Source organism: Flavobacterium sp. UBA5153 (assembly GCA_002413745.1).
Classification (GTDB): Bacteria; Bacteroidota; Bacteroidia; order Flavobacteriales; family Flavobacteriaceae; genus Flavobacterium.
In genome coordinates, this window is the sequence record DHXP01000026.1 from 1 (window position 1) to 42,747 (window position 42,747).

General features: G+C 34.6%; 31 protein-coding genes. 20 read left to right on the plus strand and 11 right to left on the minus strand.

The window, feature by feature from the left end; genetic code table 11:
* The first annotated feature begins 76 nt into the window (after positions 1–76).
* The 3 genes from B2145_RS05560 (at position 77) to B2145_RS05570 (ending at position 4,194) form a co-directional block, all read left to right on the plus strand.
* On the plus strand, positions 77–2,062 hold the full coding sequence (locus tag B2145_RS05560; protein ID WP_291099396.1) for a sensor histidine kinase: 1,986 nt from the start codon (positions 77–79) through the stop codon (positions 2,060–2,062).
* A 72-nt stretch (positions 2,063–2,134) separates the two neighbouring features.
* Entirely contained in the window at positions 2,135–2,572 is a 438-nt protein-coding gene (locus B2145_RS05565; protein WP_291099399.1) for a response regulator, read from the plus strand.
* Positions 2,569–4,194 (plus strand): hybrid sensor histidine kinase/response regulator, encoded by a 1,626-nt coding sequence (locus tag B2145_RS05570; protein ID WP_291099401.1) that lies wholly within the window; start codon positions 2,569–2,571, stop codon positions 4,192–4,194. The genes B2145_RS05565 and B2145_RS05570 overlap by 4 nt, the downstream gene beginning before the upstream one ends.
* 340 nt (positions 4,195–4,534) lie before the next feature.
* Here B2145_RS05570 and nudK read toward each other — a convergent pair whose 3' ends face one another.
* From nudK to B2145_RS05600, 6 genes are all read right to left on the minus strand, one after another.
* A complete protein-coding gene (nudK, locus tag B2145_RS05575) occupies positions 4,535–5,119 on the minus strand; it encodes a GDP-mannose pyrophosphatase NudK (protein ID WP_291099403.1) in 585 nt (194 codons plus the stop codon).
* Positions 5,120–5,179: 60 nt separating this feature from the next.
* Positions 5,180–6,451, minus strand: a complete 1,272-nt coding sequence (locus B2145_RS05580) for an adenylosuccinate synthase (RefSeq protein WP_291099405.1) — start codon at positions 6,449–6,451, stop codon at positions 5,180–5,182.
* Positions 6,452–6,520: 69 nt separating this feature from the next.
* Positions 6,521–6,976 (minus strand): Fur family transcriptional regulator, encoded by a 456-nt coding sequence (locus B2145_RS05585; RefSeq protein WP_291099408.1) that lies wholly within the window; start codon positions 6,974–6,976, stop codon positions 6,521–6,523.
* 96 nt (positions 6,977–7,072) lie between these two features.
* A complete protein-coding gene (locus B2145_RS05590) occupies positions 7,073–9,292 on the minus strand; it encodes a RelA/SpoT family protein (RefSeq protein ID WP_291099410.1) in 2,220 nt (739 codons plus the stop codon).
* An 82-nt stretch (positions 9,293–9,374) separates the two neighbouring features.
* Positions 9,375–10,928 carry a serine hydrolase gene (locus B2145_RS05595; RefSeq protein ID WP_291099413.1) on the minus strand — a complete coding sequence of 518 codons (1,554 nt, stop codon included), beginning with the start codon at positions 10,926–10,928 and terminating at the stop codon, positions 9,375–9,377.
* A gap of 18 nt (positions 10,929–10,946) precedes the next feature.
* Positions 10,947–11,741: a TrmH family RNA methyltransferase gene (locus tag B2145_RS05600; protein ID WP_291099416.1), complete on the minus strand. Its 795-nt coding sequence runs from the start codon at positions 11,739–11,741 to the stop codon at positions 10,947–10,949.
* Positions 11,742–11,888: 147 nt separating this feature from the next.
* On the opposite strand from B2145_RS05600, the gene B2145_RS05605 reads away from it, so the two are divergent.
* Genes B2145_RS05605 through B2145_RS05615 form a run of 3 tightly spaced genes read left to right on the plus strand, consistent with a single transcriptional unit; the run spans position 11,889 to position 15,269 of the window.
* Positions 11,889–12,866: a GNAT family N-acetyltransferase gene (locus tag B2145_RS05605; RefSeq protein WP_291099419.1), complete on the plus strand. Its 978-nt coding sequence runs from the start codon at positions 11,889–11,891 to the stop codon at positions 12,864–12,866.
* Positions 12,863–13,993 carry a DegT/DnrJ/EryC1/StrS family aminotransferase gene (locus B2145_RS05610; protein WP_291099422.1) on the plus strand — a complete coding sequence of 377 codons (1,131 nt, stop codon included), beginning with the start codon at positions 12,863–12,865 and terminating at the stop codon, positions 13,991–13,993. Before B2145_RS05605 ends, B2145_RS05610 begins: the two co-directional genes overlap by 4 nt.
* Before the next feature lies 1 nt (position 13,994).
* Positions 13,995–15,269 carry an O-antigen translocase gene (locus B2145_RS05615; RefSeq protein WP_291099425.1) on the plus strand — a complete coding sequence of 425 codons (1,275 nt, stop codon included), beginning with the start codon at positions 13,995–13,997 and terminating at the stop codon, positions 15,267–15,269.
* 37 nt (positions 15,270–15,306) lie between these two features.
* Here the strand turns inward: B2145_RS05615 and B2145_RS05620 are convergent, their stop codons facing one another.
* A complete protein-coding gene (locus B2145_RS05620) occupies positions 15,307–16,443 on the minus strand; it encodes a glycosyltransferase (RefSeq protein ID WP_291099427.1) in 1,137 nt (378 codons plus the stop codon).
* Positions 16,444–16,485: 42 nt separating this feature from the next.
* Between B2145_RS05620 and B2145_RS05625 the strand changes: the two genes are divergently transcribed.
* Positions 16,486–17,568 (plus strand): glycosyltransferase, encoded by a 1,083-nt coding sequence (locus B2145_RS05625; protein WP_291099428.1) that lies wholly within the window; start codon positions 16,486–16,488, stop codon positions 17,566–17,568.
* Between the two features lie 4 nt (positions 17,569–17,572).
* Complete coding sequence (locus B2145_RS05630) at positions 17,573–17,980, plus strand: sugar 3,4-ketoisomerase (protein ID WP_291099432.1); 408 nt, start codon at positions 17,573–17,575, stop codon at positions 17,978–17,980.
* Here the strand turns inward: B2145_RS05630 and B2145_RS05635 are convergent.
* The 3 genes from B2145_RS05635 to B2145_RS05645 are packed head-to-tail and all read right to left on the minus strand — an operon-like array spanning position 17,963 to position 20,463.
* The gene (locus tag B2145_RS05635) at positions 17,963–18,889 is read right to left on the minus strand and encodes a glycosyltransferase family 2 protein (protein WP_291099434.1); all 927 of its coding nucleotides are present in this window, start codon (positions 18,887–18,889) and stop codon (positions 17,963–17,965) included. The two genes, B2145_RS05630 and B2145_RS05635, sit on opposite strands and share 18 nt — an antisense overlap.
* Positions 18,890–19,780, minus strand: a complete 891-nt coding sequence (locus tag B2145_RS05640) for a glycosyltransferase family 2 protein (RefSeq protein WP_291099437.1) — start codon at positions 19,778–19,780, stop codon at positions 18,890–18,892.
* Positions 19,780–20,463 (minus strand): cell division ATP-binding protein FtsE, encoded by a 684-nt coding sequence (locus B2145_RS05645; RefSeq protein ID WP_291099440.1) that lies wholly within the window; start codon positions 20,461–20,463, stop codon positions 19,780–19,782. Before B2145_RS05645 ends, B2145_RS05640 begins: the two co-directional genes overlap by 1 nt.
* Positions 20,464–20,713: 250 nt before the next feature.
* On the opposite strand from B2145_RS05645, the gene B2145_RS05650 reads away from it, so the two are divergent.
* Both B2145_RS05650 and B2145_RS05655 read left to right on the plus strand, forming a co-directional pair.
* On the plus strand, positions 20,714–23,728 hold the full coding sequence (locus tag B2145_RS05650) for a tetratricopeptide repeat protein (protein WP_291099443.1): 3,015 nt from the start codon (positions 20,714–20,716) through the stop codon (positions 23,726–23,728).
* A 121-nt stretch (positions 23,729–23,849) separates the two neighbouring features.
* Entirely contained in the window at positions 23,850–25,664 is a 1,815-nt protein-coding gene (locus B2145_RS05655) for a TonB-dependent receptor (protein ID WP_291099446.1), read from the plus strand.
* A gap of 92 nt (positions 25,665–25,756) precedes the next feature.
* On the opposite strand, the gene B2145_RS05660 is transcribed toward B2145_RS05655, so the two are convergent.
* The gene (locus B2145_RS05660) at positions 25,757–26,302 is read right to left on the minus strand and encodes a DUF2911 domain-containing protein (protein WP_291099448.1); all 546 of its coding nucleotides are present in this window, start codon (positions 26,300–26,302) and stop codon (positions 25,757–25,759) included.
* Positions 26,303–26,519: 217 nt separating this feature from the next.
* On the opposite strand from B2145_RS05660, the gene B2145_RS05665 reads away from it, so the two are divergent.
* The 10 genes from B2145_RS05665 (at position 26,520) to B2145_RS05710 (ending at position 42,645) form a co-directional block, all read left to right on the plus strand.
* Positions 26,520–26,969, plus strand: coding sequence for a hypothetical protein (locus B2145_RS05665; RefSeq protein WP_291099450.1), 450 nt, complete (start codon positions 26,520–26,522; stop codon positions 26,967–26,969).
* A 105-nt stretch (positions 26,970–27,074) separates the two neighbouring features.
* Positions 27,075–28,286, plus strand: a complete 1,212-nt coding sequence (locus B2145_RS05670) for an AAA family ATPase (RefSeq protein ID WP_291099453.1) — start codon at positions 27,075–27,077, stop codon at positions 28,284–28,286.
* A gap of 2 nt (positions 28,287–28,288) precedes the next feature.
* The gene (locus B2145_RS05675; RefSeq protein WP_291099456.1) at positions 28,289–29,011 is read left to right on the plus strand and encodes an RloB family protein; all 723 of its coding nucleotides are present in this window, start codon (positions 28,289–28,291) and stop codon (positions 29,009–29,011) included.
* A gap of 241 nt (positions 29,012–29,252) precedes the next feature.
* Complete coding sequence (locus tag B2145_RS05680) at positions 29,253–29,510, plus strand: hypothetical protein (protein ID WP_291099459.1); 258 nt, start codon at positions 29,253–29,255, stop codon at positions 29,508–29,510.
* Between the two features lies 1 nt (position 29,511).
* The gene (locus B2145_RS05685) at positions 29,512–30,909 is read left to right on the plus strand and encodes an amidase (protein WP_291099462.1); all 1,398 of its coding nucleotides are present in this window, start codon (positions 29,512–29,514) and stop codon (positions 30,907–30,909) included.
* Entirely contained in the window at positions 30,909–34,241 is a 3,333-nt protein-coding gene (gene gatB/aspS, locus B2145_RS05690; RefSeq protein WP_291099465.1) for a bifunctional amidotransferase subunit GatB/aspartate--tRNA ligase AspS, read from the plus strand. Before B2145_RS05685 ends, gatB/aspS begins: the two co-directional genes overlap by 1 nt.
* 375 nt (positions 34,242–34,616) lie before the next feature.
* A complete protein-coding gene (gene gyrB / locus B2145_RS05695; protein WP_291099468.1) occupies positions 34,617–36,557 on the plus strand; it encodes a DNA topoisomerase (ATP-hydrolyzing) subunit B in 1,941 nt (646 codons plus the stop codon).
* A gap of 104 nt (positions 36,558–36,661) precedes the next feature.
* The gene (gene mdh, locus B2145_RS05700; RefSeq protein ID WP_291099470.1) at positions 36,662–37,597 is read left to right on the plus strand and encodes a malate dehydrogenase; all 936 of its coding nucleotides are present in this window, start codon (positions 36,662–36,664) and stop codon (positions 37,595–37,597) included.
* A 223-nt stretch (positions 37,598–37,820) separates the two neighbouring features.
* Positions 37,821–40,793 carry a protein translocase subunit SecDF gene (gene secDF / locus B2145_RS05705; RefSeq protein WP_291099473.1) on the plus strand — a complete coding sequence of 991 codons (2,973 nt, stop codon included), beginning with the start codon at positions 37,821–37,823 and terminating at the stop codon, positions 40,791–40,793.
* 262 nt (positions 40,794–41,055) lie between these two features.
* Positions 41,056–42,645 carry a T9SS type B sorting domain-containing protein gene (locus tag B2145_RS05710; protein WP_291099476.1) on the plus strand — a complete coding sequence of 530 codons (1,590 nt, stop codon included), beginning with the start codon at positions 41,056–41,058 and terminating at the stop codon, positions 42,643–42,645.
* The last annotated feature ends 102 nt before the right edge of the window (positions 42,646–42,747 follow it).

Sequence of the window (42,747 nt, forward strand, 5' to 3'; positions counted from 1 at the left end):
CAGAACGAAGAGAAAGAAAAACGGGCAGATGAATTAATCATTGCCAATAACAATACTTATTAAAAAATAATATCAAATGAAAATTAGCATTTCTAAAAACTCTCCCATCTTCTTCTTCTTCTTCTTCTTCTTCTTCATTCTGGTAGGCAACGGGGTTGTAGGTTATACCGTTTATAAAAGCAACCAAAAACTTCGTGACGCTGAACAATGGGTGCAACACACCGAGCAAGTTATTTACAAATCGGGGGAAATACTATCACTTGCCAAGGACTTAGAAACCGCTTCGCGAGGTTTTGTTATTACAAACGACAGTGTATTTCTCGAACCCCTATATGTTGCCCAAAAAACAACCTTCGTATACATCGGAGAACTCACGCAACTTGTTAAGGATAATCCCGAACAGCAAAAACGTGTAGATTCGCTCAATTTTTATATGCACAAGCGTTTGGATTTTTCATTACAATCGGTTGAATTAAGAAGTAAAAAAGGATTAACATCAGCCACCGCTTATGTATCTACCAAAAAAGGTAAGCACATTACCGATCATCTGCGCCAGATTACTAATGCTATTCAGCAGGAAGAAGCCACCCTGCTTAAACAACGAAAACAAACGAACGAGCTTAGTGTGGCAACGTTCAACCGGGTTATAGTGGTTTTGTTTATTTTAATGATGGTTTTTACTATTCTTTTGTTAATCGCCGTCTATGATATTTTGCTTAAAAATAAAGAAAAAGAGAAACGGGCAGCAGAGCTAGTTATTGCCAATAAAGAGCTTGGTTTTCAAAACAGGGAGAAAGAGAAACGTGCAGATGAGTTAATCCTTGCTAACAAAGAACTTGCCTATCAAAACGAAGAGAAAGAAAAACGTGCAGAAGAATTAATCATTGCCAATAAAAAGCTTGTCGTTCAGAATAAGGAGAAAGAAAAACGGGCAGGAGAGTTAATCATTGCTAATAAAGAGCTTGGTTTTCAAAACAGGGAGAAAGAGAAACGTGCAGATGAGTTAATCCTTGCTAACAAAGAACTTGCCTATCAAAATAGTGAGAAAGAGAAACGGGCCGATGAATTAACAATTGCTAATAAAGAACTTGCCTACCAAAACGAGGAGAAAGAAAAACGTGCAGCAGAATTAATCGTTGCCAACAAAGAACTTGCCTACCAAAACGAAGAGAAAGAAAAACGTGCAGCAGAATTAATCGTTGCCAACAAAGAACTTGCCTACCAAAACGAGGAGAAAGAAAAACGTGCAACGGAATTAATTATTGCTAATAAAGAGCTTGCCTTTCAAAACGAAGAGAAAGAGAAACGGGCAGCAGAGCTAGTTATTGCAAATAAAGAACTTGTTTTTCTAAACGAAGAGAAAGAAAAACGAGCAACAGAATTGGAAACTGCTAATAAAGACCTTGAACAATTCGCCTATGTTGCTTCGCACGATTTGCAGGAACCGTTACGAATGGTTGCAAGTTATACTCAATTGCTCGAAAGAAGATATAAAGATAAATTAGATCAGGATGCAAATGACTTCATTCAGTATGCTGTTGACGGTGCAAACCGCATGCAGAAACTAATTAACGATCTCCTTGATTATTCAAGAACAACTTCTCGTGGAAAAGATTTTGCAAAAGTTGATAGTTCACAGGTACTTGGACAGACTATTTCGAACCTGCAGCAACTTATAATTGAAAATAACGCTTTAATTACCACCGAAGATCTTCCCGAGTTGAAAGCGGATGAATCACAGATTATGCGGGTTTTTCAAAATCTGATTGTGAATGCTATAAAATTTAAAAAGAAATCTGAAATGCCCAAAATACATATTTCCTGTGAAAAGAAAAATGAGTTTTACGAATTTGCGGTCAGGGATAATGGAATAGGGATAGAAATGCAATATCAAGACAAGGTTTTCGCCATTTTTCAGCGATTGCATTCAACAAAAGATTATCCAGGCACCGGCATAGGACTATCCATTTGTAAACGTGTTGTCGAAAGGCATGGAGGCAAGATATGGTTTGAATCAAAGGAAAACGAAGGAACAACTTTTTATTTTACTATAAAAAAATAAAGACATTATGAACCGGTAATTATAGGATTCAGTTAATAAATAAATATAAATCACTAATATAAAATAATAATCATGGAAAATATCAAATTTGTTGAAATTCTTTTAATCGAAGACAATCCCGGGGATGCACGGCTTACCCAGGAAGCATTAAATGACGGAAAGGTGAAAAATAACCTTCATATTGTGTACGACGGAATAGAAGCAACCGATTTTCTATTTAAAAGAAATAAGTATAAAGATGCCCCACGGCCTGATCTTATTATCCTTGACCTTAACCTGCCAAAAAAGAATGGGCATGAAGTGCTGGCTGAAATTAAAGCTTACGAAACCCTGAAAAGTATACCTGTTGTTATTCTTACCACATCCAAAGCCGAAGAAGATATTTTAAAGTCTTATAAATCACATGCAAATTGTTTTTTAACTAAACCTATTGACCTGATTGAATTTTTTGAAATGATTAAATCAATTGAAGGTTTCTGGCTCACATTAGTTAAACTTCCCACACTGTGAAAAACACAGAAGAACAAACAATACTCCTGATTGAGGATAATCCCGGTGACAGCAGGTTGATTAAAGAGATGCTGAACGAAATCACTTCCATTAATTACCGGCTTATTATAGCTGAAACGTTGAAAGAAGGATGCGAGGAAATTAAAAAGAATGACTTCATTCTCATTCTACTTGACCTCAATTTGCCTGACAGCTCAGGAATAAAGACTTTCGATACAGTAATGAATTTTGCGGAGAAGATTCCTGTTGTTTTAATAAGCGGAATGCAAGATGTAGAATTATCATTATCACTGATTAAAGAAGGTGCGCAGGATTACATTACAAAACAGGATATAAACAGTACCCTGCTTGGAAAGACAATTCTATTTGCAAAAGAACGGAAAAAACTTCTCAGCGAATTAATCATTGCTAATAAAGAACTTGCTTTTCAAAATAAAGAGAAAGAAAAACGGGCTGCGGAACTAGTTATTGCCAAAGACCACGCCGAGCAAAGCGACCGTTTGAAATCAGCTTTCCTTGCCAATATGAGTCATGAAATCCGTACTCCCATGAATGGTATTCTCGGTTTTGCCGAACTACTGAAAGAGCCCAACCTTACCGGCGAAGAGCAACAAGAGTACATTGAAATCATTGAGAAAAGCGGTGTCCGAATGCTCAATATCATCAACGATATTGTTGATATTTCGAAAATTGAAGCGGGGCTGATGGAAGTTAATCTGACGGAGTCGAACGGCAACGAGCAAATCGAATATATTTATACCTTTTTCAAACCGGAGGTTGAAGGAAAAGGGATGCAATTTTCGTATAGACACGGTATGTTATCAAGCGAATCCATTATTAAAACCGACCGCGAGAAATTATACGCTATTCTTACCAACCTGATAAAAAATGCAATAAAATATACCAATAAAGGTGCGATAGAATTTGGGTATGACTATGTTGTAGAGATGCACGGCCGTGCGTCTCTACAATTTTTCGTAAAAGATACGGGAATCGGGATTCCCAAAGACAGGCAGGGAGCTATATTTGAACGGTTTATTCAGGCAGATATCTCTGATAAACACTCTTATCAGGGGGCTGGGCTGGGTTTATCCATTTCAAAAGCCTACGTCGAAATGTTGGGAGGCAGAATTTGGGTCGAAAGCGAAGAAGGAAAAGGCTCCACATTTTATTTTACCATTCCTTACAATACTGAACCGGAAGAAAAAAATGTAGTTGGAAAAGTTGTTCCGGCGCAAGACGAAGAGAATCAAATTAAAGACCTTAAAATATTAATTGCCGAAGATGATGAAGCATCTGAAATGCTGATTTCAATAACCTTCAAAGAGTTTAGCAAAGAAATTTTAAAAGCAAGAAACGGTTTTGAAGCTGTTGAAGTTTGTCGCAATAATCCGGATACTGATTTAATTCTGATGGATATTCAAATGCCTGTAATGAACGGACATGAGGCAACCCGACAAATCCGACAATTCAACAAAGATATTGTCATAATAGCTCAGACAGCTTTTGGACTGTCAGGCGACAGAGAAAAGGCAATTGCAGCGGGATGCAACGATTATATTGCAAAACCCATTAACAGAGCCGAATTGCTTGCATTAATACAAAAGCATTTCAAGTATTAATTAAATGTAACCAGACAATTAAAATACAGAAAATAAAGCCTACTGCCAACAGCTAAGGGTTTCGTTGCGTGCGTAGCACGAACAATGAAACCCGTGTTGAACCCTTCGATAAACTCAGGACAGGCTCACCGAGTACCTGCCGTTAACACTATGGAGTTATCGTAAAGATTTTAGAAAGAAATACAAGAGGCAAGTAATAAATAGGATTTAAGCATAAAATAAAAAAGGATAATGAAAGTGTTTTTATTATCCTTTTTTTATGAGTTTAAGAGGTAATCCTTATACTTAATCGATACATCTTAAATGATGATTTCTATCTAGCTAGTCCCTTTTCGGAAGTTTATGAAACGAGATTGTTTATTTTTGCATATTGCAATAACAGTATGGTTTTTGCATCTTTAATTTTCCCCGTTTCAATCATGGCAAAAGCTTCATCAAAGGACATTTCCATTACATCTATATTTTCTTGTTCATGTTCAGCTCCGCCGCCATCACTGACTTTCATTGTAGCATCATATTCACCCATAAATAAATACAATATTTCGGTTACGGCACCAGGCGACATATAGGTTTCAAAAACTTTACGAACCTTTGACAATCGGTAGCCAGTTTCTTCTTCTGTTTCTCGGATGATGCATTGTTCGGGATTATCTTTGTCCAAAAGGCCAGCGCAAACTTCAATCATCATGCCTGTTTCATTGCCGTTAAGATAAGTTGGCAACCGAAATTGGCGAGTCAAAATCACGGTTTTCTGAATCGAATTGTAAAGTAAAATTGCCGCTCCATTTCCCCGGTCATATACTTCACGAACGTGAGTTTCGACGGTGTTGTCTTCTTTTTGATAATCGAAAGTCACTTTGTTCAAAACATACCAATTGTCTGAAAGCAAATCAGTTTGTTGTATTTTAATTTTTGGATTATTCATTTATTGGGATTGATGTCGTTTCTATAAAAAAACGTCCCGATTTATCGGGACGTTAAGTATTTATTTAAGTATCGTTTGCTTTCTATCTGGGCCTACTGATACAATTTTTATAGGAACTTCGACAAATGCCTCTATAAATTCAATGTATTGTTTTAACTCTATCGGTAATTCATCATAAGTTGACATTCCTGTTAAATCAGCCTGCCAGCCTTTGAATTCTTTATAAATAGGAGTAACGTTTTCTGGTTCGATGTTGTAAGGAAAATGAGAAATGTTCTTGCCTTTGTAATTGTATTCGGTACATACTTTCAAAGTTGGAAATCCAGAAAGGATATCACCTTTCATCATCATCAATTGGGTTACACCATTTATTTGAACAGCATATTTCAAGGCTACTAAATCTAGCCAACCACAACGTCTTTGTCTTCCGGTAACGGAACCAAATTCATTTCCAACGCGTGCCATTGTTGCACCATCTTCGTCGAAAAGTTCAGTTGGGAATGGACCGCTTCCTACTCGGGTTACGTAAGCTTTGAAAATTCCGTACACTTCTTTTATTTTATTTGGAGCAATTCCCAAACCGGTACAAGCACCTGCAGCCGTGGTGTTTGACGAAGTTACAAATGGATATGTACCGAAATCGATGTCAAGTAATGAACCTTGGGCGCCTTCGCATAATATTGCTTTTCCTGCTTTTTGGGCTTGGTGTAAATATTCTTCGCTGTCTATAAAATCTATTTTTTTCAATTCTTCGATAGCTTCAAAGAATTCTTTTTCCATTTCTTCTAAGTTATACTGAATGTCAACATCGTAGAATTTTATCATATCCTCGTGCTTATCTGCCAAAGCGCGGTATCTTTCCTTGAAATCTTCGAGTTCGATATCGCCAACACGAATTCCGTTTCTGCCGGTTTTGTCCATATAGGTTGGGCCAATTCCTTTAAGTGTAGAACCTATTTTTGCCTTGCCTTTTGATGCTTCCGAAGCCGCATCGAGCAAACGGTGTGTCGGCAAGATCAAATGGGCTTTTCTTGAAATGATTAATTTGTTTTTTATGTCTAAATTAAATTTTGCCAGCCCTTCAATTTCTTTTTGAAAAACCACAGGGTCAATTACGACTCCGTTTCCGATAATGTTTACGGCAGTTTTATGAAAAATTCCGGAAGGAATGGTTCTAAGAACGTGTTTTATTCCGTCAAATTCTAAAGTGTGTCCTGCATTTGGGCCTCCTTGAAAGCGTGCAATGATATCATATTTAGAGGTAAGAACGTCAACAATTTTTCCTTTGCCTTCATCTCCCCATTGTAATCCTAGTAATAAATCTACGGTCATTCTATGTGTTATTTGTAGTTAGTTATTTTTTTGTTATTTTCTTTAGGGACAACTTGCGAGTTGTCCGTCCTATTTTTGTTTTTTTGTTCCGTATAAATACAGCGAGTGGTTGGTAATTTCTATATCGAATATTTCTTCGATTGTTTTTTTGATACCTTGAATTCTTGGATCGCAAAATTCGATAACCTCGCCGGTATCCGTCATTATGATGTGATCATGTTGTTTATCGAAATAGGATTTTTCATAATACGCTTGATTTTGACCAAATTGGTGTTTTCGAACCAATGCAGATTCCAGTAAAAGCTCAATAGTGTTATATAAAGTCGCTCTGCTCACGCGGTAGTTTTTATTCTTCATTTTGATGTATAGATTTTCTATATCAAAATGCTCCTCGCTATCGTAAATTTCTTGAAGTATGGCGTAGCGCTCAGGAGTTTTGCGATGTCCTTTTTTTTCAAGATACAGTGTAAAAACGTTTTTTACAATTTCTTGATTTTTACTGTTATCGGTTGAAATTTGTGTCATATCAGGCAAAGATAAATTTTATTTTTTAGTTTAAAAGTTTAAGAGTTTAAAAGTTTAGCAACTTAATTAATAACTATCTAAACTAATGGCATTTTCTCAATTTTTATATTCTCGTGTTACTTTTTCGATGCCATCAATTTTCTTGATATTGTTGATGAGTTTTTTTAAAATAGTGTTGTTTTGAACGATTACAGCTATTTGTCCGTTAAAAATTCCTGCTTCTCCACTCAAGGAAATACTTTGAATATTTACATTCATATTATCCGAAATTACTTTGGTAATTTTATTTGTTAGTCCTATGGTATCCATTCCGGTGATATGCAAAATGGCCTTGAATTCCTGTTGTGATGAATCGATCCATTTAGCCAGAATAATTCGATAAGCATAGTTAGACTGTAGGCTTATCGCATTGGGACAGTCTTTTTTGTGTACTTTTATTCCTTCATTTATGGTTATGAAACCAAAAACCTCGTCGCCCGGAATTGGATTGCAGCAAGTTGATAATTTATAATCTAATTTGTCTTGGTCTGCGCCAAAAACCAACATGTCATAATTACTGCTGATAACCTGCTTGTGAATGTCTTCACTAGCCGTGCCTGACGAACGCTTGATTTTGCTTTTGAAGAAATTAATAAAAGTATTGCTTTTTTGAGTGGCATAATCTTTTAACTGCTGGTTTTCGATGGCTCCAACACCAACACGGTAAAACAAATCCAAACTGGTTTTTAGTTTAAAAAAATTAACCAATTCATTGACAACCGATTCGCTCAAGGTAATTTTTAAGTGCCTCAGTTTTCGAGTGAGTATTTCTTTTCCTTCCTCGGCAATTTTCTTTGTGTTTTCGTTTAGAACATTTTTTATTTTATTTTTTGCCCTCGAAGTCGTAACATAATCCAGCCAGTTGATTGTTGGTTTTTGATATTGTGAGGTGATAACTTCAATTTGATCGCCGCTTTTTAATTCGTGATTTAAAGGGACTAGTTTTCCGTTGACACGTGTTCCTCTGGTACGTATTCCTACTTCGGAGTGGATACTAAAAGCAAAATCCAGTGAAGTGGCTCCTTTTGGCAATGATTTTATTTCTCCTTTTGGCGTAAATACAAAGATTTCCTTGGAATATAAATTCATTTTGAAATCTTCAACAAAATCCACGGCATTGGTTTCAGAATTTTCCAAGGCTTCTTTTAGTAAATTGAGCCAAATATCTAAACCGCTTTCTTCGGTAGCGCCTTGTTTGTATTTGTAATGGGCAGCATACCCTTTTTCGGCAATTTCGTCCATGCGTTCGCTACGAATCTGGACTTCGACCCACCGTCCTTTTGGCCCCATAACAGTAATGTGCAAGGCTTCGTAACCAGTAGTTTTTGGCGATGAAATCCAATCTCGCAAACGGCTCGGACTTGGTCTATAATGATCTGTTACGATGGAATATATTTTCCAAGCCAAGAATTTTTCTTCGTGTGGAGTTGATTTGTAAACGATACGCAATGCAAATTTATCGTAAACTTCATCAAAGCCTACGCCTTGGGCTTTCATTTTTCTATAAATGGAATAGATGGATTTTGGTCTTCCTTTTATGATATAATCGAGTTTTTCTTCATCCAATGCCGTTTTAAGAATATCTGAAATATCCTTTATGTAAGCATCTTGTTCTTCCTTGGTTTCTTTTATCTTACTTACAATGTCATTATATATCGCAGGTTCGGTATATTTTAAACCTAAATCTTCTAGTTTATTTTTTATTTTATATAAGCCTAAGCGGTGGGCCAGCGGTGCGTAGATGTATAATGTTTCGGAAGCAATTTTGACTTGTTTGTAATCTTCCATAGTGTCCAAAGTTTGCATATTATGCAATCTGTCGGCTATTTTTACCAGGATTACGCGCACATCATCGTTAAGTGTCAATAACATTTTTCGAAAATTTTCAGCTTGCATCGATACATTCATTTCCTTTTGAACCTTGGAAATTTTTGTCAATCCCTCAACCAGTTGAGCTACTTTGTGGCCAAACATTCGCTCGATGTCCTGAACTGTTATTGGTGTGTCCTCGACAACGTCGTGCAGCAATGCAGCTGCGATTGCTGTTGCTCCCAAACCTATTTCCGAAGCTACAATTTTTGCCACGGCGATTGGATGGAAAAAGTAGGCTTCTCCAGATTTTCTTCGTTGTCCTTTATGTGCATCCATGGCAACATCAAAAGCCTTACGAATGAGTTTTTTATCTTCTGGGGTTAAAGTTTGATAACTTATGCGAAGTAACTCTTTGTATTCTTGGGCGATTGCCTTGTTTTCCTTTTCTAAATCTATTTCTGGCATAAGTGAAGGGTTCAATTCCTAAAAATAGGAATAAGTAATGAGATATGCAAACGGCAATTATGAATTATAATTTGGAAAAAATCTATTCCCTAACTCTGACAAAATCCAAATCCTGAAAGTCATAACTGAAATCGGTCAATTCTGAAATGGGTTTCATTTTTAGGGCATTCGATTTTCCATTCTCGTCCAATTCAAAAAACAAAAAGGCATCGGCATTAAAGCTGCGATTGTTCCATTTTAGGGCAAAAGTGTTGTCTTTATAAAAGAAAATTTCGCCTGCTAATTGTGGGGAACGTTTTGAATTAAAAAACAATTTTCCTTTTTTTTCTGAAATTAAAATATCTCCAAACCAATTGTCAGTATATAAACCCGTATATTTTTTGTGATCGATTTTTAATTTGTCTTTTTGGTTTTTTGCAACGATTGCCCAGACTGCTTCCGTAGATTTATCGGCTTTGGATGCATTGTCTTTTTCTCCTTTTCTATATAATTCAACATAATCGGTGTAAGGAATATCTAGGTATGTGTCTTTGATTGTGTTTGTAATGGCTCTGAAGGCCGCGCCGGATTGCTGATTGGTCAATACAACAATTCCCAAATTTAACTCGGGAAACAATGTGATTTGAGTGACAATTCCTTCTAATCCGCCGGTATGGGTAACTTGTTTGTATCCTTTAATATCACTCAGAAACCAACCCAAACCATATCCGCTAAAATGGGTATTGTATGGTGCTTTTGTAGCCGATGGGATTATGGTTTGTAACTGCCACATTTCATTTTGTTCCTTTTCAGAAAACAAAGAATTTTGTTTTTCCGAACCGTATTTTCCGTTTTGCAACTGCAGAATCATCCATTTGCTCAAATCATTTACACTTGAATAAATTCCGGCAGCGGCGTCGAAAGTTTGATTTTTATAACGAGAAATCACTTTGAGTTTTCCATCAGTCGGAACGTGTGGAGCAATAACATTTGTGGTGTCTTTGAGTCGAACAAAAGAAGCTGCACTATTATTCATTTCCAGTGGTTTTATGATGCGTTCTTCAATAAAATCGCACCAAATTTTGCCACTTACTTTCTGAATGACTTCACCCGCTACAATGTAAAGTAAATTATCATAATCATATTTGCCACGGAAAGACGAAACGGGTTTTAAATACTGCAAATTGCGAATAATATCTTGAGGAGTAAAATCACTTCCATCAGGCCAAATCATCAAATCGCCGGCACCAAGCCCGAGCCCGCTTCTATGGGTTATTAAGTCCCGAATGGTAAATTCATGGGTTACATAGTCATTGTACATCTTGAATTCGGGAATATATTGGGTCACTTTATCATCCCACTTTAGTCTTCCTTCATCAACCAGCATTGCCAAAGCCGCAGTTGTAAATGCTTTGCTGTTTGAAGCAATTCCGAAAAGTGTGTTGGCATCCACTTTTTCTTGTGTGAGGATTGATTTCACCCCGTAACCTTTGGCAAGAACCACTTTTCCATCTTTTACAATCGCCACGGCAATTCCCGGAACATTGAATGTTTTTAGCGTTTTTTCCACCAATTCATCGACTTGAGATGGAGTGATTTGGGAATAAGTATCGACACTAAAAGCCAGTAATAAAAGGATAATTATATTTTTTTTCATATTCGTTTTTTTTAATTCCTAAATCGTAAATCCTCGTTGTCTTTTGGCTTCGAAAATCAAAATGGCCGCCGCAACCGAAACATTCATACTGTCGATTTCGCCCTGCATCGGGATGATGATATTTTGTGTGGCTTCATTTCGCCATTCTTCGGTCAAACCTGTTGCCTCCGTACCAACGACCAAAGCGGTTGGTTTTGTGTAATCTTGCGTATGATAAGAAGTCGAATTTTGTAAAGTGGCACAGTAGATATTGATTTTTCTTTCTTTCAAAAAAGCAATAATTTCTGAGGTTGTTCCTGTTGCAATCTGGTTTGTGAACAAACAACCTACGCTGGAACGAACGATATTGGGATTGTATAAATCACTTTTTGGATTGGCGATAATCACGGCATCAAGATTTGCCGCATCGGCAGTTCGCAATAGCGCCCCGATATTTCCCGGTTTTTCGGGTGCTTCGGCAACGAGAATCAATGGGTTTTCGGATAATTCTAAATCGGATAATTGTAAGGATTTGGTTTTGGCTATAGCCAAAATTCCTTCGGTTGTGTCGCGATAGGCTAGTTTTTGATAAACGTCTTTCGAGATTTCTATTAACTCGATTTGTTTGTTCGTTAATTTGGTTATTTGAACTTCTGAAATTAATTCCGGTAAAAACAAAATAGTTTCAATTTCATAACCGCCTTTGATTGCTATTTCAATTTCACGTTGTCCCTCAATTAAAAAGATTCCCGATTGTTTACGAGCTTTCGCTTTTTCCTGCAACAGCACCAAAGATTTTATGAATGGATTTTGTACCGAAGTGATTTGTTTCATTTAAATAAGTAGAAAAGTTACAAAGCGTCAAAGTTACAAAGGTTTTATAGTTTAATTTGCATTCCATTGCTGAATCTGTCAAATGTATTTGTCTACTTTAGAAATAAATAAAAAAATGCTTAATTTCACAAAGTCTAAATCAAAATAGTGAAAAATTATTCCATCAAACAATACCAAGACAGCGATTACGAGGATTGGAATGCTTTCATCGGTAAAGCCAAAAATGCAACCTTCTTATTTCATCGGGATTTTATGGAATATCATTCAGATAGATTTCGGGATTATTCCTTGATTGTTTTGGACAAAAAAAAATGGGTTGCCATTCTTCCTGCAAATGGGATTGGCAATGAAGTTTTCTCGCATCAAGGACTGACTTATGGCGGATTGGTATACAATGAAAAAACAAAGTTGGCTTCGGTTATTAAAATTTTCAAAAGTATTTTGTCTTTTTTGCACAAAAATAAAATAGAAAAATTGCACGTTAAAACCATTCCGTCAATTTATCATCAAAAGCCGGCCGAAGAATTGAATTATGCTCTTTTTTTGGTGGAAGCCCAATTAGTACGAAGGGATTCTTTAGCGGTTATTGATTTATCAAAACCTTATTTTTCATCAAAAATCAGAAAAAGAGGTATCCAAAAAGGAATTTCGAATGCTTTGGTGATTAAAGAGGTTGATGATTTTGACTATTTTTGGAACGAGATATTAATTCCAAATTTAACTGAAAAACATCAAGCGAAACCGGTACATAGTTTGCAGGAAATCACAAAACTGAAAGGGTTGTTCCCGAAAAATATTCGGCAATTTAATATTTATGAAAATGAAATTATTGTTGCCGGAACCACCGTTTTTGAAAGTTCAACTGTTGCCCATTGTCAATATATTTCCGGGAATGAAAATAAAAATGAATTGGGAGGTCTTGATTTTTTGCATCATTACTTATTGACTGAAGTTTTTAATGAAAAACGGTTTTTCGACTTTGGAATTTCCAATGAAGAGCAAGGAAAAAAATTAAATAAAGGCTTGTCCTATTGGAAAGAAAGTTTCGGGGCAAGCACGATTGCTCACGATTTTTATGAAGTGGAAACAGCCAATTATTATTTATTAGACACAGTTTTGATATGATAAAATTCCTTGATTTAAAAAAAATAAATGCCGTTTATGAAACCGCTTTTCAAGAAAAATTGAAAGTAGTTTTGGAAAGCGTTTGGTATATTTTGGGCAATGAAGTCGCAGCATTTGAAACCAATTTCGCCAATTATTGCGGCACAAAACATTGTGTTGGAGTGGGAAATGGTTTTGACGCTTTGGTTCTCATTTTTAAAGGGTACATTCAACTGGGAAAACTGCAAAAAGGCGATGAGGTAATTGTTCCCGCGAATACGTACATTGCCAGTATTTTGGCAATACTAGAAGCTGATTTGGTTCCTGTTTTGGTCGAGCCAAAGTTGGAAACATACAATATCAATCCCGATTTGATTTCGGAAAAAATCACATCAAAGACCAGAGCAATTCTTGCGGTTCATCTTTACGGACAATTGGCAGAAATGGACAAGATTAATGAAATCGCTACTCAAAAAAACTTATTGATAATCGAAGATGCTGCTCAAGCCCACGGTTCAGTATTCAGTATTCAGTGTTCAGATGGCAGTCAAAGTCCAATAACTAAAAAATCTGGGAACTTAAGTAATGCTGCAGCTTTTAGTTTTTATCCAGGAAAAAATTTGGGTGCTTTGGGAGATGCAGGTGCTGTTACTACGAATGATCCAGCATTGGAAAAAACCATAAAAGCATTGAGGAATTATGGTTCCGAAATGAAATATTATAACGATTGTATTGGAATAAATTCGAGATTAGATGAATTACAAGCTGCTTTCTTGAATGTCAAATTACCTAATTTGGACGAGGAAAACAATAAGCGTAAAGCAATTGCCGAACGATATTTGTCAGAAATAAAAAATGATAAAATCATCTTGCCTTTTTGGGATTTATCCGGGAATCACGTTTTTCATTTGTTTGTCATTCGAACCAAAAACAGGGATGAATTGCAACAGCATTTATTGGGAAACGGAATTGAAACAGTGATTCATTATCCAATTCCGCCTCACAAACAAAAAGCATTGTCGGCTTGGGATAATTTCTCTTTTCCCGTTACCGAAAAAATTCATAACGAGGTGTTGAGTTTGCCAATGAATCCAGTAATTACGATGGAAGAAGCGGATTTTATTATTGCAATTTTAAATCAATATTAAATTGGAATTTATAAAAAAGATAACCCAAACCAATCTGTTTAAAATTACTTCTTTAAATAGTTTGAGCGTAGTTCTAAAAATAGGAATCGGGCTGGTAACTTCAAAATTATTGGCTGTTTTTGTGGGTCCAAGCGGAATGGCTTTGGTGGGAAATCTAAGGAATTTTTCGACTTCATTAGAAAGTGTTTCGACTTTGGGATTTCAAAACGGGATCGTAAAATATGTTGCCGAAAGCAAAGAAGACAAGGGGCAACTCCAGAAAATAATTTCCACAGTATTCATTAGTTTGTTATTTGTTGCCGTTATTTTGAGTGGAGTTTTGTATTTTTTTGCGGCCTTTTGGAACAATGAAATATTTGGAAATAATTTTGAATATGAGTTCGTTTTCAAAGCGATGGCATTGGCTTTGCCTTGGTATGCCGTTTCTATTTTTTTTATTTCAGTGATTAATGGTTTGGGAAGATTCAAAAAAGTAATCTGGACTACTATTCTTGGCAATGCAATTGGATTAATGGTTTCCGTTTTGATGATTTGGCAATATAAGACCTTGGGAGCTTTGCTTTCGATAGTGATTTCGCCTGCCTTGTTGTTTTTCGTGACCTTTTATTTCATAAATAAAGAAATCAATTTTTTCAAAACGATTCGTTTTCATTGTTTTGATTTCCAAGTTATAAAGAATTTATCTTCTTATTCATTAATGGCATTGGTTTCGTCGGTTTTAGGGCCGTTGGTTTTCTTGGCCATCAGAAAAAATGTAATCCAAATTGTAGGGTTGGAGCAAGCTGGTTTTTGGGAAACTATGACCAGAATTTCGACTTATTATATGCTGTTTGTCAGCACGATTTTGACGGTTTATTTTTTTCCGAAATTGGCTGTCGCCAAAAATAATCAAGATACAAAAAAAGTTTTTTGGAGTTTTTACAAAAATATTTTGCCTGTTTTTATTGTTGCTTTAATGGTGATTTATTTTTTGCGATTTTTTATTGTCAAACTACTTTTCACCAATGAGTTTCTACCGGTAACCACCTTGTTTTTTTGGCAATTAGTTGGTGATGTTTTAAAAGCGGCTTCTTTAATACTGGGTTTTCAGTTTTTTGCAAAAAAAATGACGGTTGCTTTCATAATTTCAGAACTGTTTTCGCTTGCTGTCTTTTATTTTTTAAGTGATTATTTAATCAATAGTTTTGGTGTTCAAGGGATTGTAATGGCTCAAGCCTTTGATAATTTTATTTATTTATTGGTTTTGGGAGTTTATTTCAGAAAAAGTTTGTTTTAGTATTTTGTAATTCCTTTTTATAAAATGAAAAGAGGGTTTAGTTCTTTTTCCAAACCTCTAAATAGTGATCCGCTATCTTCAAATAATTATGCTCTTTTTCAATAAATGCTTTGGCTCGTTTTCCAATGGCAATTATTTCATCATGATTTTCAATTAAAAAAGACAGTTCATTAACCAAATAATCCACGTCAGGCAAAGCATTTATGGCTACTTTTTCAGTCAAATTATAATGTTTTACAAACTCAGGATCTGCTCCCGTAAAAACCACTTTTCCTTTCGCCATAGCTTCCAGCGCATTGTATCCTTGATCGTAACTGTACACTTGGTCTAACACAATATGCGCTGCGTTATAGCTGTTGATATAATTAGCATAAGGAACATTTTCTGCAATGATAATTTTTACTTTGTCAGGATATTTTTCTTGAATTTGAACTAATGCTTTTTCGAATAGATCATTCCCTTTTTTTAGATAATTGGCTCTGTTTATGCCATGAAAAATAATGATTTTATCAATAATGATTAAAGGTTGAAAAGCTAACTTTCGTACATTTATCGGATTGGGAATCAAACCCAGATATTTCGAATTTTGCAGTAATGGTAAGTGATAATCCAAATCTGTGGCGATACTGCCTTGAATATTTGAATAGACAAAACGATGTAGTTTTTCAAAAGATTTGGTGCTGTATTTTAAAACATTCTCAAAGCTTTTGCCGTCAATTTTCCCTGCTAAATAGGGTTGAACGGCTGATTTGAAATTGGGGTTTTCAAAACAATATTTCACGTTCAAATAATCGTTTCCGGCCGATAATAAAAAGGTTTTAGCATTGTTTTCGAATAGAAATTGTAATATCTTTTTTTCAAAATAATACTGGCAATAAAAACTATTTTCATTGATGAGTTGAACCACGTCAAACCCAGTAAATTGGGCTTTGTTTTTCTTGAATTGAAGGTAAGTGCAATAGGAACTTATATCGAATCCCAAAAGGGAATATACTCCCACTTTTATTTTTTTTAATAACCCTGTATCCCATTTTTTTTTAATGGGAAAATCGACAGGATAATTCTTAAAACCATCGGTATGTCCTAGAATGTAAACTTCATGACCCAGTTCTTGTAAGCCTTCTTTCAAAGAGTTATGCAATCGGCTATATTCGCCTACAAGTAAAATTTTCATTTATGTGTATATTTGACAAATATATTTACATTTTAACCAAGAATGATAAAAAACAAAAACAAAGTAGCCATTATTTCTACCTCTTTAGGAAGTGGCGGAGCCGAACGATTTGCGGCATTGCTGAGTTTTATGTTAGAAAAATCAGAACTTGAAGTTCATAATATAATCATAAACGATGCTGTTGATTATGAGTATAGCGGAAAATTACTAAACTTGGGAGAACGGTGTGATGGTTCTTTTTTTCTTTTTAGGAAAGTGAAAAAAGGGGTTTTGTTGCATCGCTATTTGAATGAAAATAAAATAACAAATATCATTGACAATAGGCCTCGCAACCATTTAATCAGAGAAATTATTACCAAATTAATTTATGGAAAAAGAAAAAAACAGTATGTTGTACACAGTTATAAATTAGATAATTATTTTCCAAAATCTGTTTTTTGGACTAAAATGCTTTATCAGAAAGCAGACAAGATTATTTGTGTTTCTGATGCGATTGAAGAAAAGATAAAACAAAAATTTGGATTCAAGAATACCATAATGATTCACAATCCACATGATTTTTTTAAAATTGAATTCAAAAATGAATTTTCTAATGTTGAAAAATACATTCTATTCTTTGGACGATTTGATGAATTAGCTAAGAATTTTAGTTTAATGCTTGAAGCTTTTTCGATTTCAAAAATTTTCGACAAAGGCTACCATTTGATCCTTATGGGAAATGGACCCGATCTGGATTTTATTCAAGATAAAATAAAAATGTTGCAAATAGAGCCTTTTGTAAAAATACTTCCATTTAAAAGCAATCCTTTTGAACAGGTGCAAAACGCCAAGTTTACAGTTTTGACAAGCCATTACGAAGGTTTTCCTTTATCAATAGTTGAATCCTTAGCTCTTGGGACCCCCGTTATTGCAGTTGATTGTAATTCTGGACCGCGAGAAATCATCAATCATGAGCACAACGGTTTGTTGATAGAAAATGATAATCCACAAGCTTTCTCGGACGCAATGAATCGATTGATAGACGACTCTGTTTTATACGATTTTTGTAAAAAGAACGCCTCAAAAAGTGTAGAACATTTATCTTTGGACATTATTTTGAAACAATGGGAATCCGTTTTATCCTGAAAAAATGACAACTAATAACGATGTTCAATTAATTGAAATTCCTAAAATTCACGATGTACGCGGCAATCTTTCCGTGATCGAAGGGAATACAATTCCATTTGTGTCAAAAAGGACATATTATTTGTATGATGTGCCCAGTGGCAGCAGCAGGGGAGGACATGCGCATAAAGAACAACACGAATTGCTTATTGCTTTAAGTGGGAGTTTTGATGTGGTCTTGAAAGACGGAAATTCCGAAAAAACAGTGACACTCAACAAACCCAATTTTGGATTATTGATAGTGAAAGGGATTTGGAGAGAACTGCAGAATTTTTCTTCCGGGGTTGTTTGTTTAGTGATGGCTTCCGATTTATTTGATGAATCTGATTATATTCGGGACTATGAAGACTTCGAATTATTTAAAAATCGATGAACCCAGACCAGACTCGGTCAAAACCGTTTTTAAACTGATTAATGGGTTCAAAATAAAAGCGGGAAGTAACAACAAGGTTCTTTTTTTTAGGCTTAAATTGTTCAAATTAATAACTTTATAATGGTTTTCAAAAAGCATATAATCCCCCGATATTTTGCATTTTATAGCCAAAGAAAACCGATTCAAATCCAGAAATTTTTTCAAATCAGGATTTGTTTTTTCTTGTTCTTGAAATTTCGAAAAATTTATTTTTTCATAATTGAATCCTGTATTTCTCGAAAGACTATCGGCATCATAAATATATCGTGCCAAAGTTTTCCAAGAAAACAAAACAGGATAAATTAACCCAATTCGAATCCACATATCGGTATCTTGACCGCTTTTTATTTTTGTGTCGAAAGTTCCCGTTTCTTCAAAAACACTTTTATGAAAAACGGCGCACGAGGTGCAAATAACGGTTTCTTTGGTGCTGGCAGCAAAGTAATTTACGATTTCACAATCATTGGTTTTTCCGATTGAATAGTGTGCCGGAATCACATTTTTTGATGTTTCAATTTCGATGGTTGCCGAAAACACTTTTAGTTCCGGAAAGCGATTGATGTTTTCGAACATTTCCTGTAAAAAGGAAGGATACCAATAATCATCGGCGTCAATAAAAGTGATATAATTGGATTGCGCTTTTTCTATTCCGTAATTTCTTGCCGATGAAACACCTTCGTTTTTCTTGTAATAATACCGAATTCTGGCATCGTCAAATTGATGTATTTTTTCAGCACTTCCGTCGTTTGAACCATCATTCACAATAATAATTTCGAAATCGCCAAAAGTCTGGCAAAGTACACTTTTTAGAGTGTTTTCGATGAAATTTTCTTTGTTGAAAACCGGAATAATGACAGAGAAAAAAGGCATTTATTGGGTGTTTAGATAACAAAAATAGCCTATTTTATAGAAGTCAAACACGAACAATGAAGGTTTTTTTGAGGTTAAATTGTTTTCCAGTTTCAATTGCAATTTCAAGAATAGATTCGAGACCAAAAAATGTAATTTTAAATAGGAAAGGGTTGTATATATTTTGGTTATTTTGCTTTCGAAATCAGTCGATTCATTGTTTTTTGAAATAAATAGGAGCATTTCTAAGGCCGTTTTGGTTTTTGATAAAAATAGCTTTGAAGTCTCTAAATTTAAATGGTATAGAGGATTCTCGATATGTTGAATCTCGATATTTTTATTTTTTAGGGAATGAATAAAGGCAAAATCCTCATAACCATATTCTGTTATTTTTTCATCAAATAAAAGCGTCTCAAACACCGATTTTCGTATCAAAAAATTGGAGATAAAGGCTGTTTTGTAAGGATTTTTTTTTCGATCAGCTAAGTTAATTGCTTCTCTTTTATGACCAAATTCCCATCTTAATAATTTTTCGGATTCGGGTTTTTCTAACTTATATCGTATTCCTCCAAAAAAAACGCTTTTTTTGGACGTAAATATTTGATCAATATAATTAGACATAAAATCAGGGTTACACGGAAAAGTATCACAATCCATAAATAGTAACCAATCGTATTTTGCTTTTGAGGCCAATAAATTTCGTATTTTGCTTCGTCCTAAATTTTGAGGGAGTTCTTCATAAATGCAATTTGGACACAATTTGATTCGATTGTTCTCCGATTTATATAATTCTGAAGCATCATCAATGCTTATAATTTCGAAGTCTATTCCTGTTACTTGCGCCTGTTTTTGAATTTCAGAAATTAGCGAATAGGCATCATACTTATATATAGGAATAAGTATGGAAAGCATTAGACCGTTTTTTGAACCACTTCAAAAAGTTTGGTATCTTCACATTTCAATGTCTTGGACGGAAATTTCATCAATAATGCATAATCGTGAGTGGCCATAATAACCGTTTTTCCGTTGGCATTGATTTTTTTCAAAACCTCAAGAACTTCAGCGCTGGTTTGAGGATCAAGATTTCCCGTTGGTTCATCGGCAAGAATGAATTCAGGATCGTTAAGTAAAGCTCTAGCGATTGCAACCCTTTGTTGCTCACCGCCGGAGAGTTGATGGGGCATTTTATTGGCAAATTCCTTCATACCCACTTTGTGCAACACTTCATCAATTTTATTTTGCATTTCATCATTGTCTTTCCAGCCAGTTGCTTTCAGGACAAATAGCATATTATCTTTCACTGTACGATCAGGCAGTAATTTGAAATCCTGAAAAACAAAACCTATCTTTCTTCTTAAAAACGGAATGTCGTCTTCCTTTAAAGTTGCCAAATCAAAATCCACAATTCTTCCTTGACCTTCAGCCAAGGGTAAATCGGCATAAAGGGCTTTCATAAAAGTACTTTTTCCAGAACCTGTTTTCCCGATGATGTAAATAAACTCACCGTGATTTACCTCAAGATTTACGTTTGATAAAATGACATTTCCTTCTTGAGAAAGGGTTACATTTTTTAAAGACAGTACAGGTTGTGACATAAGACAAGTTATTTTATTTGGTAAAAGTAATTATCAATTATCACACGAGCAAACAAAAAATTTTTTTTTGCGAACTGGCGAAGCAATTATCGATTATCACACGAGCAAAAAAAAAATTTTTTTTGCGAACTGGCAAAGCAATTATTAATTTTTTACGGTTTGTTAAAATTTTTATTCATAATAAAAACGATTTTCTATCCGTTATAGACTTTAGAAAATGATACATTTGAATTATTAAATAAAAACCACAATGCGTAAACTTTCTTGGCTTTTCTTTCTGTTAATTTTCATTCGAACCCTTTCCATTTCGGCCCAAAAATCAGCAATTTACACCCACGATTCCAAAGATTTCGACAAAGCACTTTCGTTATATAACGATGAGCAATACGCTTCTGCACAGATTATTTTTGAAAAAGTGAAATCGGCTACGACCAATGAAGAACTGCTTTCGGACTGTTCCTATTATGTTGCCAATTGTGCCATTCGCACCAATCAAACTAATGCCGATGAATTGATGGAACGTTTTGTTACCGATTATCCCACGAGCATAAAACAAAATCAGGCTTATGTGGAAGTGGCACAATATTACTTCGCGCAAGGAAATTACCCGCAAGCTTTGCGGTGGTTCAATAAAGTGGATGAAAGCAATTTGAGTTATAGTAATCGAGATCAATTTAATTTCCAAAAAGGCTACAGTTTTTTTAGTTCCAAGAATAAAAAGGAAGCTATAACGTATTTGAATAAAGTGGTAAACTCCGCCGAATATGGTTCGCAAGCCAAGTATTACTTGGGTTTTATGGCTTATGAAGGCGATGATTACAAACAAGCCACCAAGTATTTTGACGAAGTTTCCGGCGAAGAAAAGTACAAGGAAAAGCTTTCCTATTATCAAGCCGATATGAATTTTAAGTTGGGAAATTTCCAAAAAGCGATTGATTTGGGAGAAAAAGCCATGGTTAAATCCAATCCTTCAGAAAAGTCGGAATTGAATAAAATCATTGGAGAAAGCTATTTTAATTTGAAAATGTACGATAAATCCATTCCCTATTTGGCATTGTATAAAGGCAAAAAAGGAAGGTGGAACAATACCGATTTTTACCAATTGGGTTATGCTTATTACAAGCAAAATGATTTTGAAAACGCCATTTCCCAGTTCAATAAAATCATTGGCGGAAAAGATTTTGTGGCCCAGAATGCTTATTATCATTTGGGTGAAAGTTACCTGAAATTGGATAAAAAACAAGAAGCATTAAACGCTTTCAAAAACGCTTCCGAAATGAATTTTGACGCTTCTATTCAAGAAGATGCGAGTTTGAATTATGCCAAATTGAGCTATGAAATTGGGAATTCCTATCAAAATGTTCCGTCGGTTTTGATGGGTTTCCTGAAAAAATATCCGAATAACGCCAACAAATCAGAGATTGAAAAATTGTTGATAGATTCGTATATTTCATCCAAAAATTATAAGGAAGCCTTGGTTTTATTGGAAAAGAATAAATCACCCGAAAATAAATCGGCCTATCAAAAAGTGACTTTTTATCGCGGATTAGAATTATATACTGACGGGAAATATCAGGAAGCATCGTCGATGTTTGATAAATCTATTGATGAACCAAGAGATGCCAAATTCACGGCTCGCGCCACTTTCTGGAAAGGAGAAACAGAATATGTTTTGGGGGATTTCAAAAATGCGGTGTTGAGCTACAAACAATTTATAGGTTTGGCTCAAGCCAAGGAAACGTCGGAATATAAAAACAGCAATTACAATATTGCCTACGCCTATTTCAAGTTAAAAGAGTATGATCAAGCAGGAAATTATTTTGAAAATCAGATTGAAAAAGTGAAGGACGACAAAGTGCGTCTGAATGATTCCTATTTGCGTTTGGCGGATTGTAGATTTGTGAATTCAAAATATACGCCAGCTTTGGAAGCCTACAATAAGGTAATCGATTTGAAAAGTGTAGATGCCGATTATGCGTATTTCCAAAAAGCAATTTGCTATGGATTTCTTTCCAAGAATAGTCGAAAGATTGAAGAACTCAATGCTTTTTTGCAGTTGTATCCAAAATCGGATTATCGTGATGATGCTTTTTTCGAACTTGGAAATACCTATGTTGCCGAGAACAAACAAGATCTTGCCATAAAAACCTACGACCGTTTAAATACTGAATTTAAAAAAGGGTCTTTTACTTCGAAAGCAATTTTGCGTCAAGGATTAATTTATTATAATTCGGATAAAGATGAACAAGCTTTGGTTAAATTCAAGAAAGTGGCTGCTGATTTTCCCAAAACTCCCGAAGCACTCGAAGCCGTTGCCACTGCGCGATTGATCTATGTAGATAATGGCAAAGTTGACGAATATGCGACTTGGGTTCGCACCTTGGATTTTGTGGCGGTAACCGATGCGGATTTGGATAATGATACCTATGAAGCTGCCGAAAAACAATATTTGCAAAACAATACTAAGCAAGCTATTTCAGGATTAAGCGGCTATGTTTCCAAATTTCCTAATGGAATTCACGCCTTAAAAGCCAATTTCTATCTGGCACAATCCTATTTTTCTGATGCGCAGGAAAGCAAATCAGTTGCTAATTATGAATATATAATTGCTGAACCACGAAGTGAATTTACGGAACAATCTTTGGCGCGATTGGCACAGATTTTCTTAAAAACGAATGATTATTCTGAAGCAATTCCGGTGTTGTCCCGTTTAGAAACAGAAGCCGATTTCCCGCAGAACAAGACCTTTGCACAATCCAATTTGATGAAATGTTATTACGACAGGAAGGATTACGATAATTCGGTGGTTTATGCCGAGAAAGTTTTGGCAAACCCAAAAACGGATGATAATGTAAAAAGCGATGCGCAAATCATCGTGGCCCGTGCTGCCATACAAACAGGTAATGAAACAAAAGCGCGTTCGGCTTACGCCAAATTGCAAACCATCGCCAAAGGAGAATTAGCTGCCGAAGCTTTATATTATGATGCTTATTTTAAAAATAAAGATGGAAAATTCGAAGCGTCAAATACGGTGGTTCAAAAATTGGCCAAGAATTATTCTGGTTACAAATATTTTGGAGCCAAAGGATTGATCTTGATGGCGAAGAATTTTTATGGATTGAAAGACAGTTTTCAGGCGACTTATATCTTGGACAATGTGATAAAAAATTTCACTGATTTTCCTGATGTAGTTTTAGAAGCCCAAACGGAATTGGACAGCATTAAAAATGAAGAAGCCAAAACGAATTCGTCAATAACTAATTAAGAGAAAAGAGAATAGAATATAGAAAATAGATTCAAGGGTTTAACGATATAAATCAATACAACAATTAGCCGCTTTCGACTCCACACATTGGCGTGGTTGGGGAGAGTAAAAAACAAAAAATATGAAATTAAATACAAGAAATTTTTATATACAAACAACTCCCTTCCCTTTGGGGAGGTCCCGATGGCTATCGGGAGGGGTGGGGATTTTGCTTTTATTTGTCCAATTTTCTTTCGCTCAAAAAAAGGAAGAAAACATTGGGACAGAAGTGGTAAATGTGGTAAAGCCTTACACGCCTACAATTTCGGATGCTTTCAAAGTAAAGGAAACTCCCGTTCTTGACGACGAAGGAAATACTAAAAAGGAAATCATAAAATACACGATTTTTTCCTTTCCGGTGGCTTCGACTTTTACGCCATCCAAGGGAAAAGCCGAAGGTGTCGAAAAAGAGGAACAAGCGCATTTATTCAAAAATTATGCAACTTTCGGTGGTGGAAATTACGGAATTGTAAATGCTGAATTATTCGTAAATCAAGATTTGGATAATAACTCCTATGTGGGAGGAATGTTTCGCCATCTTTCCTCGCAAGGTTCCATAAAAGGGGTAGAATTAAGCAACAAGTTTTATGACACTTCTATTGATTTGACTTATGGAATTCACGAGAAAAATTTGTCTTGGAATGTTGATTTGGGTTACCAAAACCAGATTTATAATTGGTATGGTTTGCCAACAGGTTTCGGAAGTGCGTTAACTCCAAATGATAGAGCTAATTTGATTGCAGGAATCAATCCACAGCAAAGCTACAATACCATTTATTTGGGAAGCAAAATAGAATTTAATGAAAGTTTTTTAAAGGAAGCAAGCGTGAAATTCGATCATTTTTCGGATGCTTATGGTTCTTCGGAAAACAGATTTTATGTGAAGCCTTCGTTTCAATTTGATGTCGACGACAAGGAAATAAAAACGAATGTAATTGTTGATTATCTTGGAGGCAGTTTTAAAAAAGACTATTGGAACACCAATACAAACCCAATAAAATATGGGTATACCAATATTGGTATTGCGCCTAGTTTTGTGATGAACCAAGACGATTGGACGGTACATTTAGGAGCTGGTTTGTTTTATAGCATAGACAATCAAAACAGTAGCAATAAATTTTATGTTTATCCGCAAATTAATGCTTCCTACAAAGTTGTTGGTGATTTGATGATTTTTTATGCAGGAGCCGAAGGAAATTTGGGACAAAACTCCTATTCGGATTTTGTTAACTTAAATCCATTTTTGTCACCAACATTAAACATCGTACCAACGGACAAACAATATGATATTTTTGCTGGATTGAAAGGAAAAATCATCAATAATGTGAGTTACAACATCCGTGGTTCTTATGTTAATGAAAGGAATAAAGCATTATTTAAAAGCAATGATTATAGCGAAATTAATCCTAGTGAAAATTACACTTTTGGAAATTCGATGCAAGTGGTTTATGATGATATGAAAACCTTGAGTTTTTATGGAGAATTAAAAGCTGATTTTTCGAAAGAGGTGACTTTTGGAATCAATGGAACTTTTAGCAGTTATACCAATAAAAATGAAGCGAAACCTTGGAATTTACCGGCAATTAAGTTGAGTTCTACCCTGGATTTTAATATTACTTCAAAATGGTATGCGGGAATTAATGTGTTTTATGTTGGTGAACGAAAAGACTTAAAAATAAATATGGATATTATTTCTATTGTGCCTATTGTTAATACTCCAATTACTTTGGATAGTTATTTCGATGTAAATGCCCATTTGGGGTTTAGATACAGCGATAGATTGACTGCCTTTTTGAGAGCCAATAACATTACAAACAAAACCTACGAAAAATGGCTGAATTATCCGGTTCAGGGGTTTCAGGTAGTTTTAGGAGCGAATTATAAATTTGATTTTTAACAGATTTAACTTTTTTAAGTTGACTCTAAAAAATTATACTAACGAAAAAAGGCTTCGTTTTAGAAGCCTTTTTTCGTTAGTATAAAGAATACTTATTCTGTGAAAGGAACAGCAACTCTAACTTTATCCCAACCCAAATTAAGTACTATTCCATTGTCAGACTTGGTAAAAACCATTGAAAAAGCTTCAAGTGATTCTTTTACTTCGGTTACGGGAACGGTTAATCGGGCAACATCATTTTCTGGTTTATAAGAATAGGCTCCCCAAACGTTTAGGTCTTTATTGATGATAATGGTATACTTATTTTTATCAGGAATGGTATATAAAGTATAGGTACCTGCTTGAATTTTGGTTTGTCCAAAAGTAAGATCCTTATAGAACGTAATTTCAGTTGCTTCATTAGCGCCGGTTCTCCAAACTTTTCCGAATGGAGTTAACTCACTAAGACTTCGTCCTTTTAGCTGAGGTCTGCTGTAAGTAACTTTTACTATTTTTGACGGGATTTTATAATCGTTTGGATAGGAAGCTATATCCATTGGGCTTTTGTCAAGGTCGGGAAATTTTTGAGCATTCGCATTAAAAGACAAAAGCATCGTAAATGCAAACATAATTGTGGTAACGAGTGTCGATTTTTTCATAGTTTCTATTAAAAAGGTTAGGATGTTAAAATTATAGATTGTGTCTTTATAAAGTTAAAAAATCGTGTTAAATTTTTGAATTAATTCTTTAAGTAGGGATATAATAATGGGGAGACTCTATAATAAAAACATAACTTTGTTCACTTTTATGATGAATATGCCAGTCGTCCTTGTTTTTGGGGAATCTATTTCATTAATCTGTTTTCAATAAAAAAATATGACTTTCAAACAAAAAATATATCTGCATTATCAGCAATTAGTCCAAGACAGAATCGATGTTTTCAAGGATATGATTGTGGCACTTACCGAAGATTCTAAGAATGACGCCAAAGGTTCTGCCGGCGACAAACACGAAACGGCTTTGTCGATGATGCACATCGAGCAGGAAAAACTCAATCGTAAATTGAGAGAAGTTTTGGAACAGAAAAATGTTTTAGACAAAATTGATTCAGCCACAATTGCCAAAACTATTATTTTGGGAAGTTTGGTCAAAGCCAATGGAATATACTTGTATTTAAGCGTGGCGCTTCCAAAAATTAATGTCGAAGGAATTAACATCATTGCCTTGTCTCCACAATCTCCTTTGGGCAATAAATTAATGGGGAATGAAGTTGGATTTTCGTTTGAGATTAATACTACTTCTTACACAATCGAGGAAATTTTATAGTTATAAATTTGTGAAATTTTCTCAAATTGTTATATTTACGAATATTTTATAATTACATTTGCTTATAATTTGAGATTTTTTCTCAAAATAAAAAAAATAGAAGTTATGTTGTTAGAATTCACAGTCGGGAATTTTTTATCATTTAAAGACAATAAAACCTTTAGTTTAGAAGCAGGAAGTATTTCTGAACTTAAAGAAAATGTAGTGAAAGAAGGAAAATACAAAGTCCTTCGTTCAGCAGTTATCTATGGCGCTAATTCAAGCGGTAAAAGTAATTTTATTAAAGCTTTGGATTTTATGGTTGAAACTATAAAGAATTCATCAAAGCTTAATTCCACTGATAAATTAAATGTAAAGCCGTTTTTGTTAAATACTAAAACTGAAAATCTACCTTCTTTTTTTGAAATACTTTTTACGGAATCAAATAAGAGATATCGTTATGGTTTTGAAATTGATAGTGATAAAATTCACTCTGAATGGTTGTTTATTTTGGATGAAAAATCAAAAAAAGAAGAATTATATTTTGTTCGTGAAATTAATGGAATTGGTGTTGCCGATATTTTTGAAGAAGCAAAAGGATTGGAAAGTAAAGCAAGAGATAATGGATTATTTCTTCCTTTAGTTGATCAGTTTAATATTGAAGTTGGAAAAATAATTATGCAGAATATCTCTAAGTTATATGTTAGATCAGGATTAGAGCATGGCAGCAGTGTGTTTGCAACTAATATGATGTGTGACAATGATAGAGATCGGGGAATATTAAATACTTTTATCAAAAAATTAGATTTAGGTTTTGAAAATTTTAATCTTGAACAAAAAGAGGATATAGCTTTTGGAAATAGAGTGAGAACATTGCATAATGTATACGATAATAAGGGTAGTGTAGTTTCAAATTATGAATTTAATTTAAGTAATCAAGAATCATCTGGGACTAATAAAATTTTCGATTTATCAGGCTTTGTTCTTTTATCAATTCAACTAGGATTGGTTTTAATAATTGACGAGTTAGATTCAAAATTACATCCTATTCTTACTCAAGAAATAATTAAATTGTTTAATAATCCGGAAACGAATCCTAAAAATGCACAACTGATTTTTACAACTCACGATACTAATTTATTAGGAGCGAATTTGTTCAGAAGAGATCAAATTTGGTTTACGGAGAAAGACAAGATTGAATCTACGGATATGTATTCTTTGCTAGAGTTTAAAGATGAGAATGGTAAAACAGTCAGGAGTGATAGAAGTTTTGAAAAAGATTATATAAGAGGACGTTATGGTGCTATTCCGTATATTTCAAACTTTCAAGAAGTATAGTTATGGCAAATATCATAAAAATTGATAATGCTGTTTTAAAACGTACTGCAAGAGTAGAAAAGAAACGTAAAGAAAAAACGAGAGAAGTTCGAGTTTACTTTTTAATTGTTTGTGAGGGCGAAAAAACAGAACCTAATTATTTCAAATCCTTTAAAACAAATGTAAAGTCATTTGTTTATACCATTGAGACTTTGGGAGAAGGTTCAAATACTAAAGATTTAGTCAAAAGAACTATTAAGGCAAGAAATAATTCGAGTCAAAAACCTGATAGTGTTTGGGCTGTTTTTGATAGAGATAGCTTTAGTCCAAATAATTTTAATGGAGCAATTGAATTGGCTGAGAATAATGATATAAAAGTTGGTTGGTCAAACGAAGCTTTTGAATTGTGGTATTTGTTGCATTTTCAATATAGAAATACTTCAATGTCAAGAGCTAACTATAAAAAAGTGATTGAAGATGAAATAAATGCTAAAATTGCTGCTCAATCAAAAAGCAAAAAACCTAAAAAATTTGAATATAAAAAGAATAGTGCTGAAATGTATTCTATTTTAGAAAAGTATGGAAATCAAAAACAAGCCATAACTTATGCTAAAAAGTTGATTTTAAATCATAATTGCAACAATTTTGCAATTCATAATCCTTGTACAAGAGTACATTTATTAGTTGAAGAGTTAAATGGTGATTCAGAAGCGTTGAATGAACAAATAAAACAAAAAAGCGAATAAAAATCTCTTAAAATCCTTGATGCTTGCATCTGTTTCATCTGTGTATCATTCTTCTGTGCCTGACTGCATTTCACAACAATATCACATATTATAACAAAATTAAACATAATGTTAAATTAGTGTATTCTTTGGTTGAAAACCATCTAAATCATTAAAAAATAGAAATCCCTAATAAAACTTTTCGTAAATTCGCGACCTTAAAAGTTTGACTTTAAAACTAAATAAAATTATGAACAAAACAATGACAGTCGACATATTGTCGAGTATTAAAGGAGCACAGCCTTCAGAGTCCGTGAACAAATTATTTGATGTAATTAAAAATGCAATTCCAACAAATAATAATTCTTTAAATAATGTCAATCATAATTGTGTGTCTGTAAGTAATTTAAGAGAAGATGTTGTGATAGAGAGTTCGGCTATTGAGAAACAAATAATTATAGAAAACTTCCCGAACAAGAAAAATGGTTTTTTAGTTGTTGCTAAAGTGATAGAAGGATAAAATGGAATCTCAAATAAAAAAAATACACCAACAATTGGTGTCAAAACAAATAACTTGTACTGCTTTGGTACAAGAAAAATTAGACTTACTTCAACAAAATACCTACAACACTGTAAATTCTTTATTAGATACTTTAGCCTTAGAATTAGCTGCTAAGGTGGATGCTAAAATTGAAAACGGTGAAACAATAGGTTTATTAGAAGGAATTCCTTTTGGAATTAAAGATGTATATATGTTACAAGGAACTTACGCTACTGCAAGTTCTAATATGTTAAAAAATTATAAATCACCTTACACAGCTACTGCAATTCAAAAATTATTGGATGCAGGCGCTATTCCATTAGTGAAAGAAAACTGTGATAGTTTTGGACACGGATCTTCTAGCGAAAACACGATTTTTGGTGCTGTAAAAAATGCTATCGATCCAGCATTAGTTGCTGGAGGTTCAAGTGGAGGCTCTGCAGTTAATGTTGCAAAAGAATATACTGCGTTTTCAATTGGTGGAGATACTGGAGGTTCGATTCGTCAGCCTGCTGGGTACAACCATATTTATGGTTTTAAACCAACTTACGGAAGAATTTCCAGATTTGGTCTCATGGCCTACGCATCTTCTACAGATTGTGTTGGTCCATTGGCAAAATCAATTGAAGACATTCGAATTGTGTTGAATGTAATGAGCGGGAAAGACCCAAAAGATCAAACTTCAATTACTTCAACAGAAATTAGTGAAGATGCGATTGTAACTTCAACTGTGAAAACAATTGGGTATTTCAAAAACTTTATTGAAAGTGATGCAATTGATAGTCAAATAAAAGCTGATTTCTTAACCACTATCGAAAAACTGAAAGCCAAAGGAATTGCGGTAAAAGAATTGGATTTTTTCAAATCCGATATTTTAGTTTCAACTTATTATACATTGGCAATGGCAGAAACAGCTTCGAATTTATCTCGTTTAGACGGTACCAATTATGGTAACCGTATTGAAGCAGAGAATTTAATTGAAACCTATGCTGTGACTCGTTCTGAAAATTTTTCAGAAGAAACAAAACGTAGAATTGTAGGTGGAAACCAAGTATTGTCACAAGGTTTTTCGGATGAAATATATTTAAAAGGATTGGCTTTAAGAGACCAAATTTCTGAAAACTTCAGTAAAGATTTTCAAGAAGTTGATATTATTTTATCGCCAGTTACACCAAGTACTCCTCCTAAAATTGGAGACAGTTTAAAAGATCCATTGGCTATGTATTTATCAGATGCCTATACGGTTGGTTTTAGTTTAGGGCAATTGCCAACTTTAACTGTACCACAAGGAACAAGCACCGGATTGCAAATTACTGCAGCAAAAAATAATGATGAATTAGTGTTGAAGTTTGCTAACTTCTTAAAAGAAACGATATAATGGAATTGGAGCAATTAACTGCGGCTTTAAAAGCCCACGATTTAGAATTGGTAATTGGACTGGAAACACACGTTCGATTGAATACCAAAACCAAGTTGTTTTGTTCTTGTCCAAATCAAGAAATAGAAACACCTAACGAAAATATATGTTCGGTTTGTACGGGACAAATGGGCGTTTTACCCGCCTTAAATAAAGAAGCAATTATAAAAGCTATTTATTTTGGAAAAGCCGTGGGTTCGTCATTTAGTAATGAAGTAATATCTTGGGATCGAAAACATTACGAATATCCAGACAATCCAAAAAATATACAAATAACGCAATTTCACAATCCGATAATTCCTGACGGACACGTATCTTGTTACCGAAATGATGGCTCTCAATTTACCGTAAATTTAACACAGGTTCATATTGAAGAAGATGCTGCAAAATTGGTGCATGAAAAGAAGATTTCGTTAGTCGATTTTAACAAAGCAGGTGTGCCATTGATTGAAATTGTTACGGAGCCTTGTATCAGAAATATTGAAGATGCTTCAACCTATGCACAATACATTCATCGTATCGTTCAAAACATAGGAATCTCTGAAGCGAATCTTGAAAAAGGAGAATTTAAATCGGATGTTTCTGTGTCTTTACGCAAAAAACATAGTTACGAATTAAACCCAAGAACTGAAATCAAAAACTTGAACTCGTTTAAGTTTATGGTCGAAGCTTTGAAAGAAGAGGTGGAAAAACAGTTCAATTATTTTATTGAGCATAAAGAGTTTAGACCGGATCAAACTACGGTTTTGTGGGATGCTGATTTAAAGCAAACCAAAGTAATGCGTAAAAAAGAATTTGAAGCGGATTATCGTTTTATTTCTGAGCCAGATTTGCCTTTTGTAAATATTAAAGCTGAAATTGAAGCGATTAAAGTGGATACAAGCGCATTACCATACGCTGTTGAATCTATTTTGATTAGCGGTGGCGTTTTGCCACAAGATGCCAAATTTTTCACGGCAGATAAGTTGCGTTCGCAAACATTTGTAGAAATAAATAACGAAATTAAAGATCCTTCGTTTGTGGCTAAAACGTTGGCAAACAATATAAAGGCCGAAGATTACGCTGAAATCCATAGTATTGCCCATTTAACCGATATTTTCAAATTATTTAAAGCCGAAAAAATCACTGCTGTTTTAGTTCAAAATGCGATAACAGCTTATTTAAAAGATCGAACTTTTGACTACAACAAATACTTTGAAGAAAATACCATTTCAGAAGAAAAAATTCAAGAAGTTATTGCTAAAATAATTTCAGAAAATGAAGCTGTTGCCAATGATATTAAAGCAGGAGACCAAGGAAAAGCGGGTATTTTAGTTGGAAAGGTTTTAGGTGTTATTGGAAAAGGAGCGAATGGAAAAGTAATTCGTCATATTATTTTAGATAAATTAGGAGCTGCTGCTGTTTTAGAAAAGGAGCAAGCCTCTGAAAAAGTTTCGAAAGAAACAATTGTTGAGAATAAAGAAAGTCAAGAAGAATCGCTTCCTGAAATTCCTATTATTATAAAAGATACGTATAGAACACATAAAATTTCGCAATTATCAGATTCAACTATCCAAGAAGAAGTGATATTGTCTGGATGGGTTGCCAGTGTGCGTGACCACGGTGAATTGATGTTTATAGATTTACGAGATTCCAGTTATGAGATTTTTCAAGTACGTATCAGTAGAGAATCATTTCCTAATATTGATGAGTTAGTGAAATTAAAACCGGAATCGGTAATTTCGGTAACTGGGATTGTAGTTGGACGTAATGAAGATGATTATAATGCAGGTTTGCGTACTGGTAAAATTGAATTGGAAACTTCGGTATTAGAGATTTTAAATTTGTCTAAAACATTGCCTTTTGAAATCAAAAGAGCTGCAAAAACGAACGAAGCAGTTCGTTTTCAATACAAGTTTTTAGATCACAGAAATGAAGAAGTAAGAAGAGCCATTATAAACCGTCATAAAGTAATTAAATTATTGCGTGACATTTTAGATACGGAAGAATTTTTAGAAATTGAAACACCAATTTTAAGTGCGGGAACCGATGAAGGAGCGCGTGAATTTATTGTTCCTACACGTAAGCAAGCAGGTTTCTTTTATACGCTTCCACAAGCGCCTCAACAGTTCAAACAGATGTTGATGGTGAGTGGTTATGAAAAGTATTTCCAAATTGCACGTTGTTTTAGAGATGAAGATTCTCGGGGAGATCGTCAACCAGAGTTTACACAATTGGATTTAGAAATGGCCTACGCAAGTATGCAACAAATTATAGATTTAAACACAAAAATGTTTAATGAAGTAGTGAAGAAAATATACGGCAACAAATGGATTTTGCGTCCCTTTGAAGTGATTACCTATAAAGACGCAATGGATTTCTATGGTTGTGACAGACCTGATTTGCGATACGGCTTACGAATGCAAGACATTACAGATATTGTAAAAGACACCACTTTCCAGGTATTTAGTAAGCCTATTGAAGAGGGTGGAATTGTAAAATGTATCAAGGTTTCGGCTAAAGAGCAAGGAAACAAGCGTATGTCTAAAGGTCAAATCGAAAACCTTACCGCTATTGCTCAACAGCACGGTTTAGGTGGATTGGCTTATATTATTGTAAATGAAGACGAATTACAATCACCAATTATTAAGTTTTTAGGTGAAGATATTGCCGCAGGAATTATCAAAGTAACCAATGCGCAAGTAGGTGATATTGTATTCTTTTCAGCAGCAGATTACGCAACGGCAAACAAAGCTTTAGACGCTGTTAGACAAGAAATGGGTAAAATATTGCACTTAATTAATCCGAAGGAATTACGTCCGGCTTGGGTAATTGATTTTCCAATGTTTGAAAAAACGGATGAAGGAAGATGGACATTTACACACAATCCTTTCTCTATGCCAGCTATTTACGATTTGCAAAAGCATATGAATGGTGTTGAAGAAGAAATAGGAACAATTATCGCGCAACAATACGATATAATTTTAAATGGTTACGAAATTGGAGGAGGATCTGTTCGAGCACATAAATCGGAGATTCTGGAAGCGACTTATAGAAATATGGGTTACAACAAAGAAGAAATGATGAAGAGTGTGGGAACGATGTACAAAGCTTTTCAATACGGTGCACCGCCACACGGAGGAATTGCTTGGGGAATTGACCGTTTGATGATGATTTTAGAGAAAAAAGGATCCATTAGAGAAGTAATGGCTTTCCCAAAAACGGGTTCTAGCGAAGATTTATTATTTGGAGCACCATCTCTTTTATCGGATAAAAAGGTAGAAGAAATGAATGTGAGGATTATGAGAAAATAGGGTTTGTTCAATTTCAATGGCAAAATAAAAAAATAATTGAAATTGTTTAATTTTTCAAATTTCCAAAACTGCATTTTAAATGGTTGTTTTGGAAATTTGTCTTTTATACTAGTTTTTTAGAAATTGATTTTTGGTATTGAAATTATAGTTCTTTTTTAACCTAGTTTTTCATTTATATTCTATCGCAATTGATTTTTGAAATTGCCATTGAAATTGCCATTGAAATTGCCATTGAAATTACTATTGAAATTACTATTGAAATTGACTTTTTTTGTTAATAACTTACCAACTTAAAACACAATTTTAGCTATAAAATGGTATGTGTTTTCATATATTTGCTTGTTATACAAAAAATACATTTTAGAATAAAGATATATGAGCGAAGAAATCAAAAAGGACAATTATTCAGCAGATAGTATTCAGGCATTGGAAGGAATGGAGCACGTAAGAATGCGTCCTTCTATGTACATTGGAGATGTAGGTGTAAGAGGTTTGCACCATTTGGTTTATGAAGTTGTCGATAACTCAATCGACGAGGCGATGGGAGGACATTGCGACACCATAAGAGTTGATATAAATGAGGATGGATCGGTTACCGTTGAAGATAACGGACGTGGAATTCCGGTGGATATACATAAAAAAGAAGGTGTCTCTGCGCTTGAGGTTGTAATGACCAAGATTGGTGCCGGGGGGAAATTCGACAAAGATTCTTATAAAGTTTCTGGTGGATTGCACGGTGTTGGTGTTTCGGTGGTAAATGCTTTGTCAAAACATTTGAGAGCCACGGTTCACAGAGACGGAAAAGTGTATGAGCAAGAATACGAAAGAGGAAAAGCATTATATCCTGTAAAACAAATTGGGGAAACTACAAAAAGAGGAACAATCGTAACTTTTTATCCAGATCCAACTATTTTTACCCAAACAACCGAGTTTACTTACGATACTTTATCGTCTCGAATGCGTGAATTGTCCTATCTTAACAAAGGAATCACCATCACTTTCACGGATAAAAGAGAAGTGGACAAAGACGGAAATTTTGTTTCAGAAATTTTTCATTCTACCGAAGGTTTAAAAGAATACGTTCGTTATTTGGATTCCAATCGGGAGCCAATTATTTCTCACGTAATCTCAATGAATTCTGAAAAAGGGGAAGTTCCAGTTGAGGTTGCCTTGATTTACAATACAAGTTACACCGAGAATATTTTTGCTTACGTAAATAATATCAACACTCACGAAGGAGGAACGCACTTACAAGGTTTTAGAACTGGTTTGACCAGAGCCTTGAAGAAATATGCAGATGCCTCTGGAATGTTGGACAAATTGAAATTCGAAATTGCCGGAGATGACTTCCGTGAAGGGCTTACGGCTATTATTTCGGTAAAAGTTTCAGAACCACAATTTGAAGGTCAAACCAAAACAAAATTAGGAAATAGAGAAGTAGTTGCACCGGTAAGTCAAGCGGTGAGTGAAATGATTGAGAATTATTTGGAAGAAAATCCAAATGACGCTCGAATTATTGTCCAAAAAGTGATTCTTGCTGCCCAAGCACGTCACGCTGCCAAAAAAGCGCGTGAAATGGTACAACGCAAAACCGTAATGGGCGGTGGTGGATTACCGGGAAAATTATCCGATTGTTCCGAGCAAGATCCTACAAAATGTGAAGTATATCTTGTCGAGGGAGATTCGGCAGGTGGAACGGCAAAACAAGGTCGTGACCGTGCATTTCAAGCTATTTTGCCTTTAAGAGGTAAGATTTTGAATGTTGAAAAGGCGATGCATCACAAAGTTTTTGAAAACGAAGAGATTCGAAATATATTTACGGCACTTGGCGTAACCGTTGGGACAGAAGAGGATAGTAAAGCTTTGAATATCTCAAAATTACGTTACCATAAAGTAATCATTATGTGTGATGCCGACGTTGATGGTAGTCATATTTCTACTTTAATTTTGACATTCTTTTTCCGTTTTATGAAAGAATTGATTGAGGAAGGACACGTATATATTGCGGCACCGCCTTTATATTTAGTAAAAAAAGGAAATAAAAAAGAATACGCTTGGACAGATGATCAACGTGATATTGCCAATGCAAAAATGGGCGGAAGTGCAGCAATTCAGCGTTATAAAGGTCTTGGAGAGATGAATGCGGAACAATTATGGGAAACCACAATGGATCCAAGTTTCAGAACGTTACGTCAAATAAATATTGATAGTCTTGCCGAAGCGGATAGAGTTTTCTCAATGTTAATGGGGGATGAAGTGCCACCAAGAAGAGAATTTATCGAGAAAAATGCAGTTTATGCCAATATTGATGCATAAATCAATTAATCAGTTGAAGCAGTAAACAAATTAACCCTAGTCTTCTCCTTTGGAGAGGGCTGGGGAGAGGATAAAAAACATCAACGAATTAAAAAAAATAAAAAATGAAAGTTACAATTGTAGGAGCAGGGAATGTGGGAGCATCTTGTGCAGATTCAATTTCTTATAGAGGAATTGCAAGTGAAGTAGTATTATTGGACATTAAAGAAGGTTTCGCCGAAGGTAAGGCGATGGATATTTCTCAATGTGCCACTAATACAGGTTTTAATACCAAGGTAACAGGTGTTACCAATGATTATTCAAAAACAGCCAATAGCGATGTGGTTGTAATTACGTCTGGAATTCCAAGAAAACCTGGAATGACGCGTGAAGAATTAATAGGTATCAATGCAGGAATTGTAAAAACGGTTGTCGAAAATGTTTTGGCACATTCGCCAGAAGCCATTATCGTGATAGTTTCAAATCCTATGGATACGATGACTTATCTAGCGTTAAAAACTACAGGTTTGCCAAAAAACAGAATTATAGGAATGGGTGGAGCACTTGACAGTTCCCGTTTCAGATATTATTTGTCAAAAGCATTAGACAAACCCTCAAACGATGTTTCGGCAATGGTTATTGGCGGTCACGGAGATACTACGATGATTCCGTTGACAAGATTGGCTTCTTATAATGGTATTCCGGTTTCTGAATTTCTTTCAGAAGAAGAATTAGCTAAAGTTGCTGCTGATACAATGGTTGGTGGAGCTACATTAACTGGACTTTTAGGAACATCGGCTTGGTATGCTCCGGGAGCTTCGGTAGCGTATCTAGTGGACAGTATCCTAAATGACCAAAAGAAAATGATTGCTTGTTCTGTAATGTTGGAAGGTGAGTACGGACAAAACGATATTTGCATTGGTGTTCCATGTATTATAGGTAAAAACGGAATCGAACAAATTCTTGATATTAAATTAAGCGATACTGAAAAAGAAGCTTTTGCTAAAAGTGCAGTGGCAGTTCGAAATATGAATGCTGATCTGAAATCAGTTTTAGCATAATAATTTAGGTATAAAATAAAGAAGACTGCATAATTGCAGTCTTTTTTTTGACATTAATCAATAAATAAATTGGTTAATCTTTGCGTTAATTATATATTTGCTCGGTTTAAAAAAGATGATGTAATTCATAACGGTTTATTTTTCAACAAAAATGGATGTTATGGCTTATTTTATAAGGGTTGAAACAAAAATAAATACAATAAATAATTAATTTTTAGTAATAATGCAGAATAAAGGACTTATTAAATTTTTCGCAATTCTATTTGCATTGGTAAGCGTTTACCAACTTTCGTTCACTTTCGTTTCAAGTAAAATAAAAAGCGATGCAAAATCTTTTGCTGGTGGAAATCCTGAAAAAGAAGTAAAATATTTAGATTCCATTGGTAAAGAAAATGTTTTCAATCTTGGATTTACCAATTTTACTTTCAATGAAGTAAAAGACAAACAAATCAACAAAGGTCTTGACTTAGAAGGTGGTATCAATGTAATACTGCAAATATCGGTAAAAGATGTTTTAAAAGGATTATCCAATAATTCTAAAAACCCGGTTTTTAATAAATCTTTGGCCGATGCAACCGCAAATCAAAAAGGAAATCAAACGTATATCGATGCTTTTTTCGAAGCTTTTGAAGCTAATTCAAAAGGAAACGTAAAACTGGCTTCGCCTGATATTTTTGCCAACAGAACTTTGCAAGGTGAAGGTGGAATTGATTTTCAAATGACCGATGCTCAAGCGCAAAAAGTAATTCGTAAAAAAGTAGATGAATCAGTTGATAGTGCTTTTGGAGTTTTAAGAAAACGTATAGATCAATTTGGTGTAACTCAACCTAATATTCAAAAATTAGGAAATTCAGGTCAAATTCTTGTTGAACTTCCTGGCGCAAAAGATGTGGATCGTGCTAAAAAATTATTATCAAGCACAGCTCAATTGCAATTTTGGGAAACCTACAAAATAGATGAAATGGGTAACTTTTTAATGGCTGCAAACGAGGCATTGAAAAAAACCGAAATCAAAACTCCAGAAGTTAAAACGGTTGTAAAAGATACTTTAAGTGCTTTATTAACAGATAAAAAAGACACAACTTCTGCCAAAAAAGGAAATAATCCTATACTTGATAAAATTATTCAACAAGGTGGTGGACCAGTTTTGGGACTTTTCTCTCCAAAAGATACTGCCGTTGTCGGTGGTTATTTAAGAAGAGCAGACATCAGAATTTTATTGACGCCAGACCAGCATTATGCAAAATTTGTTTGGGGAAAACCAACTACTCTTAAAGATATAAAAGGAAAAGATATCGATGCGGTTGAATTATATGCTTTAAAAGGAAATAGAGACAATGTAGCCGCCATGAGTGGTGGTGTGGTAACCGATGCCAAAGATTCATTCGATCAATCAGGAAAACCAGCTGTTACAATGCAAATGAACGGTCAAGGAGCAAAAGCTTGGGAAGAATTGACCGGTAGAGCTTATACACAAAAAAGCAATATCGCTATCGTTCTGGACAATATTGTATATTCTGCTCCAGGTGTTTCCAGTGGTCCAATTTCGGGTGGTAGATCAGAAATTTCTGGAACTTTTGATGTTACAGAAACTAAAGATTTAGCTAACGTATTAAGAGCAGGTAAACTTCCTGCTGCCGCAGATATTGTTCAGTCAGAAGTGGTTGGGCCATCCTTAGGTCAAGAAGCGATTGATAATGGTACAACTTCTGCAATTGTTGGGTTGTTATTGGTGTCACTTTGGATGATGGTTTATTACGGAAAAGCGGGTTGGTATGCTAATATAGCATTGGCAGTCAACTTATTATTTTTGTTTGGAATCTTGGCAAGTTTAGGTGCGGTACTTACACTGCCTGGTATTGCGGGTATTGTTTTAACAATGGGTACTGCCGTTGATGCGAATATTATTATATATGAAAGGGCAAAAGAGGAACTGCGTTTAGGTAAAACGCTGGAAGAAGCAGTAAAAACTTCCTATAGTTGGAAAGGAGCAATGCGTTCTATTATTGATGCCAACGTTACTCACATTTTGACTGGTGGTGTATTATTTATTTTTGGTTCAGGACCAATAAAAGGTTTTGCCACTACTTTGTTAATTGGTATTATTACCTCTTTATTTACCTCTATCTTTATTGCAAGAATCTTTATTGATTGGAGCATAAGTAAAAACAAAAAAATATCATTTGTTACCGGATTTTCTAAAAATTTCTTTACCAATTTCCACTTTGATTTCTTGAGTATCAAAAAATGGACTTATTTATTCTCTGCAATTGTTACAATTGTGAGTATTTATTCATTAGCCACAAATGGTTTGGATCAAGGTGTTGATTTTGTTGGTGGTAGAACCTTCCAAGTTCGTTTCGAAAAACCTATTGAAGTTGAAGTAGTAAAGGCAGAATTAGCAAAAGTACTTGATGGTAGTGCCGAAGTAAAAGTTTTTGGTAAAGACAATCAATTAAAAATTACCACAAAATATAAAGTAAAAGAACACGGAATCCAGGCAGATCAAGAAGTAAACAAATTGTTATACGATAATTTGAAAAAACACTATTCTGCAGGATTAACTTATGATAGATTTGTGAATTCTTATGAAGGTAAGAAGTATGGTATAGTGCAAGCTTCTAAAGTGGGACCAACAGTTGCCGAGGATATTAAAACCAATGCTTATTGGGCAGTTCTTGGAGCAATGCTTATTGTTGGGTTATATTTGGTAATTAGTTTCAGAAAATGGCAATACAGTTTAGGGGCGATTGCCGCTGTTATTCACGACGTTATATTCGTATTGGGAATTTACTCATTACTTTATAAATACATGCCTTTTGGTATGGAAATCGACCAGCACTTTATCGCTGCGATTCTGACAGTTATCGGTTATTCTATGAATGATACCGTAATTGTATTTGATAGAGTTCGAGAATTCTTGGACGGTAAAAAAGCAAAAGGTAATTTCAATAGTATAGTAAATCAGTCCATTAACAGTACGATGTCGAGAACCATTAATACGTCTTTAACGATGATTATGGTATTGATGATTATGTTTGTTTTTGGTGGTGAGTCTATCCGTGGATTTATCTTCGCGATGCTGATAGGTATTATTGTAGGAACTTATTCTTCATTATTTATCGCAACTCCTGTTTTATGTGATACAATGTCAAAAGCGGAACATAAAAGAATTGAAGAAGCGCATAATGCGTAACATCATTTTATTTTAAATATTTATAAAAGACCCGAATTTTATTCGGGTCTTTTTTTATGCCAGAATTGCGGTTTTATTTCAAGTGGTATATTTTTTTATATTGCCAATTCTTTAAAATTCGCATCATCCTATAATAAGTCAATTTTTTTCTGGACTTGACAATAATTAAATAATTAATTTTATTAAAGTTTCAAATTTTATATTTTTACTAAATATTGCTATAATTGCCCCCTCGATTTAAAGCAAACTAAAACCTACGAAAATGAAAAAAATTATCAAGTCGTTAGCATTTCTATTTTTGATTACTGCTTTATCGAATGCAAGTGCTTTCGCTAAAAATAGCATCAGCAGTTGCGCAAGTGAGAATCTTGCTCCATCTCCGCCAACAGTTTATTCACCAGTTACTTATTGGCAAAATTGTTCAAAACCATTAACGGCAATTCCTTCAGGAGGAGGAGTTTTGAATTGGTATACTTTGCTAGCTGGTGGAGTAGCACTACCTGGAGCGCCAACACCAAATACAACAACAATTGGTTCAACAATAACATATTATGTTAGTCAAACTATTGCGAATGTTGAAAGTATTCGCGTTCCAATTGATGTCAAAGTAGAAGCTGATAATGGGGCTACTATTTTAAATTTTCGATGTGATTCTTCACAGATTCCAACATATTCGTTAGATTATAATCCGCCAGCTACAATTAATAATTCAGTTTTATTTGATTGGGCAAACAACAATGCATTTATTTCACAGACATATGTTTGTACTTATTCTATTCAAGGAGGCACATCAGTTACTGAATTTAATCCAAATAACGAATCACATTATATAGTTACGAATTTGTTGCCTGGACAATCCGTGGAATTAACATTGACTTCCGCTTCGCATCCCTGTGTACCTTCACTAAAAATGACTTGTAGTGTTCCTTGTGGTGCTTCAACTACAACTCCAACATTTGGTCCAATACAAACAACCTATTGTTTAAATGATGTGCCACCAGTTTTACCCACAACTTCTACAAACACACCTCAAATTACGGGAACTTGGAGTCCCTTACCAGTTGATACTTCAACAATGGGTACAAAAACGTATACTTTTACTCCAGACCCAATATTATTTCCTTGTGCAAAGACAACACCATTGAGTGTGACGGTGAAACCTATTGAACCTAGTTTCACCGATTTTACAATCTGTTCTGGTGATCCTGCTCCTCCTTTAAGTAACGTTTCACCTAATGGTATTACCGGAACTTGGAATCCGCTAACCGTTGATAATATGAATAATGACACTTATACTTTTACTCCAAATTCAGGTCAGCCGTGTACGCCAACTGATAAAACTATCAACGTTACGGTTAATCCATCAAACTCAATTTTGAGTTTGGTTTGGACCATTACTGATGCATTTGTAAAAAATCAGATAGTCACCGTCACAGATCCAATAGGAGTGAACTACTCATATCAATTAGATTACGACCCCTTTCAAGAAAGTCCTGTCTTCGAAAACGTGGCTTCAGGAACGCATTCATTAACAGTTAAAGATGTAAATGGTTGTAGTGAATTAACTAACGATAATGTATTGGTTATCAATTATCCTAAATATTTCACTCCAAATGGGGATAGCTATAATGACACATGGAATATTTTTGGCTTAAAAGACCAATTGGATTCCAGAATTTATATATTTGATCGCTATGGCAAATTATTGAAAGATATTAGTCCAAATGGTCCTGGATGGGACGGAAATTATATAGGACAACCAATGCCCGCAACCGATTATTGGTTTACCGTTGAATACTCGGAGCAAAATACTGTCAAAAAATTCAAATCCCATTTTTCATTAAAAAGATAAATAGAAAAAAGCCCCAAAATCGGGGCTTTTTTTCTATGTAATATATTCTGAATCACTTTTTTGGAGAATTCTCCATGTAATACCGCTGTATATTTCATTTAG

Excerpts from the sequence above, each read along its gene's own strand:
- B2145_RS05560 (WP_291099396.1), top strand. The coding sequence starts at position 77 with ATGAAAATTAGCATTTCTAAAAACTCTCCCATCTTCTTCTTCTTCTTC.
- B2145_RS05565 (WP_291099399.1), top strand. The coding sequence starts at position 2,135 with ATGGAAAATATCAAATTTGTTGAAATTCTTTTAATCGAAGACAATCCC.
- nudK (WP_291099403.1), bottom strand. The coding sequence starts at position 5,119 with ATGAATAATCCAAAAATTAAAATACAACAAACTGATTTGCTTTCAGAC.
- B2145_RS05580 (WP_291099405.1), bottom strand. The coding sequence starts at position 6,451 with ATGACCGTAGATTTATTACTAGGATTACAATGGGGAGATGAAGGCAAA.
- B2145_RS05585 (WP_291099408.1), bottom strand. The coding sequence starts at position 6,976 with ATGACACAAATTTCAACCGATAACAGTAAAAATCAAGAAATTGTAAAA.
- B2145_RS05590 (WP_291099410.1), bottom strand. The coding sequence starts at position 9,292 with ATGCCAGAAATAGATTTAGAAAAGGAAAACAAGGCAATCGCCCAAGAA.
- B2145_RS05595 (WP_291099413.1), bottom strand. The coding sequence starts at position 10,928 with ATGAAAAAAAATATAATTATCCTTTTATTACTGGCTTTTAGTGTCGAT.
- B2145_RS05600 (WP_291099416.1), bottom strand. The coding sequence starts at position 11,741 with ATGAAACAAATCACTTCGGTACAAAATCCATTCATAAAATCTTTGGTG.
- B2145_RS05610 (WP_291099422.1), top strand. The coding sequence starts at position 12,863 with ATGATAAAATTCCTTGATTTAAAAAAAATAAATGCCGTTTATGAAACC.
- B2145_RS05620 (WP_291099427.1), bottom strand. The coding sequence starts at position 16,443 with ATGAAAATTTTACTTGTAGGCGAATATAGCCGATTGCATAACTCTTTG.
- B2145_RS05625 (WP_291099428.1), top strand. The coding sequence starts at position 16,486 with ATGATAAAAAACAAAAACAAAGTAGCCATTATTTCTACCTCTTTAGGA.
- B2145_RS05630 (WP_291099432.1), top strand. The coding sequence starts at position 17,573 with ATGACAACTAATAACGATGTTCAATTAATTGAAATTCCTAAAATTCAC.
- B2145_RS05635 (WP_291099434.1), bottom strand. The coding sequence starts at position 18,889 with ATGCCTTTTTTCTCTGTCATTATTCCGGTTTTCAACAAAGAAAATTTC.
- B2145_RS05640 (WP_291099437.1), bottom strand. The coding sequence starts at position 19,780 with ATGCTTTCCATACTTATTCCTATATATAAGTATGATGCCTATTCGCTA.
- B2145_RS05645 (WP_291099440.1), bottom strand. The coding sequence starts at position 20,463 with ATGTCACAACCTGTACTGTCTTTAAAAAATGTAACCCTTTCTCAAGAA.
- B2145_RS05650 (WP_291099443.1), top strand. The coding sequence starts at position 20,714 with ATGCGTAAACTTTCTTGGCTTTTCTTTCTGTTAATTTTCATTCGAACC.
- B2145_RS05655 (WP_291099446.1), top strand. The coding sequence starts at position 23,850 with ATGAAATTAAATACAAGAAATTTTTATATACAAACAACTCCCTTCCCT.
- B2145_RS05660 (WP_291099448.1), bottom strand. The coding sequence starts at position 26,302 with ATGAAAAAATCGACACTCGTTACCACAATTATGTTTGCATTTACGATG.
- B2145_RS05665 (WP_291099450.1), top strand. The coding sequence starts at position 26,520 with ATGACTTTCAAACAAAAAATATATCTGCATTATCAGCAATTAGTCCAA.
- B2145_RS05670 (WP_291099453.1), top strand. The coding sequence starts at position 27,075 with ATGTTGTTAGAATTCACAGTCGGGAATTTTTTATCATTTAAAGACAAT.
- B2145_RS05675 (WP_291099456.1), top strand. The coding sequence starts at position 28,289 with ATGGCAAATATCATAAAAATTGATAATGCTGTTTTAAAACGTACTGCA.
- B2145_RS05680 (WP_291099459.1), top strand. The coding sequence starts at position 29,253 with ATGACAGTCGACATATTGTCGAGTATTAAAGGAGCACAGCCTTCAGAG.
- B2145_RS05685 (WP_291099462.1), top strand. The coding sequence starts at position 29,512 with ATGGAATCTCAAATAAAAAAAATACACCAACAATTGGTGTCAAAACAA.
- gatB/aspS (WP_291099465.1), top strand. The coding sequence starts at position 30,909 with ATGGAATTGGAGCAATTAACTGCGGCTTTAAAAGCCCACGATTTAGAA.
- gyrB (WP_291099468.1), top strand. The coding sequence starts at position 34,617 with ATGAGCGAAGAAATCAAAAAGGACAATTATTCAGCAGATAGTATTCAG.
- mdh (WP_291099470.1), top strand. The coding sequence starts at position 36,662 with ATGAAAGTTACAATTGTAGGAGCAGGGAATGTGGGAGCATCTTGTGCA.
- secDF (WP_291099473.1), top strand. The coding sequence starts at position 37,821 with ATGCAGAATAAAGGACTTATTAAATTTTTCGCAATTCTATTTGCATTG.
- B2145_RS05710 (WP_291099476.1), top strand. The coding sequence starts at position 41,056 with ATGAAAAAAATTATCAAGTCGTTAGCATTTCTATTTTTGATTACTGCT.